61 protein-coding genes (2 of these 61 running past the window's edge) are annotated in these 55,138 nt (G+C 71.4%); 32 read left to right on the top strand and 29 right to left on the bottom strand.

The features are described from left to right. Positions 1 to 438, top strand: the 3' end of a protein-coding gene (locus BMW88_RS15740) for a PucR family transcriptional regulator (RefSeq protein ID WP_089951460.1). 708 nt of this gene lie to the left of the window's left edge; 438 of the gene's 1,146 nt are visible here — the last part of the coding sequence; its start codon lies off the left edge, out of view; the stop codon is at positions 436 to 438. Positions 439 to 447: 9 nt separating this feature from the next. On the opposite strand, the gene BMW88_RS15735 is transcribed toward BMW88_RS15740, so the two are convergent. The 6 genes from BMW88_RS15735 to BMW88_RS15710 form a co-directional block, all read right to left on the bottom strand. Then, on the bottom strand, positions 448 to 1,674 hold the full coding sequence (locus tag BMW88_RS15735) for a GDSL-type esterase/lipase family protein (protein ID WP_245777809.1): 1,227 nt from the start codon (positions 1,672 to 1,674) through the stop codon (positions 448 to 450). Positions 1,675 to 1,723: 49 nt separating this feature from the next. After that, positions 1,724 to 2,380: a response regulator gene (locus BMW88_RS15730; protein WP_089951458.1), complete on the bottom strand. Its 657-nt coding sequence runs from the start codon at positions 2,378 to 2,380 to the stop codon at positions 1,724 to 1,726. Further along, positions 2,377 to 3,516 (bottom strand): sensor histidine kinase, encoded by a 1,140-nt coding sequence (locus BMW88_RS15725; RefSeq protein ID WP_245777808.1) that lies wholly within the window; start codon positions 3,514 to 3,516, stop codon positions 2,377 to 2,379. The genes BMW88_RS15730 and BMW88_RS15725 overlap by 4 nt, the downstream gene beginning before the upstream one ends. Further along, positions 3,513 to 4,340, bottom strand: coding sequence for a CPBP family intramembrane glutamic endopeptidase (locus BMW88_RS15720; protein WP_089951456.1), 828 nt, complete (start codon positions 4,338 to 4,340; stop codon positions 3,513 to 3,515). Before BMW88_RS15720 ends, BMW88_RS15725 begins: the two co-directional genes overlap by 4 nt. 130 nt (positions 4,341 to 4,470) lie before the next feature. Continuing rightward, entirely contained in the window at positions 4,471 to 5,382 is a 912-nt protein-coding gene (locus BMW88_RS15715; protein WP_089951455.1) for a MerR family transcriptional regulator, read from the bottom strand. A 144-nt stretch (positions 5,383 to 5,526) separates the two neighbouring features. Next, positions 5,527 to 6,510 carry a MerR family transcriptional regulator gene (locus tag BMW88_RS15710; protein WP_089951454.1) on the bottom strand — a complete coding sequence of 328 codons (984 nt, stop codon included), beginning with the start codon at positions 6,508 to 6,510 and terminating at the stop codon, positions 5,527 to 5,529. A gap of 215 nt (positions 6,511 to 6,725) precedes the next feature. Here BMW88_RS15710 and BMW88_RS15705 point away from each other — a divergent pair, with 215 nt between their 5' ends. The 8 genes from BMW88_RS15705 (at position 6,726) to BMW88_RS15670 (ending at position 15,271) form a co-directional block, all read left to right on the top strand. Continuing rightward, positions 6,726 to 7,694, top strand: coding sequence for a TerC/Alx family metal homeostasis membrane protein (locus BMW88_RS15705; RefSeq protein ID WP_089951453.1), 969 nt, complete (start codon positions 6,726 to 6,728; stop codon positions 7,692 to 7,694). 62 nt (positions 7,695 to 7,756) lie between these two features. Continuing rightward, the gene (locus BMW88_RS15700) at positions 7,757 to 8,560 is read left to right on the top strand and encodes an IclR family transcriptional regulator domain-containing protein (protein ID WP_089951452.1); all 804 of its coding nucleotides are present in this window, start codon (positions 7,757 to 7,759) and stop codon (positions 8,558 to 8,560) included. 75 nt (positions 8,561 to 8,635) lie between these two features. Beyond that, entirely contained in the window at positions 8,636 to 10,069 is a 1,434-nt protein-coding gene (locus BMW88_RS15695; protein WP_089951451.1) for an amidohydrolase family protein, read from the top strand. After that, a complete protein-coding gene (locus BMW88_RS15690) occupies positions 10,069 to 11,205 on the top strand; it encodes a CaiB/BaiF CoA transferase family protein (protein WP_089951450.1) in 1,137 nt (378 codons plus the stop codon). The genes BMW88_RS15695 and BMW88_RS15690 overlap by 1 nt, the downstream gene beginning before the upstream one ends. Continuing rightward, positions 11,192 to 11,968, top strand: coding sequence for a citryl-CoA lyase (locus BMW88_RS15685; RefSeq protein ID WP_089951449.1), 777 nt, complete (start codon positions 11,192 to 11,194; stop codon positions 11,966 to 11,968). Before BMW88_RS15690 ends, BMW88_RS15685 begins: the two co-directional genes overlap by 14 nt. Positions 11,969 to 11,975: 7 nt before the next feature. Next, on the top strand, positions 11,976 to 12,842 hold the full coding sequence (locus tag BMW88_RS15680; protein WP_089951448.1) for a dioxygenase family protein: 867 nt from the start codon (positions 11,976 to 11,978) through the stop codon (positions 12,840 to 12,842). After that, entirely contained in the window at positions 12,827 to 13,768 is a 942-nt protein-coding gene (locus tag BMW88_RS15675; protein WP_089951447.1) for a quinone oxidoreductase family protein, read from the top strand. The genes BMW88_RS15680 and BMW88_RS15675 overlap by 16 nt, the downstream gene beginning before the upstream one ends. Positions 13,769 to 13,825: 57 nt before the next feature. Further along, positions 13,826 to 15,271: an FAD-binding oxidoreductase gene (locus BMW88_RS15670; RefSeq protein WP_342715081.1), complete on the top strand. Its 1,446-nt coding sequence runs from the start codon at positions 13,826 to 13,828 to the stop codon at positions 15,269 to 15,271. Here the strand turns inward: BMW88_RS15670 and BMW88_RS15665 are convergent. Then, the gene (locus BMW88_RS15665; protein ID WP_245777807.1) at positions 15,268 to 17,058 is read right to left on the bottom strand and encodes a helix-turn-helix domain-containing protein; all 1,791 of its coding nucleotides are present in this window, start codon (positions 17,056 to 17,058) and stop codon (positions 15,268 to 15,270) included. The genes BMW88_RS15670 and BMW88_RS15665 overlap by 4 nt on opposite strands. Before the next feature lie 144 nt (positions 17,059 to 17,202). Here BMW88_RS15665 and BMW88_RS15660 point away from each other — a divergent pair, with 144 nt between their 5' ends. The 3 genes from BMW88_RS15660 to BMW88_RS15655 are packed head-to-tail and all read left to right on the top strand — an operon-like array spanning position 17,203 to position 20,250. Then, a complete protein-coding gene (locus BMW88_RS15660) occupies positions 17,203 to 18,591 on the top strand; it encodes an MFS transporter (RefSeq protein ID WP_089951444.1) in 1,389 nt (462 codons plus the stop codon). 12 nt (positions 18,592 to 18,603) lie between these two features. Further along, a complete protein-coding gene (locus BMW88_RS43270; RefSeq protein WP_245777806.1) occupies positions 18,604 to 18,927 on the top strand; it encodes a tannase/feruloyl esterase family alpha/beta hydrolase in 324 nt (107 codons plus the stop codon). A 6-nt stretch (positions 18,928 to 18,933) separates the two neighbouring features. Then, positions 18,934 to 20,250: a tannase/feruloyl esterase family alpha/beta hydrolase gene (locus BMW88_RS15655; protein ID WP_245777846.1), complete on the top strand. Its 1,317-nt coding sequence runs from the start codon at positions 18,934 to 18,936 to the stop codon at positions 20,248 to 20,250. 17 nt (positions 20,251 to 20,267) lie between these two features. Here the strand turns inward: BMW88_RS15655 and BMW88_RS15650 are convergent, their stop codons facing one another. After that, positions 20,268 to 20,924 (bottom strand): YwqG family protein, encoded by a 657-nt coding sequence (locus tag BMW88_RS15650; RefSeq protein WP_089951443.1) that lies wholly within the window; start codon positions 20,922 to 20,924, stop codon positions 20,268 to 20,270. Between the two features lie 71 nt (positions 20,925 to 20,995). Here BMW88_RS15650 and BMW88_RS15645 point away from each other — a divergent pair, with 71 nt between their 5' ends. Next, positions 20,996 to 21,496 carry a hypothetical protein gene (locus BMW88_RS15645; protein ID WP_089951442.1) on the top strand — a complete coding sequence of 167 codons (501 nt, stop codon included), beginning with the start codon at positions 20,996 to 20,998 and terminating at the stop codon, positions 21,494 to 21,496. Positions 21,497 to 21,547: 51 nt separating this feature from the next. Here BMW88_RS15645 and argG read toward each other — a convergent pair whose 3' ends face one another. Beyond that, a complete protein-coding gene (gene argG / locus BMW88_RS15640) occupies positions 21,548 to 22,993 on the bottom strand; it encodes an argininosuccinate synthase (protein WP_089951441.1) in 1,446 nt (481 codons plus the stop codon). Between the two features lie 447 nt (positions 22,994 to 23,440). Between argG and BMW88_RS15635 the strand changes: the two genes are divergently transcribed. Then, positions 23,441 to 24,190 carry an NPP1 family protein gene (locus BMW88_RS15635; protein ID WP_218148076.1) on the top strand — a complete coding sequence of 250 codons (750 nt, stop codon included), beginning with the start codon at positions 23,441 to 23,443 and terminating at the stop codon, positions 24,188 to 24,190. Positions 24,191 to 24,241: 51 nt separating this feature from the next. Here the strand turns inward: BMW88_RS15635 and BMW88_RS15630 are convergent, their stop codons facing one another. Further along, positions 24,242 to 24,913 carry a TetR/AcrR family transcriptional regulator gene (locus BMW88_RS15630; protein WP_089951439.1) on the bottom strand — a complete coding sequence of 224 codons (672 nt, stop codon included), beginning with the start codon at positions 24,911 to 24,913 and terminating at the stop codon, positions 24,242 to 24,244. A 93-nt stretch (positions 24,914 to 25,006) separates the two neighbouring features. On the opposite strand from BMW88_RS15630, the gene BMW88_RS15625 reads away from it, so the two are divergent. Both BMW88_RS15625 and BMW88_RS15620 read left to right on the top strand, forming a co-directional pair. Continuing rightward, entirely contained in the window at positions 25,007 to 25,732 is a 726-nt protein-coding gene (locus tag BMW88_RS15625) for an SDR family oxidoreductase (RefSeq protein WP_089951438.1), read from the top strand. Then, complete coding sequence (locus tag BMW88_RS15620; protein WP_089951437.1) at positions 25,732 to 26,604, top strand: SDR family NAD(P)-dependent oxidoreductase; 873 nt, start codon at positions 25,732 to 25,734, stop codon at positions 26,602 to 26,604. Before BMW88_RS15625 ends, BMW88_RS15620 begins: the two co-directional genes overlap by 1 nt. Before the next feature lie 30 nt (positions 26,605 to 26,634). Here the strand turns inward: BMW88_RS15620 and BMW88_RS15615 are convergent, their stop codons facing one another. The 4 genes from BMW88_RS15615 to BMW88_RS15600 all read right to left on the bottom strand — a co-directional run bounded on the left by BMW88_RS15615 (position 26,635) and on the right by BMW88_RS15600 (position 30,327). Further along, positions 26,635 to 27,132, bottom strand: a complete 498-nt coding sequence (locus BMW88_RS15615; protein WP_089951436.1) for an MOSC domain-containing protein — start codon at positions 27,130 to 27,132, stop codon at positions 26,635 to 26,637. Positions 27,133 to 27,294: 162 nt separating this feature from the next. After that, a complete protein-coding gene (locus BMW88_RS15610; protein ID WP_143116093.1) occupies positions 27,295 to 28,332 on the bottom strand; it encodes a hypothetical protein in 1,038 nt (345 codons plus the stop codon). A 207-nt stretch (positions 28,333 to 28,539) separates the two neighbouring features. Beyond that, positions 28,540 to 29,277, bottom strand: coding sequence for an SDR family oxidoreductase (locus tag BMW88_RS15605; protein WP_089951434.1), 738 nt, complete (start codon positions 29,275 to 29,277; stop codon positions 28,540 to 28,542). Between the two features lie 81 nt (positions 29,278 to 29,358). Next, positions 29,359 to 30,327, bottom strand: a complete 969-nt coding sequence (locus tag BMW88_RS15600; protein WP_089951433.1) for an AraC family transcriptional regulator — start codon at positions 30,325 to 30,327, stop codon at positions 29,359 to 29,361. A 352-nt stretch (positions 30,328 to 30,679) separates the two neighbouring features. Between BMW88_RS15600 and BMW88_RS15595 the strand changes: the two genes are divergently transcribed. The 3 genes from BMW88_RS15595 (at position 30,680) to BMW88_RS15585 (ending at position 33,599) form a co-directional block, all read left to right on the top strand. Further along, the gene (locus BMW88_RS15595; protein WP_143116092.1) at positions 30,680 to 31,873 is read left to right on the top strand and encodes an alpha/beta hydrolase family protein; all 1,194 of its coding nucleotides are present in this window, start codon (positions 30,680 to 30,682) and stop codon (positions 31,871 to 31,873) included. A gap of 200 nt (positions 31,874 to 32,073) precedes the next feature. Then, a complete protein-coding gene (locus BMW88_RS15590) occupies positions 32,074 to 32,496 on the top strand; it encodes a DUF2000 domain-containing protein (protein ID WP_089951431.1) in 423 nt (140 codons plus the stop codon). Further along, positions 32,493 to 33,599: a Glu/Leu/Phe/Val dehydrogenase family protein gene (locus BMW88_RS15585; protein WP_089951430.1), complete on the top strand. Its 1,107-nt coding sequence runs from the start codon at positions 32,493 to 32,495 to the stop codon at positions 33,597 to 33,599. Before BMW88_RS15590 ends, BMW88_RS15585 begins: the two co-directional genes overlap by 4 nt. Positions 33,600 to 33,790: 191 nt before the next feature. Here the strand turns inward: BMW88_RS15585 and BMW88_RS15580 are convergent, their stop codons facing one another. Beyond that, a complete protein-coding gene (locus BMW88_RS15580; RefSeq protein ID WP_089951429.1) occupies positions 33,791 to 34,267 on the bottom strand; it encodes an Lrp/AsnC family transcriptional regulator in 477 nt (158 codons plus the stop codon). A 119-nt stretch (positions 34,268 to 34,386) separates the two neighbouring features. Then, positions 34,387 to 34,914 carry a DUF4232 domain-containing protein gene (locus BMW88_RS15575; protein ID WP_177221124.1) on the bottom strand — a complete coding sequence of 176 codons (528 nt, stop codon included), beginning with the start codon at positions 34,912 to 34,914 and terminating at the stop codon, positions 34,387 to 34,389. A 575-nt stretch (positions 34,915 to 35,489) separates the two neighbouring features. Between BMW88_RS15575 and BMW88_RS44420 the strand changes: the two genes are divergently transcribed. Both BMW88_RS44420 and msrA read left to right on the top strand, forming a co-directional pair. Beyond that, positions 35,490 to 35,567, top strand: a complete 78-nt coding sequence (locus tag BMW88_RS44420) for a hypothetical protein (RefSeq protein ID WP_425434659.1) — start codon at positions 35,490 to 35,492, stop codon at positions 35,565 to 35,567. Between the two features lie 222 nt (positions 35,568 to 35,789). Further along, complete coding sequence (gene msrA, locus BMW88_RS15570) at positions 35,790 to 36,287, top strand: peptide-methionine (S)-S-oxide reductase MsrA (RefSeq protein ID WP_089951427.1); 498 nt, start codon at positions 35,790 to 35,792, stop codon at positions 36,285 to 36,287. Between the two features lie 87 nt (positions 36,288 to 36,374). Here msrA and BMW88_RS15565 read toward each other — a convergent pair whose 3' ends face one another. Together BMW88_RS15565 and BMW88_RS15560 are read right to left on the bottom strand one after the other, a co-directional pair. Beyond that, positions 36,375 to 37,517 carry an AI-2E family transporter gene (locus BMW88_RS15565; protein WP_089951426.1) on the bottom strand — a complete coding sequence of 381 codons (1,143 nt, stop codon included), beginning with the start codon at positions 37,515 to 37,517 and terminating at the stop codon, positions 36,375 to 36,377. A 90-nt stretch (positions 37,518 to 37,607) separates the two neighbouring features. Then, positions 37,608 to 38,018: a nuclear transport factor 2 family protein gene (locus tag BMW88_RS15560; protein WP_089951425.1), complete on the bottom strand. Its 411-nt coding sequence runs from the start codon at positions 38,016 to 38,018 to the stop codon at positions 37,608 to 37,610. A 92-nt stretch (positions 38,019 to 38,110) separates the two neighbouring features. Here BMW88_RS15560 and BMW88_RS15555 point away from each other — a divergent pair, with 92 nt between their 5' ends. Beyond that, the gene (locus BMW88_RS15555; protein WP_089951424.1) at positions 38,111 to 38,476 is read left to right on the top strand and encodes a winged helix-turn-helix transcriptional regulator; all 366 of its coding nucleotides are present in this window, start codon (positions 38,111 to 38,113) and stop codon (positions 38,474 to 38,476) included. Here BMW88_RS15555 and BMW88_RS15550 read toward each other — a convergent pair. From BMW88_RS15550 to BMW88_RS15540, 3 genes are all read right to left on the bottom strand, one after another. Then, entirely contained in the window at positions 38,463 to 39,617 is a 1,155-nt protein-coding gene (locus BMW88_RS15550; RefSeq protein ID WP_089951423.1) for an FAD-dependent oxidoreductase, read from the bottom strand. The genes BMW88_RS15555 and BMW88_RS15550 overlap by 14 nt on opposite strands. Before the next feature lie 71 nt (positions 39,618 to 39,688). Beyond that, positions 39,689 to 40,246, bottom strand: coding sequence for a TetR/AcrR family transcriptional regulator (locus BMW88_RS15545; protein ID WP_089951422.1), 558 nt, complete (start codon positions 40,244 to 40,246; stop codon positions 39,689 to 39,691). Positions 40,247 to 40,255: 9 nt separating this feature from the next. Further along, the gene (locus BMW88_RS15540; protein WP_089951421.1) at positions 40,256 to 40,684 is read right to left on the bottom strand and encodes an SRPBCC domain-containing protein; all 429 of its coding nucleotides are present in this window, start codon (positions 40,682 to 40,684) and stop codon (positions 40,256 to 40,258) included. 138 nt (positions 40,685 to 40,822) lie between these two features. Here BMW88_RS15540 and lexA point away from each other — a divergent pair, with 138 nt between their 5' ends. Further along, entirely contained in the window at positions 40,823 to 41,476 is a 654-nt protein-coding gene (gene lexA / locus BMW88_RS15535) for a transcriptional repressor LexA (protein ID WP_089951653.1), read from the top strand. 6 nt (positions 41,477 to 41,482) lie between these two features. Here lexA and BMW88_RS15530 read toward each other — a convergent pair whose 3' ends face one another. Further along, positions 41,483 to 42,364 (bottom strand): LysR family transcriptional regulator, encoded by an 882-nt coding sequence (locus BMW88_RS15530; protein ID WP_177221123.1) that lies wholly within the window; start codon positions 42,362 to 42,364, stop codon positions 41,483 to 41,485. 69 nt (positions 42,365 to 42,433) lie between these two features. On the opposite strand from BMW88_RS15530, the gene BMW88_RS15525 reads away from it, so the two are divergent. Further along, complete coding sequence (locus BMW88_RS15525) at positions 42,434 to 43,105, top strand: type 1 glutamine amidotransferase domain-containing protein (RefSeq protein WP_089951419.1); 672 nt, start codon at positions 42,434 to 42,436, stop codon at positions 43,103 to 43,105. On the opposite strand, the gene BMW88_RS15520 is transcribed toward BMW88_RS15525, so the two are convergent. Further along, positions 43,087 to 44,706: a DUF6297 family protein gene (locus tag BMW88_RS15520; RefSeq protein WP_089951418.1), complete on the bottom strand. Its 1,620-nt coding sequence runs from the start codon at positions 44,704 to 44,706 to the stop codon at positions 43,087 to 43,089. The two genes, BMW88_RS15525 and BMW88_RS15520, sit on opposite strands and share 19 nt — an antisense overlap. Beyond that, positions 44,703 to 45,317 (bottom strand): ABC transporter ATP-binding protein, encoded by a 615-nt coding sequence (locus BMW88_RS15515; protein WP_089951417.1) that lies wholly within the window; start codon positions 45,315 to 45,317, stop codon positions 44,703 to 44,705. Before BMW88_RS15515 ends, BMW88_RS15520 begins: the two co-directional genes overlap by 4 nt. An 89-nt stretch (positions 45,318 to 45,406) precedes the next feature. Here BMW88_RS15515 and BMW88_RS15510 point away from each other — a divergent pair, with 89 nt between their 5' ends. The 4 genes from BMW88_RS15510 (at position 45,407) to BMW88_RS15495 (ending at position 48,440) form a co-directional block, all read left to right on the top strand. Further along, a complete protein-coding gene (locus tag BMW88_RS15510; protein WP_089951416.1) occupies positions 45,407 to 46,564 on the top strand; it encodes an LLM class flavin-dependent oxidoreductase in 1,158 nt (385 codons plus the stop codon). A 10-nt stretch (positions 46,565 to 46,574) separates the two neighbouring features. After that, positions 46,575 to 47,000 (top strand): MarR family winged helix-turn-helix transcriptional regulator, encoded by a 426-nt coding sequence (locus BMW88_RS15505; RefSeq protein WP_245777805.1) that lies wholly within the window; start codon positions 46,575 to 46,577, stop codon positions 46,998 to 47,000. Then, on the top strand, positions 46,997 to 47,665 hold the full coding sequence (locus tag BMW88_RS15500) for a CE1759 family FMN reductase (RefSeq protein ID WP_089951415.1): 669 nt from the start codon (positions 46,997 to 46,999) through the stop codon (positions 47,663 to 47,665). The genes BMW88_RS15505 and BMW88_RS15500 overlap by 4 nt, the downstream gene beginning before the upstream one ends. 106 nt (positions 47,666 to 47,771) lie before the next feature. Further along, the gene (locus tag BMW88_RS15495) at positions 47,772 to 48,440 is read left to right on the top strand and encodes a TetR/AcrR family transcriptional regulator (protein ID WP_089951414.1); all 669 of its coding nucleotides are present in this window, start codon (positions 47,772 to 47,774) and stop codon (positions 48,438 to 48,440) included. Here the strand turns inward: BMW88_RS15495 and BMW88_RS15490 are convergent. The 3 genes from BMW88_RS15490 to BMW88_RS15480 are packed head-to-tail and all read right to left on the bottom strand — an operon-like array spanning position 48,437 to position 50,900. Beyond that, positions 48,437 to 49,186: an ABC transporter permease gene (locus BMW88_RS15490; protein ID WP_089951413.1), complete on the bottom strand. Its 750-nt coding sequence runs from the start codon at positions 49,184 to 49,186 to the stop codon at positions 48,437 to 48,439. The two genes, BMW88_RS15495 and BMW88_RS15490, sit on opposite strands and share 4 nt — an antisense overlap. Next, complete coding sequence (locus BMW88_RS15485; protein ID WP_089951412.1) at positions 49,183 to 49,911, bottom strand: ABC transporter ATP-binding protein; 729 nt, start codon at positions 49,909 to 49,911, stop codon at positions 49,183 to 49,185. The genes BMW88_RS15490 and BMW88_RS15485 overlap by 4 nt, the downstream gene beginning before the upstream one ends. Continuing rightward, a complete protein-coding gene (locus BMW88_RS15480; protein ID WP_089951411.1) occupies positions 49,908 to 50,900 on the bottom strand; it encodes an ABC transporter substrate-binding protein in 993 nt (330 codons plus the stop codon). Before BMW88_RS15480 ends, BMW88_RS15485 begins: the two co-directional genes overlap by 4 nt. 54 nt (positions 50,901 to 50,954) lie before the next feature. Here BMW88_RS15480 and BMW88_RS15475 point away from each other — a divergent pair, with 54 nt between their 5' ends. Continuing rightward, positions 50,955 to 52,487, top strand: a complete 1,533-nt coding sequence (locus BMW88_RS15475; protein WP_089951410.1) for an FAD-dependent monooxygenase — start codon at positions 50,955 to 50,957, stop codon at positions 52,485 to 52,487. Then, a complete protein-coding gene (locus BMW88_RS41880; protein ID WP_177221122.1) occupies positions 52,477 to 53,007 on the top strand; it encodes a cupredoxin domain-containing protein in 531 nt (176 codons plus the stop codon). Before BMW88_RS15475 ends, BMW88_RS41880 begins: the two co-directional genes overlap by 11 nt. On the opposite strand, the gene BMW88_RS15465 is transcribed toward BMW88_RS41880, so the two are convergent. Then, the gene (locus BMW88_RS15465; RefSeq protein ID WP_089951409.1) at positions 52,992 to 53,366 is read right to left on the bottom strand and encodes a YciI family protein; all 375 of its coding nucleotides are present in this window, start codon (positions 53,364 to 53,366) and stop codon (positions 52,992 to 52,994) included. The genes BMW88_RS41880 and BMW88_RS15465 overlap by 16 nt on opposite strands. Before the next feature lie 95 nt (positions 53,367 to 53,461). Here BMW88_RS15465 and BMW88_RS40960 point away from each other — a divergent pair, with 95 nt between their 5' ends. Next, complete coding sequence (locus BMW88_RS40960; RefSeq protein WP_143116091.1) at positions 53,462 to 53,878, top strand: hypothetical protein; 417 nt, start codon at positions 53,462 to 53,464, stop codon at positions 53,876 to 53,878. Positions 53,879 to 54,078: 200 nt separating this feature from the next. Here BMW88_RS40960 and BMW88_RS15455 read toward each other — a convergent pair whose 3' ends face one another. Beyond that, positions 54,079 to 54,408: a putative quinol monooxygenase gene (locus BMW88_RS15455; RefSeq protein WP_089951408.1), complete on the bottom strand. Its 330-nt coding sequence runs from the start codon at positions 54,406 to 54,408 to the stop codon at positions 54,079 to 54,081. 109 nt (positions 54,409 to 54,517) lie between these two features. Here BMW88_RS15455 and BMW88_RS15450 point away from each other — a divergent pair, with 109 nt between their 5' ends. Beyond that, positions 54,518 to 55,138, top strand: the start of a protein-coding gene (locus BMW88_RS15450; protein ID WP_089951651.1) for an MDR family MFS transporter. 1,344 nt of this gene lie beyond the right edge of the window; 621 of the gene's 1,965 nt are visible here — the first part of the coding sequence; its start codon is at positions 54,518 to 54,520; its stop codon lies beyond the right edge, outside the window.

The raw sequence follows: 55,138 nt of genomic DNA, 5'->3' as shown, positions 1-55,138 counted from the left end.
GACCGCGCGCACCTGCTGCGCCAGCTCACCGACCGCGCCGCCGTCGTCGGCCCGGTCCGGCCGTGGATGCGCGCGGCCGCGTCGTACGCACGGGCGGTGCGCGCGCGTTCCCTCTCCCCCGACATCCGCGACACCGAGGACCACCTCGTGCCGCTCGTGCTGAGCGCCGACGCCGACGCCTACGCGGACCTGCGGGCGCGGGCGCTCGCCCCGCTGCGGGCGTTGCCGCCCAGCTCCGGCCGGCGGCTGGAGGAGACGCTGCGGGCGTGGTTGCTGCACCACGGGCGGCGCGAGGAGGTGGCGACCGCCCTGTTCGTGCACCCGCAGACGGTCCGGTACCGGATGGGGCAGTTGCGCGACCTCTACCCGGACCTCACCTCGCCGCAGCGGGTCCTGGAGCTGACGCTCGCCGTCGGGTTGCCCGTCGCGGACCGGTGACCACGGCTGCTACGCGATGGCCCTGAGCTCGACGAAGTCCGCGATCGCCTGCTGCCCCGCGATGTTGGCGTGGACGCCGTCACCGGTGTCGTACGGCGGGTTGATGCTGTTCGGCCTGATCGGGTCCTCCAGCACCTGGTCGAAGTCCACCACCGACGCGCAGGCGCGCGAGCAGTCGCCGCCCCGCTTCACGAAGTCGTTCACGGCGTGCCGGTCGACGTTGTTCCGGTCGCTGTAACCGGGGCGCGGCGTGATCGGCGTGACGTGCACGGCGATGCCGGCGGCACGCAGGCGCTGGAACACCGTGCGGTAGCTGGCGACGATGTCGGCGGCGGTGCAGCCGTTCGCGAGGTCGTTGGTGCCGTAGTAGTAGATGACGTCCGTGACGCCGTGCAGGGCGAGGACGTCCCTTTCCAGCCGGGTCACCGCGTCCAGGCCGGTGAACGCCGCGGGCGTGCGCGGGCAGATGGCGCTGGTCGTGCCGCTGATACCGGCGTTGGCGACGGCGAGCTGGGGGCCGTCCGAGGCCACGATCCGGCGGGCCAGCACGTCGGTCCACCGCTTGTTCGTGCCCAGCTCGGTGCAGCCGGGGCCGCAGTTGGTGCTGCCCACGCCGTCGACGACCGAGCTGCCGAACGGCACGACGGTGCCCTTCAGCCTGGGGTTGAAGACGTCGACCGCGCTGACCACGTAGGTCGACTGGACCTTCTGCGTGTAGGCCGCGCCCGTCTCGGCGGTGTGGTCACCGGAGCCGGGCGGGGTCAGGTAGTTGTCGCGGAACGCCGACTCGTGCCGGCCGGGCACGACGTCGCCGGCGACGTGCATGCTGACCGCGAGGTCGGCGCCCGGCGTGGTCGTCAGGGTCGTGCGGTCGCTCCACAGCTCGCCGCCGGGCGGGATCGTGACGGCGCGACGGCCGCCGAACGTGACGTCGCGCGTGGCCGAGACCGCGGCCCCGCCGGTGCTGAGGGCGGCGGTCGTGTGGTCGATGGTCAGCGGTTGGGTGCCGAACGTGTTCTGCACCCGGATCCGCACGGCGCTGCCGCCCTGGCTGAGGTGCGTGATCATCCGCAGCGACTGGTCGTGCAGCGTGACGGGGGCGAGGTGCTGCTGCGACTGCGCCCACGAGGTGAACCAGGCGGTGCCCGTCCTGCCCGCCTCCGCGGCGGGGGTGAGCAGGGCGGCCACGACCAGGACGCTCGATGTGATGGCAGGGGTGCGCATCCGGTTTCTCATGAACCGCTTCTTACCCGATCGTGACAGCCTGGTCACCCCTCGTGATCGGTCAGGTCACCAGGCCGCGGCGGTACGCGTAGACGACCGCCTGCACGCGGTCGCGCAGGTCGAGCTTGGTCAGGATGCGCGACACGTACGTCTTCACGGTCTCCTGGCTGATCACCAGCGCGGCGGCGATCTCGCTGTTGGACAGCCCTTCCGCGATCAGCCGGAGCACCTCCAGCTCGCGCGGCGCGAGCGGGGGCTCCGCTGTCGCGCCCGCCGGGCGGATGCGCGCGGCGTAGCGGCCGACGAGCTGGCGGGTCACCTCGGGCGCGAGCAGGGCGGCGCCGCTCGCGACGGTCCGGATGCCCTGCAGGAGCTGCGGTGGCGGGGCGTCCTTGAGCAGGAAGCCGCTCGCGCCCGCCCGCAACGCCTCGTAGACGTACTCGTCGAGGTTGAAGGTCGTCACCACGAGGACCTTCACCGGGTCGGCGACGCCGGCGCCCGCGAGCAGCCTGGTCGCCTCGATGCCGTCGAGCACCGGCATCCGCACGTCCATGACGACCACGTCCGGCCGGAGCCGGGCGGCCAGCTCCACCGCCGCCCGGCCGTCGCCGCACTCCCCCACCACCTCGAGGTCGGGCTGCGCGTCGATGATCGTGGCGAAGCCGGTGCGGATGAGCGCCTGGTCGTCGCAGACGAGCACGCGGACCGGGCTGGTCACGAGCCCGCCGGGATGCGCGCCCTGACCACGAAGCCGCCGTCGCGCTGTCCCGCCGTGAACTCGCCGCCCAGCACGTCGACGCGCTCGCGCAGCCCGGCGAGGCCGCGGCCGCTGCCACCGGACGCCGCGGACGGCCTCACGCCTTCCGTGCCGACCTCCACGGTGATCTCCTTCTCTCCGTAACGCACGTGCACGTTCGTGGGACTGCCGTGCGCGTACTTCAGGGCGTTCGTCAACGCCTCCTGCACCACCCGGTACGCGACGGCCTCGGCACTGCCCGCGTCCCGCGAGGCCTTCCCCTCCTCGGTGAACGCCACCGGCTGACCAGCCTGCCGGGTCTGCTCGACCAGGCTGGTCAGGTCGCCGACGGACGCCGGGCTGTGGTCCGGGTTCAGCAGGTCCAGCAGGTGCCGCAGGTCGGTCAGCGAGCGGCGGCCGGTGTCCGTGATCGCCAGCAGCGTCTGGTCCAGCCGCTCCGGCGCCGCCGTCAGGTACCGGGCCGCCTCCGCCTGCACGACCATCGCCGTCACGTGGTGGGTCACCACGTCGTGCAGCTCGCGGGCGATCGAGGTGCGTTCCGCGATGCGGGTGGCCTCGGCGATGTGCTGCCGGCGCTCGGCCTCCGCGCTGCGGGACAGCCGCAGCCACGCCCCGACGGCCCACGCGCCGGCGACCACCAGGTAGAACGTGATGTACCCGGCCACGCCCTCGCTGGAGCCCTCCCGGTCCAGCGCCACCGCCAGCACCGCGTACGCGCCGGTCGCGGCGAGCGCGGTGGTGCGGCGGTGGTGCGCCAGGTGCAGGCCGGTGCTGACCAACGCGATCGGCAACGCGGTGCCGGCGGCGGTGTGGTAGCCGGCCAGCTGGTCGACGGCGAACCCGAGCGCCACCAGTGCGAGGCAGAGCAGCGGCCACCGCCGGCGCACGAGCAGCGGCAGGCACTCGAGGGCGATCACCGCGGCGGCCAGCGCGTCCACCGGCCGGGCCGGTATGTCGCCGAGCTGGGTGCCCTTGTTGTGCAGGGCGGGTATCAGCGAGGCCGCCGCCAGCGCCAGCGCGATCGGCGCGTCCTGCACGGTGACGTCGCAGCGGCGCCACAGGTCGCGGACGCGCCCGAGGTTGATCACGCGACTCACGCGCCGAGCGTAGCGGCCGGTGCCCTGCGTCCCCCGCGCGGGACGAGGGTGCCCCTGCGCTTGGCCAGCCAGAGGAACGCCGCGGTCACGACGACGCCGGCCAGCACGGAGTACGCGCTCGCCTCCGGCCCGAACTCGCCGCCGCTCACCAGGGCGGGACCGGAGGTCACGGCGTCCAGCAGGCCCTGCGGGGCGTCCGTGCCGGAGACGCTGGTGCTGAAGATGCCGCCCTGGGCGAAGTTCCAGGCGAAGTGCACACCGATCGGCACCCACAGGTTGCGCGTGGCCACGAAGGCGGCGGCGAGCATGAACCCGGCCTCGACCGCGATGGCGAGCGAGCTCCACAGCGTGGCGGCCGGGTTGAGGATGTGCACGAACCCGAACAGCAACCCGGTGAGCACCAACGAGATCCACGTGCCGAGCCGTTCCTCGGCGATCCGGAACAGGATGCCGCGGAACATGACCTCTTCCGTCACCGCGGCGGCGGCCATGAAACCGAAGATCGCGACGGCCCCCGCGACCGAGCCCCACCCGCGCACCTCGTAGCCGCCGAGGAAGGCGATGTTCGCGATCACGGCCCCGAACATCGCCAGTCCGATCAGGACTCCCCTGCCCAGCGCCGCCGGCGCACCGGCCCTGGCGACCTCGACCGGGTCGCGGCGCTCGGTCCTGCGCACCACCCAGGCGTACGCGACCAGCGACAGCACGGCCGTCGCGAGGCCGAGGACCAGCGTGAGCGGCACGTTCCAGCCGACCGCCTGGACACCGGCGCTGCCGGCCAACGCCACCACCGCGACCACGACGAGCTGCTTCACCAAACGCATGACCGAATCCCTTGTGAGTAGTGCGTTTTCCGTTGCCGGGAACGCTAGGGATTTCGCGGCCGTGGAACGTCACCGCGCGGTGGACATCCGCGTGTAGCTCGCGCGGGGGACACCGGCGGCGTCCGTGTTCCTAGGTGGCGGGTGAGTCCCGGGCGGACAGCTCCACGACCAGTTCCTCGCAGCGCAGGCGGGCCGGTGAGAAGTCGTAGGGCATCTTGCCGGCGGCTTCGACGACGCTCATGCAGCCGGCTTCCCGCCTGCCGGAGCCGAGGCCGGCCTCGTCGTCGCCGTCCTCGGCGGTCTCGGGGTGTGCAGCGTCCCAGGCGTCGAAGAGGGCGTTGTCGTCCTCGTTCAAGCCGGTCTCCTGGATGACGGCCTGCAGAGCCCTTTCGAAGGCGTGCCGCTCGGCGGCCACCCGGGCCACCCGCGGGTCGTCGACGGCGACGCTGTCGTCGAGCGCCTCCTCGGCGGCGTCGACGCGGTCGGACTCCGCCCGCAGGCCGGGATGCGTGGCGAGGACGATGAAGCGGGTGGCCTGGACGGCAGCGCCGAGCGGGCCGAAGATCCGCTCGGTGACCAGCAGGGAGTCCAGGTCCGCCTGGCGCAGGGAGCCGTCCGGCAGGCCCTTGAGGCGATCGGTGACGAAGTCGGAGAGCAGGCCCAGCCGGCTGCCCTCGGCGCGCATCCGCTGCACGGCGGTCCGTTGCCGCCGCAACTCCGCCTCCTGCTCGGCGAGGGTTCGCTCCAACCGCTCCAGGATGCCCGCGACACCGTCTCCGCCGTCCGCACCGGCGGAGGCCATGCCGGTGGTGAAGGCGTCGCGGATGTCCTCCAGGGCGATCCCGGCGCCGGCCATCTTGCGGATCCACAGCAGGCGGATCATGTCCTCGTACCCGTAGCGGCGGCGGCCGTCACCGCCGCGCTCGGGCTCGGGGAGCAGGCCGATCTCGTGGTAGTGGCGGATCGCCCGCGGCGTGCTGCCGGCGAAGGCCGCCGCGTCACCGATCTTGACCTGGCGGGGTGGCGTGAAGGACGAGTGCACGAGCGGCAACCTTCCTCGAGGGTTCGGGACGCGAGTCCACTGGACCACATGCCGTTGCGGAAGGTGCAACCCCGAGCACACCGCCCAGCGCCGACGCCACCCAGAACAGGGACTATGCGGAACAGGAGTCAGGCGGACCAGGGGTTAGGCGGAAGCGCTCAGGGCGGCGGAGAGCCAGGCGAACGGCATGAAGGCGGCGGCCTCCTGCGCCGTCCCGTTGATGGTCGACACCAGCGACTGGTACCTGGTGTGCGGATCGGCCGGGGCCGCGGCCTCCTCGATCGACTGGAGGTGCAGCTCCTCGACGCGGAGCACGTCGACGGCGAGCCGGCGCCGGTACTCCGGGCTGTCCGGCTCACCGGAGATCCCGCGCATGAACTCCACGTACCGGCCGGCGATCTCCCGCCCGCGCGCGGAGTCCGACGGCAGACCGGCCTGCTGCGCCTCGTGCGCCTCCTGCAGGACCGCCCCTCCCCGGTCGAACGCGCTGAGCATCTCCGGCGCCATCATCACGCCCGCGCCGTCGAGGGCGCAGAGGTCGTGCAGCTGCTGGCGGACCGCGCGCCGGAAGTCCTGGTCCTGCACCAGGTTCGCGAGCTCGATCCACGCTTCGAGCTGCTCGGTGGAGGGTTCCTCCGGCAGGATCGGCCGGTGGCTGCGCAGCAGGTCGACGAACGCGGGGCTCGCGTCGAGGCCGTCGCTGATCTCGTTCCAGAAGTCGTCGATCAACCGGTCCCGGTCGTGGTCGGACAGCCCGGCGAGCTTGTGCATGAGGATCACCTGTTCCGCTTCGGTGTGCTGTTTCACGATCGTGCGCAGAACGGCGCGGCGGGACCGGATCCGGCGTTCCCGTTCGTCCAGGCGCGACAGGTGGGCGGTCGCGAGGTCGGTCAGCGTCACCCCTCCGGCCAGCAGCCGCCGGATGTCGTCGAGACCGGCGTCCAGCTCCCGCAGCGTGCCGACGAACTCCAGCCGCGCGATCGCGTGGACGTCGTAGAGCCGGTGCCCCGCCGCGGTGTGCCCGGCGGGTTCCACGATCCCGGCGTCGGCGTAGAACCTGATGGCACTGACGCTGAGCCCGGTGCGGCGCGCCACCTCCCCGATGGCGTAGAGCCTGTCGTCGTTCATGTGCCCACTATCGGATCTCAAGCCACTTGAGGAACAACCCCTTACGCCTCCTTTACCGATGCTTTACTTTTTTCGGTCTCTTGTGGATACTGACCGCGAGGGGAGTACTTCCGCAGGGTCTGCCCGGTCAGTACGGACACCCGGACGGTGTCCCCGGGAGGCCGCCCGCGCGCGGGTGAAGGAGACCTCGGACGACACGCGTTCGAGGAGGATCCGTGCCCGGTTCACTGGCGTCCCCAGGTCTGTGGCTGCTCAGCATCGCGGTGCTGCTGGCGTTGCTCGCGGCCGACTTCGCGGTCACCCGCCGCCCGCACGAGGTGTCGGTGCGGGAGGCAGCGGGCTGGTCGGTGTTCTACCTCGCGCTGCCCGCGGTGTTCGCCCTGTGGCTGTGGTGGTCGTTCGGCGGCACGCAGGCGCTGGAGTTCGCCACCGGCTTCGTGGTGGAGAAGTCGCTCTCGGTCGACAACCTGTTCGTCTTCATGCTGCTGCTCGCCGCGTTCAGCGTGCCGCCCGCCGTGCAGCAGCGCGTCCTGCTCTACGGCATCATCGGCGCCTTGGTGCTGCGCGGTGTCTTCATCGCGGCCGGCGCCGCACTGCTGTCGGCGGGCACCTGGGCGTTCCTGGTCTTCGGCCTGGTCCTGTTCGCCTCGGCCGTGAAGATCCTGCACGCCGCCACCACCGGCGGCCACATGGGGACCGACACCTCGAAGATGCGGTCGGTGCGGCTGCTGCGCAGGCTCATGCCGGTCACGGACGACTACCGCGGTACCCGGATGGTCGTCCGCGAGAACGGCCGGCGCGCGCTCACCCCGCTCGCCATCGTCGTCGTGGCGATCTTCGCCACCGACGTGGTGTTCGCGATCGACTCGGTGCCCGCGGTCTACGGCATCACCGAGGACCCGTACCTGGTGTTCACCACCAACGCGTTCGCACTGCTCGGACTGCGCGCGTTGTACTTCGTGCTGCAGACGGCGCTCGCGAAGCTCGTCCACCTCAACCACGGTCTCGCGATCATCCTGGCGTTCATCGGCGTGAAGCTGGTGCTGCACTGGGCACACGGCATCTGGCCCGCCGTGCCGGAGATCCCCACCCCGGTCTCGCTGGGCGTGATCGTGGCCGTGCTCGGCACCGTCACGGTGACCAGCCTGCGGTCCCGCCGCGCGGTGGACGCCGGGCCGGTCTGAGTCCCGTTCCCGCCGCCGGTGCGCCGGCGGCGGGCCGGACAACTGTCCGTTACCGTTGCGCCATGCCTGCTCGTCCTGACACCGGACCCGACTTCATCGAGGCGCTCGCCCGCGGCCTCGACGTGATCCGGGCGTTCCAGCCGATGCGCCCGGTCATGCCGCTCAGCGAGGTGGCCGCGGCCACCGGGCTGGCGCGGCCGACGGCCCGGCGCATCCTGCTCACGCTGGTCGAGCTCGGGTACGCGCGCCAGGGCGAGCACGGGTTCGCGCTCACGCCGAAGGTGCTGGAGCTGGGCGTGGCCTACGTGCGGTCGATGGGGCTGTGGGACGTCGCGCGGCCGCACATGGAGCGGCTGGGCATGCGGACCGGCGAGTCCTGCTCGATCGCGCAGCTCGACGGGTCCGACATCGTCTACGTGGCGCGGGTGGCCGTGCCGAAGATCGTGACGTTGTCGGTGCAGATCGGCACGAGGTTCCCGGCGCTGCCGACGTCGCTCGGCAAGGTGCAGCTCGCCGCGCTCGCACCGGCGGAGCTCGAGGCGGTGCTCGCCCAGCCGTCGCGCTCGGGGCTCACCGCGCGGTGGCAGCCGGACGCCGCGGAGCGCGACGCGGAGCTGCGGGACGTGCGGGCGCGCGGGTGGGCGCTCACCGACGAGCAGCTCGCGCCGGGCATCCGGTCGATCGCGGCGCCGCTGCGGGACGGTGCCGGCACGGTCGTCGCCGCGCTCAACGTCAACTGCCACGCCGCCGAGACGTCGGTCGAGCGGATGGTCGAGCACCACCTGCCGCTGTTGCTGCAGGCCGCGGGTGACATCAGCGCGGACTTCGCCCGGCTCGACATGGTGCCGCACGTCGTCGTCGCCTGAGCCGGGGTTGACGGCTGGCCGGGGAAGGTTGAGGATTCAACGGACAGTTGTCCGCATGCCGGTCAAGGAGGTCCGATGGTCGTCGAACATCGTCCTGTTGTCCTGAGGAACGGCACCGTGCTGACGATGGACGGCCGGCGGAGGGTCCTCGCGGACCACGACGTGCTCGTCACCGGCGACCGGATCGCCGCGATCGGCCCCCGGCTGGAGGTGCCCGAGGGCACCGAGGAGGTCGACGCCTCGAACGGCATCGTCATGCCCGGCATGATCGACACCCACCGGCACCTGTGGCAGACCGCGATGCGCGGCTACGGCGCCGACTGGACGCTCACGCAGTACTTCGTCTGGTACTACCTGGAGTGGGGCAAGGCCTTCCGGCCGCAGGACGTCCACGCCGGCAACCTGCTCGGCGCGGCCGAGGCGCTCGACGCCGGTGTCACCACCACCGTCGACTGGTCGCACGGGCTGCAGACGACCGAGCACGCCGACGCCGCCGTCGACGCGCTCCAGGCGATACCGGGCCGGTTCGTCCTCGCCTACGGCAACATCCAGGACTCCCCCGCCTCCTGGACGGCCAGGCCGGAGTTCCGCGACTTCGTCTCCCGCCGCATCACCGGCGACGACATGCTGGGCTTCCAGCTCGCCTTCGACGTCACCGGCGATCCGGAGTTCCCGGAGAAGCCCGCGTTTGAAGTCGCCAGAGAACTCGGCGTCCCCGTGACCACCCATGCCGGCGTGTGGGGCGCGACGAACGACAACGGCATCCGGCTCATGCACGACCACGGCTTCATGACGCCGCAGTCCATCTACGTGCACGCGGCGACGCTGTCCGCCGACTCCTACCACCGCATCGCGGCCACCGGCGGCTCGATCTCCGTGTCGACCGAGAGCGAGCAGAGCGCGGGCCAGGGCTACCCGCCCACCTGGGCGATCCGCGAGCACGGCATCCCGGTGTCGCTGTCCATGGACACATCGGTGTGGTGGAGCGGTGACCTGTTCTCCGCCATGCGCGCGACGCTGGGCGCCGACCGGGCGCGTGAGCACATGGCGGCACACAGCAACAACGACACGGTCACACACTCGTCGTTAAGGGCCGAGCACGTCGTGGACTGGGCGACGATGGGCGGAGCGCGCGCACTGGGCCGGGACGCGGACCTCGGCAGCGTCGAGGTCGGCAAGAAGGCCGACATCGTGTTGCTGCGCAACGAGAACTCCCCCGCGATGTTCCCGATCCTCCACCCGTACGGGCACGTGGTGTTCCAGGCACAGCGGTCCGATGTGGACACCGTGCTCGTCGACGGCCGGATCGTGAAGCGCGGCCACGAGCTCGTCGGCGTGGACCTCGGGCACATCCGCGCGCAGGTCGGGCAGACCCTCGACCACCTGAAGGCGCGACTGGGCGAGGAGGCGTGGCGGAAGGGCATGAACCCCGACATCCCCGAGTCGAAGGTGCTCGACAACCCCTACACGTACACGGAGTACCGCGGCGACACCCGGACGTCCCTCTGATGGGCGCGCTGGACGGCCTGCTCGTCGCCGACTTCTCCCGCGTGCTCGCGGGCCCCTACGCCACGATGCTGCTCGCCGACATGGGCGCCACGGTCGTCAAGGTCGAGGGACCGCAGGGGGACGAGACCCGCACGTGGACACCGCCCGTGCGGGACGACGTCTCGACGTACTACCTCGGGATCAACCGGGGCAAGCGGTCGATCGCACTCGACCTGCGCGACGCCGGGGACGCCGCGCTGGGCCGGGAGCTGGCGCGGCGCGCGGACGTCCTGATCGAGAACTTCAAGCCGGGCGGCCTCGCGAAGTACGGCCTCGACCACGCGAGCGTCAGCGCCGTCAACCCGAAGGTGGTCTACGCGTCGATCACCGGCTTCGGGTCGGGCGAGGGCAGGCACGTGCCCGGCTACGACCTGATGGTGCAGGCGATCTCCGGCCTGATGAGCCTCACCGGCGACCCCGAGGGGCCGCCCTACCGCGCCGGCATCTCGGTGTTCGACGTGATGGCGGGCAACCACGCGGTGATCGGCATCCTCGCGGCGCTGCGCCACCGCGACGCTACCGGGCGGGGCCAGCTCGTCGAGGTCAACCTGCTGTCGTCGGCGCTGACCGGACTGGTGAACCACAGCTCGGCGTACGTCGCGGGCGGGGTCGTGCCGCTGCGGATGGGCAACGCGCACCCCAGCGTGTTCCCGTACGAGCCGCTGCCCACCGCCGACAACGACCTCATCGTGGCGGCGGCCAACGACGGTCAGTTCCGCAGGCTGTGCGAGGTGCTCGGGCTGCCCGGGGTGCCGGACGACCCGCGGTTCGCGCACAACGCCGACCGGACGCGCAACCGCGAGGAGCTGCGGCCGGTCCTGGTCGAACGGCTGCGCACCCGCGGCGCCGTCGAGTGGTTCGACCTGCTCGTCGCGGCCGGGGTGCCGTGCGGGCCGATCAACACGATCGACGGCGGGTTCGCGATGGCCGAGCGGTTCGGCCTCGACCCGGTCGTGGTGGTCGGCGACGTGCCGACCACGCGGCACCCGATCCGCTTCTCCGAGACACCGGCGGCCTACGAGCTGCCGCCACCCGGACTGGACGAGCACGGCGCCGAGCTGCGCGCGTGGCTGGAGGACGACCGTGACGGTCTATGAGACAGCGCTCGGCGCATCGACGCCGGACACGATCACGTTGCTGGGACAGGACCTCGCACGGGACGTGATGGGCAACGTCGGGTTCGGCGAGCTGGCCTTCTGGCTCGCCACCCAGCGCCGGCCGAGCCCCGGTGAGACGCGGGTCTTCGAGGCCGTGCTGGCCGCGCTGGCCGACCACGGCTTCACCCCGACCGCGATCGTCACCCGCCTCACCTACCTGTCCGCGCCCGACTCCGTGCAGGGAGCGCTGGCGGCCGGGCTGCTCGGCGGCGGGTCGAGGTTCCTCGGCGTCACCGAGGACGCGAGCCGGTTCCTCAGCTCCGTGGTGAGGTCCGCCGAGCTGCCCGCCGACGACGACGGCTGGGACGCGCTCGCGCTGGAAACCCTGCGCGCGCGAGGCAAAGCGCGCATCCCCGGCCTCGGCCACCACGTGCACAAGAACGGCGACCCGCGCACGCCGCGGCTGTTCCAGATCGCCGAGGAGGAAGGCCTGCTCGGGCCGCACCTCTCGCTCTTCGCCGCGATCGGCCGGGTCCACCCGCGGGTGCTCGGCAAGACCCTGCCCCTCAACGGCGCCGGCACGTGCGGCGCGGCGCTGGCCGACCTCGGGCTGCCGCTGGAGCTGTTGCGGGGCTTCGCGTTGCTGGCCCGCACCGCCGGGCTGATCGGGCAGCTCGCCGAGGAGCTGCGCAATCCCGTCGCCAACGACATCTTCCTGTCCGTGGACACCAACACCAGGTCCATCGCGCCCGCAGAGGAATGAGTGAGCAATGCAGCTCGTCACCGAAGACAACATCACCGCTCTCGCGCAGGAGCGCTGGGCCACCGCGAAGGACCCGCGGACCGCGCAGCTCATGACCGCGCTCGTCCGCCACCTGCACGACTTCGCCCGCGAGGTGCGGCTCACCGAGGCCGAGTGGATGGCCGCGGTGCGGTGGCTCACCGCGACCGGGCAGATCAGCGACCCCAAGCGCGAGGAGTTCATCCTCGCCTCCGACGTGCTCGGGCTGAGCATGCTCGTCGTGCAGATGAACCACCGGTTCTCCCCCGGCGCGACACCGGCGACCGTGCTCGGGCCGTTCCACATCGACGGCTCCCCCGAGCTCGGCTTCGGCGGCGACATGTCCGACGACGTCACGGGAACCCCGCTCTACGTCACCGGAACCGTCCGATCGCTCGACGGCAGCCCGGTGCCGGGCGCCGTGCTGGACGTCTGGCAGGCCGACGCCGAAGGGGCCTACGAGGCGCAGCTCGACGTCGACGAGGCGCGGCTGCGGGCGAAGTACCGCGCGCGTGAGGACGGCGCGTACTGCGTGCGCACCATCGCGCCGAAGGGCTACTCGATCCCGATGGACGGACCGGTCGGCGAGCTGATCGGGCAGACGGCGATCAGCCACTTCCGGCCCGCGCACGTCCACTTCCTGCTCACCGCCGAGGGCCACGAGCCGTTGATCACGCACCTGTTCGAGGAGGGCGCCGAGTACCTCGACAGCGACGTCGTGTTCGGCACCAAGCAGGAGCTCCTGGTCAGGTTCGAGCACCGCGAGCCCGGCACCGCGCCCGACGGCACCACGTGCGACGTGCCGTGGATCGAGGCCAGGTACGACTTCGTGCTGCAACCGTGCGCGCAGCACTGATCACTCGTCCCGGTCAGCCTCCGGCGTGGGCCGACCGGGACGAGCCCCGGCCCGCACCCGGCGAGGTCGTCGTCGACGTGCTGGCCGCCCCCGTCACCCCGCTGGACCTGCTGTGCGCCACGGGAACCTCGTACTTCGGCGTGCCCGCGGCACCGTACGTGCCCGGGGTGCAGGGGGTCGGGACTGCCGACGGGCGCGCGGTGTGGTTCCCCACGACGGCGGGCATGGCCCCCGGCGACGGGAGCATGGCCGCGAAGGCGTTGGCACGCAGGGAGGACCTCGTCCTCCTGCCGGAGGGAACCGACCCGGTCGCGCTCGCCGCGCTCGGGCTGTCCGCCGTCGCCGCGCACATGGCGCTGACCTGGCGCGGTGAGCTTCGGCCCGGCGAGACCGCCATCGTGCTCGGCACGGGCGCGGTCGGGCAGGCCGCGATCCAGCTCGCCCGGCTGGCGGGAGCCGGGCGCGTGGTGGCCGCGGCGCGGTCCGCGCGAGGCCGTGACCGGGCGGTGCGCGCCGGTGCCGACGCGGTGGTCGCACTGGACGCCGACGACGTGACGAACCGGTTCGCCGAGGCCGCGGAAGGCGCCGATCTCCTGCTCGACCCGCTCTTCGGCGCGCCCGCCGCCGCGGCCGCCGCGGCGCTGAAGCCGGGTGGCCGGTGGGTGAACCTGGGCGCCTCGGCCGGCGAGACCTGTCCGGTCACCTCGTCGCTGCTGCGCAGCCGGTCGTTGCGGCTGTCCGGCTACACCAACAACGAGCTCACGCCGCGGCAGCGGGCGGACGCCATCACCGCCATCGCCCGGTACGCGGCGCGGGGCGTGCTCGCGGTCGACCACGAGGCGGTGCCCTTCGACGAGGTCGCCGACGCCTGGCGGCGCCAGGCGGAGGGCCGCACGAGCGGCCGGGTCGTGCTCGTCCCGCGCTGAGCCGCCGTCTGCGCCATGATCGCTCCGGGAACTGATCGGACGAGATGGGCGGTGTGCGTGGACAGGCGCGAGTTTCTCAAGGTCACGGGACTGGCCGGCGCGGGCGCGGTGCTCGCCGCCTGTTCCACCCCGGCCACTCCGGTGCCGGCGCCGCCGCCTTCCCCCGCTCCGTCCACATCGTCCGTTCCGAGTGGACCACCCGATTGGGCGACTCTGCGGTCCAGGCTGACCGGCCGGCTGGTGCTGCCGGGCGAGGAGAGCTTCACCTACCAGGGGTTCAACCCCGTGTGGAACGGCCGCACGCCCGCCGCCGTCGCCCGGTGCGCGTCGGCGGAGGACGTGCGGGCCTGTGTCGAGGTGGCCCGCCTCCGCGCGCCGATCGCCGCCCGCGCCGGTGGCCACAGCTACGCCGGGTACTCCTCGCCGGAGAACGGCCTGCAGGTCGACCTGAGCCGGCTGGCCGGCGTCGAGGTGCTGCCCGGCAACCAGGTCCGCGTCGGCGGCGGCGCGACACTGGGCGAGGTGTCCCGCGTTCTCGCCGCCTCCGGCCGCTGCCTGCCCGTCGGCACGTGCCCGACCGTCGGCGTCGCGGGCCTCACGCTCGGCGGCGGCATCGGCATCCTGGCCCGCAAGCACGGCCTGACGTGCGACCACCTGGTCTCGGCGCAGGTCGTCACGGCCGACGGCCGCCTGGTCACCGCGTCCGCGCAGCAGGAACCCGACCTGTTCTGGGCGTTGCGCGGCGGTGGTGGCGGCAACTTCGGGATCGTCACCGAGCTCGTGTTCGCCACCGTGCCCGCGTCCGCCGTGACCGTGTTCACCCTCCACTACGGCGCCGGTGCCGTCGCGGACCTGCTCGGCTCGTGGCAGGGCTGGCTCGCGCAGGCGCCCGGCGAGCTGTGGTCCAACGTCGTCGTCCGCGGCGGCGCCCAGCCGACCTGCCGGGTCAACGGCTGCTTCGTCGGGCCCGCCGGCGGCCTCACCTCGCTGCTGAACGACCTGCCGGCGCCCGCGTCCCGGTTCGTCCAGGCGCAGAGCTACCCCCAGGCCACCCAGTACTTCGCGGGCACCGGCATCGAGCACGAGTCGTTCGTGGCGTCCTCGCGGATCGTGCGCGAGCCGATCGCCGACCCGGCCAAGGCCGTGGACCTGATGGCCGGCCAGTCCACCGAGTCGTACCTGATCTTCGACGGCCTGGGTGGCGCGGTGGCCGGCATCGCGCCGGACGCCACCGCGTTCCCCCACCGCAGCGCCCTCGCGTGCGCCCAGATCTACTTCAAGACCCCGCCGGAGGGCGCGACGGAGACCGCCCGCGCGATGGGACAGGTGCGGGACGGGCTCGGCGCGCTGGTCGGCGCGACCGGCTACGTCAACTACATCGACCCGCAGCTGCCGAACTGGGCCGAGGCCTACTACGGCACCAACCTCGCGCGGCTGCGGGAGGTCGCCGCGAAGTACGACCCGGACCGGGTGTTCGCGTTCGCCCAGGCGGTGCCGCGCTAGGACGCCCTGGCGACCGCGCTGAGCCGGTGCAGCCGCAGCCCGAGCTGCAGCTCCAGGTCGTTCTCGGTGCGCCAGTCGGCGCCGAGGACGTCGCTGACCCGGTCCAGCCGCTTGAGCAGCGTGTTGACGTGCACGTGCAACGCGCGGGCGGTCGCCGCGACGTTGGCGCGGTGGCCGTAGTAGGCGCTGAGGGTGCCGACGAGGTCGGTGCCGCGCCGCCGGTCGTAGTCGACGAGCGGGCCGACCGAGCGGTCGAGGAAGCGGTCGAGCTCGCGGGCGCGGTCGGTGTCGAAGATCATCGCGTAGAGGGCGTAGCGGCCGGTCGTGGCGCCCAGGTCGGTGTGCCCGAGCGCTCTCACGACCGCGCCGCAGCGCCCGGCGAGGGAGAAGGCGCGGGACCAGTCGTGGTGCACCGCGCGTTCCGCTACGACCACGACCGGGCCGCCCAGCGCGCGGCGCAGCCGGCGGTGGACCTCCTCGGCGGTGTGGTCGTCGTCGGCGCTGTGCACGATCATCGTGGCCCTGCCCAGGTGCTCGCCCGCGAGTCCCGCGCAGTCCCTCGCGATGTCGTGCAGGTGGCGCGCGAGCTCGGTCGGCGGCACCGCGGGCGAGTCCGCGACGAGCACCAGGTTCAGCCGGTCGGCGTCGATGCCCCTGGCGCGGGTGCGGGCGCGCTGGGCCGCGCTGATGCCCGGGCTGCCGACCATGAGCTCGGTCAGCAGCTCCCCGCTCAGCCGTTCGCTCGCGTCCGCGACGGCCCGCTCCTTGAGGATGAGCAACCCCAGGATGTGGGTGGCCCGCTCCAGGGTGCGCAGGTCCATGTCGTCCGAGACACCGCGCCCGGTGGCCGCCTCCCTGCTCCACGCCAGTGCGCCGAGGTAGCTGTCGCCCGCCTGGACCGGGGCGACGCTGTGGGCGACTCCGCCGGTGCCGGCGGCGGTGGTGCACCGGCCGGAGCGGTGTGCGTTCTCGACGACGTCACCGAGGTCGAGCTCCGCCGGGATCCGGCACGGGTTCGACGCCGAGTCACGCCGGACGAGCACCGCGCCCGCCCGGTCGAGCAGGGTGACGGACCCGCCGAGCTGGTCGGCGAGGAGCTGCGCGACGTCGTCCGGTGTCCCGCCCTCCAGCACCACCCCGGTCAGGGCTTCGTGGATCGCCTGCGCCCGCTCGACGACGGACACGTGTTCCTCGATCTTGCGGTACGCGGTCCGCAGCTCCCGCAGGGCGGCGCGGCTCTCCTCGTAGAGACGGGCGTTGTCCAGCGCCACGGCGGCGTGGTCGGCGAACGCGCTCAGCAGCGCGATCTCGCCGGCGTGGAACGACCGCTCCGAGCGGTCCGCGGCGAACAGCGCGCCCACCACCTCGCCCCGGATCACCAGGGGCACACCGAGGAGGGCGACGAGGTCCTCGGTGACGACCAGGCGGTCGAAGCCGGGATCGTGGTGGATCAGGGTCGACGCGGCGTAGTTGCGCACCCACTGCGGCCGCCGGGTGGCCAGCACCTTGCCGCCGAGCCCCACGCCGGCCGGGATGGTCGCGGTGAGGAAGGCGGCGGAGATCGTCCCCTCCGCGGCTCTGGCCGACAGCCTGCCGTCCGCGACCAGTGACAGGTACGTGAAGTCCGTGCCCATCAGGTCGTGGGCGTGGCGGACGATCGACTGCAGCACGTCGTCCAGCTCGCCCAGCGCGGTGAGGGACTTCGCCGTGGCGTACAACGACGCCAGTTCGCGCTGCCGGCGCACGAGCGCGTGCGACTCGGTCTCGCCGTTCGAGTCGATGGCCACGGTGCCGTCCCTCCTCGGCGCCAGGTGGGAGAAACGTCCACCGAACCTGTGCCAGGCGTGTGTGATGCAGACCTCAGCCACAGCGTAACGCCGTCCTAACATGGCCGACACCATCTGCCAGCGCTACCGACGAAGGCGGCCTGTATGGCAACCCCCATCGCCCAGCCCGACGAGCAGTCCGCGCAGTCCGACGCCGCCTCGTCCGCGACTCGCCGCCGAGGTTTCCGCAAGCTGCTGACCGTGGGGCTGATCGGCAGCTCGATCGAGTGGTACGACTTCTTCCTCTACGGCACGGCCGCCGCGCTGGTGTTCCCCAAGGTGTTCTTCCCGCAGTCCTCCGCGCTGACCGGCACCCTGCTCGCCTTCAGCACGTTCTGGGCGGGCTTCGTGGCGCGCCCGGTCGGCGGGGTGCTCGCCGGGCACTTCGGTGACAAGTACGGGCGCAAGCCGGTCGTCGTCACCTGCCTCGCGCTCATGGGGGCCGCGACCTTCCTGATCGGCTGCCTGCCCGGCGCGTCGTCCGTGGGCGCGCTGGCGCCGATCCTGCTGGTGACGCTGCGCTTCCTGCAGGGCCTCGCGGCCGGCGGCCAGTGGGGCGGCATCATGCTGCTGCTCACCGAGTCCGCGAGTCCCAAGCGGCGCGGGTTCGCCGGGACCTTCGGCCAGACCAGCGTCTTCGTCGCCGTGATCATCTCGAACCTGATCTTCGTCGCCGCCAGCGGCCTGATGCCGGACGACGCCTTCCTGAGCTGGGGCTGGCGGATCCCCTTCCTGGTCAGCGTCGTGATGTTCGCGGTGGTCCTCTACATCCAGGCCAAGGTGGAGGACACCCCGGAGTTCCGCGCGCTGCGGCAGGAGGTCTCGAAGCCGGAGCGGGCCGTGGTCCGCGCCCCGCTGGCGAGCGTCATCCGGACCAGGTGGGGAACGATCCTGCTCGGCTGCGGCATCCTCTCCGCCACCAACAGCCTCTTCTACGTCAGCATCGCCGGACTGCTGAACTACGGCACCACCACCCTCAAGCTCGACCGCGACCCGCTGCTCGCGGTGGTGCTGCTCAGCTCGGTGGCGATGCTCGCGGTCCTGCCCTGGGCCGGTCACCTCTCCGACCGGATCGGGCGCCGGCCGCTGATCCTCGTCGGCGGCCTGGGCGTCGCGCTCTGGGCCTTCCCGTACTTCGGGCTCGTCAACACCGCGTCACTGCCGCTCATCTTCGTCGCCGTGGTCGTGGGCTTCACGTTCCAGTGCCTCACCTACGGCCCGATCGCGAGCTTCCTCGGCGAGCTGTTCGCGCCCAACGTCCGCTACTCCGGGGCGTCGCTGTCCTACCAGCTCTCCGCGATCATCATCAGCGGTGGCACGCCGTTCCTCATGACGGCGCTCATCGCGGAGACCGGCAGCACCGTCCCGGTCGCCGCCTACATCGCCGTCATGGGGCTGATCACGTTCGTCAGCGCGTGGTTCCTGCCCGAGACGAACCCCGCCGAGATCCGCGAGGACCCGCAGGCCGTTCCCGGCACCCACCTCTACCGCTGAAAGGAACCCAGCGTGCGGACACCACCTCGCCCACTCGCCCTGCTCGCGGTCGCGGTCCTGCTGCCGGGCACCGCTCTTCTCGCCGCCGGCTCCGCCGCCTCGTCGCCCGGCAGGACCGTTCCGGCCTGCGCCGCGCTGGACCGGCTGAGGATTCCCGCCTCGGTGATGAGCCTCCCCACGACCGGCGGCCGCGTCACGGCGGCCACCACCACCAGCGCTGTCGTGAGTGGACAGACGATCGAGTACTGCCAGGTCGACGCCGACCTGCACCCCGTCGACCCGGCGGCACCCGCCATCAAGATGCGGGTCGCGCTGCCGCACGGGTGGAACCGCTAGGCGTTGATGTTCGGTGGCGGCGGCTACAACGGCACCGTTCCCGCCCTCACGGGCAACGTGCCGTTCGCCGCCGCGGACCAGCCGGCGCCGCTGGCCCGCCACTACGTGACGTTCGCGAGCGACTCGGGCCACCAGCAGGGTCCGGCGGCCGTTCCGTCGCTGGACGGCTCGTTCGGCGTCAACGACGAGGCGGTGCGGAACTTCGCCGCCGGTGACGCGCTGAAGAAGACGCACGACGCGAGCCTGTTCCTCGTCCGGCGGGCCTACGGGCGCACACCCACCGAGGTGTACTTCGCCGGCGGCTCGACCGGCGGCCGGGAAGCGCTGGTCGTCGCGCAGCGGTGGCCACGGGCGTTCGACGGCGTGATCTCGGGCTACCCCGCGTGGAACAACCTGGCGGAGGTCCTGGACCTCGGCTACCTGACGCACGTCCTGTCCCGCCCCGGCGCGTTCCCCGGCGCCGAGAAGCAGAAGTTGTTGTACGACAGTGTGATCGCCGCGTGCGACGGCCTGGACGGCGTCGCGGACGGGGTCGTCTCGAACGAGAGCGCCTGTCACTTCGACCCGCGGGTGCTGCGCTGCCCCGACGGCGCCGACACCGGCCCGGCCTGCCTGTCCGATCCCCAGGTCGGGGCCGTGACCGCGATGTCCACGCCGTTCCGGTGGCCGTACCGGGTCGCGAGCGGCGAGACCCAGTACCCCGGCTTCCCGTTCCTGTCGGGAGCGGACATGCGGACGCCGTTCCTCGGGTTCGGCACGACGGCGCCGGCCAACGCCATGCCGGCCACGAGCGGCTACGGCATGCAGTACTGGGACCAGTGGGTCAAGCACTTCCTGACCCGCGACCCCGGCCACAGCCCGCTCGACGTGGACCCCCGGCGCCCCGGCAGGTGGCTCGACCGGATCAGCCACCTCTCCACCGTCCAGGACCGCAACAACGCCGACCTGGGACCGTTCGCGCGCTCCGGCGGCAAGCTGCTGATGCTGCACGGCGCGGCGGACGAACTGGTCTCGCACCGGTCGACGAACGACTACTACCAGCGCGTGCGCGCTCTGCTGGGCCCGGAGAAGACACGGGAGTTCCTGCGGTACTACCTCGTGCCCGGCGCCAACCACGCGAACTTCGGCACGCCGGCGTTCGCCGCCGGCTGGGACTCGCTGACCGCGCTCGAACGCTGGGCCGGGAGCGGGCAGCCGCCGCGGGACCCGGTCGTCACCGACATCACCCACGACCGCACCCGGCCGTTGTGCGAGTACCCGGGCTGGCCCCGGTACCGCTCCGGTGACCCGGACAGCGCGGCGAGCTTCGTCTGCGCGCGCTGACGTGGGCGTGCCGTCACTCAGTCGACGTGCACGCCGATCGGGTGCCGGACGTCCCGGACGCACGTGAAGATGTTCAGGTTGCCCTCGCGGCCGAACTCCCACTCGACGTCGTCACCGGACGGCTCGTGCGTCGCGAGCGACAGCGTCTGGCGCTGCTCGGCGCCGCAGTCCGGGCACGTGAACTCGACCGGGCCGCTCTGCCACCACGCGGTCCAGCCACCGATCTTCGTGCCGCCGGAGACCTTGTCGGCGTGCTCGGTGTACCGGATCGGCTCGAGCACGTTGACCGTCGGAACGTAGGCCTCCACCTGCGCGTGCGGTTCGGGCTCCTCCTCGATCAGCTCGAAGACCGTCGTGGAGTCGCGCCACACGAGCCGCACGTCCGGGCCGTAGGCGTGCGGCAGGTCGTGGTGCAGCGTGCAGAGGAACACCTGGAGCAGGTCCGTGCCCTCCGGGAACGGCACCTCCGGGAAGTCCCGCCGGTAGAGCTGCACGGCGCCGACGAACGGCTCGCCGCCGCTCGCGGGATCGTGCGCGGCGCCGTCGCAGTGCGGCCACGGCTCGTCGATCGGCCACAGCATCGGCCCGCCGATGTGGCTGTCGGCGTCCGTCGGGTCGCCTTCCAGGGGGTTCAGCAGCACCGCCGGACGCGCCTGCTCATCCGTGATCGACACAAACCGCAAGGCTAGTCGCCGGGCCACCGCGGCGGGGTAACGATAGTGAGACCGGTACCGACCACGCAGGCATGAGGTTCTTGATCACACCCGCGCTCCTCGCCGTCCTCGTGGCGGGCTGCACCGCGGAGATCACCGGGTCCGGTTCCCGGTCGGGCACCGCGTCGCCCACTTCCGACGAGACGAGCACGCGGGAGACGAGCAAGACGACCCGGCCGCCGACGACGACCACCACCACCACCACCACGGCAGGCGGGGTCACCGCCCTGAACGGCGTGCCTCCCGAGCAGTACGAGGGCCTGCCCTCGCAGTTCTGCGACCGGCCCTTCACCGGCGCCCTGGGCAAGCCGATGCTGGCCGTCGTGGTGGAGACTCCGAAGGGGCGGCTGAACTGCGACCAGGCCGCGGCGGTGCTCGTCGACTACTACGCCGAACGCTCCGAGCCCAAGGCGGGCCTGCCCCCGGTCGTGATCGGGCCGATGTCGTGCAACCAGGTCGCCGAAGGGCTGCTGCCCCAGGTCGTGTGCGCCGACGCCGACAACCTCATCTACTCGATGTGGCCGCAGACCTGACGTGGGCGGGGCGTTCGCCCCGCCCACCTGCCGGTTTCAGCCGGGTCCGGTTCAGTCGGTGCCGGACTCGATCGCCGCGGCGTCGAGCAGCGCGTCGGCCTCCGAGACCTCACCGCGCGAGGCGATGACCTCGGCGCCGCCGTCGGGCACGTCGCCGATCAGCTTGGTCGGCTCGACCTGGGCCGCGATGAGCGCCGACTGGCGGGTGCCGACCATGCCGAGGCCCGCGAAGAGCTCCAGCTTGGCCCGCGAGTCCGCGATGTCGAGGTTGCGCATGGTGAGCTGGCCGATGCGGTCGACGGGGCCGAAGGCCGAGTCCTCGGTGCGTTCCATCGACAGCTTGTCCGGGTGGTAGCTGAACGCCGGGCCGGACGTGTCGAGGATCGAGTAGTCGTCGCCCCGGCGCAGCCGCAGCGTCACCTCGCCGGTGACCGCGGAGCCGACCCAGCGCTGCAGCGACTCGCGCAGCATCAGCGACTGCGGGTCGAGCCAGCGGCCCTCGTACAGCAGACGGCCGAGCTTGCGGCCCTCGTTGTGGTACGCGGCGACGGTGTCCTCGTTGTGGATCGCGTTCACCAGGCGGTCGTAGGCGATGTAGAGCAACGCCATGCCGGGCGCCTCGTAGATGCCGCGGCTCTTGGCCTCGATGATGCGGTTCTCGATCTGGTCGGACATGCCGAGACCGTGGCGCCCGCCGATCGCGTTCGCCTCCAGCACGAGGTCGACGGAGTCGCCGAACTCCTTGCCGTTGATGGTGACCGGGCGGCCCTGGTCGAAGCCGACGGTCACGTCCTCGGTCGCGATCTCGACCGACGGGTCCCAGAACTTGACGCCCATGATGGGCTCGACGATCTCGATGCCCTCGTTGAGCAGCTCGAGCGACTTGGCCTCGTGCGTCGCGCCCCAGATGTTCGCGTCGGTCGAGTAGGCCTTCTCGGTGCTGGCGCGGTAGGGCAGGCCGCGTTCCTGCAGCCACTCGGACATCTCCTTGCGACCACCGAGCTCGGTCACGAAGGCCGAGTCGAGCCACGGCTTGTAGATCCGCAGCGACGGGTTCGCGAGCAGGCCGTAGCGGTAGAACCGCTCGATGTCGTTGCCCTTGTAGGTGGAGCCGTCGCCCCAGATCTGGACGTCGTCGTCGAGCATGGCGCGCACGAGCATCGTGCCCGTGACCGCACGCCCGAGCGGGGTGGTGTTGAAGTACGCGCGGCCACCGGAGCGGATGTGGAACGCGCCGCACGCCAGTGCCGCGAGCCCCTCCTCGACGAGCGCGGCACGGCAGTCGACCAGGCGCGCGATCTCGGCGCCGTACGTGCCGGCGCGGCTGGGGACGGTGTCGATCTCGGGCTCGTCGTACTGACCGATGTCCGCGGTGTACGTGCAGGGCACAGCGCCCTTCTCACGCATCCACGCGACCGCGACGGAGGTGTCGAGACCACCGGAGAAGGCGATGCCGACGCGTTCGCCGGCCGGAAGTGAAGTGAGCACCTTGGACACGATGAGAATTATGCACGACGATGTATGGGCATGCACAGCCGGGGTGCCCGTGACCCAGCCGTGCCGCTCGTGACCGGGGTGCGGCACCCCGAGGCGGATCGGAAGGCGGTCATGTTCAGAGGGTGCCGCGAGGTCGGCTCCGCGCGCGGATGTGACCGGATCTCGAGGTGAACACTTGTGGATCACACCCGGCGGGAACCACGGAATTCCCCGTTACGCCGGAGTGGAGCGGGCGTTGCCGAAATTCGTCCTGATGCTCCACCGCACACACGCCACGCTGCGGCAACGGACCGACAGCCGGGACCCATGACCGGTTCCGCCGCCGAGCTGTGAAATTCCCGGTACGGCGAAGATTCGGCGAACTGGCTGGACGCGAACACGGTTCATGTACCACCTTCTGCCTCGCAAGCCTCTCCGCTCCCCTGCTCCCCGGAATCGAGGCCCCTGTTGAGGAAGAAGCTCCTGTCCGCACTGGCCGGCGCGCTGCTGATCACCGCCCTGTTCCCCGGTGTCGCGCTCGCCGACCCGCCCGCCGCCATCCCGGCCAGCTACGAGGAGGCCGACGGCAAGTGGCAGCCGGCCTTCGACTACGACGGCGACGGCTGCTACCCCACCCCGGCGATCTCCCCGACCGGGCAGATCGCGCCGGGCCTGAACAACTCCGGCGCCCTGAACGGCAACTGCCACGACCGGTCCGACCTGGACAACACCAACTCCTACAGCCGGTCCAAGTGCAACAACGGCTGGTGCGCCTACCTCTACGACCTGTACTTCGAGAAGGACCAGGCCGTGCCGGGCTGGGACTGCTGCGGCCACCGCCACGACATCGAGCACGTGATCATCTGGGTGCAGAACGACGTCGCCCAGTACGTCTCGACCTCGGAGCACGGCAAGTACAAGACGCACCCGCGTGGCAACGTCCAGTGGGAGGGCACCCACGCCAAGATCATCTACCACAAGGACGGCGTCAGCACGCACTGCTTCCGGCTGGCGGGCGCGGGTGAGCAGGCGGAGAACCACTACGGCGTCTACCAGTACCCCGACCTGGTGAGCTGGAACCGATTCCCGGCCGGGGTGCGCGACAAGCTCGTGAACGCGGACTTCGGCAGCGCGTCGCTGGCGATCAAGGACAGCGCGTTCAACCACAACCTGGGCATCGCCAAGCCGGCCGGGATCTCCTTCGACCCCAACGCCTGATCACCTCGCCGGCCTGATCACCTCGCCGGCCGGGTCACCTCGCCGGCTGGGTCACTTCGCGACCCGGTCGAGCCACTCGGCCAGGAGGGCCCGTTCCGCCGGGGACAACGCCGGCGGCGGGTCCTCCTGCAGTGCCGTCCGCAGCGCGATCGCGCGGCTCGGGATGTCCGTCGCACCCCGAGGTGAGGCGTCCGCCGTGATCGCCCTGACCACCTGCTCGCGCGAGAACTCGACCAGCCCCAGGTCGCGCTCGTCCTCCGGTGTCGCGATCAGCGCCAGCACGACGCCCATGCCCGCCGCGTGCACGTACTGCGCGGCCTGCTCGACCGGCACCGTCAACCGGCCCGCCGCCGCGATGCGGCTGATGATCGCGCGGAGCATCGCGTCCGCCTCCAGCCGCGCCGCCCTCTTCCGCGGCTCCCCGTACATCAGCAGGTAGAACGCGGGCCGCGCCAGGCCGAACCCGATGTGCAGGTCGAACCCGCGACGCAGGTCGTCGACCGGGTCGTCACCCACGCCCATCGCGTGCTTGCTCTCGAGGTAACCGGAGAAGCCGTAGGTGGCGACGGCGTCCAGCAGGCCGTCCTTGTCCCCGAACAGCCGGTAGAGCGTCGGCGCCTGCACCCCCGCCGCGGACGCCACCGCGCGCGTGGAGACAGCCTCCTTGCCACCCTCGATGAGCAGCTCCGCCGCCGCTTTCACCAACCGTTCCCTCGTGTCCATGTAGCGACGATAACACGATGCCGGTAGCGCTGATTCGGTATCGATGCTACGTTGAATCTGTTATCGACGGAAACAGGAGCTAGGAGCATCGACATGACTCGCGTTGCGATCGTCACGGGCGGATCGAGGGGCATCGGACGGGCTGCCGCCGAGCGCCTGGCCGCCGACGGGATGGCCGTGGTCATCGTGTACGCCGGTAACCAGACCGAGGCCGGCAAGACCGTCGAGGGGATCAAGGCATCCGGTGGCCAGGCCGTCGCCGCGCAGGCCGACGTGGGTGACGAGAACGCCGTCGCCGCCGCGTTCGACGTGGCCGAGCAGACGTTCGGCGGCGTGGACGTCGTCGTGAACTCGGCGGGCATCATGCCGTTGGGCACGGTCGCGGAGATGGATCTCGAGGTCTTCGACCGCATCATGCGCACCAACGCGCGTGGCACGTTCGTCGTGTCGCAGCAGGCCGCACGCCGCCTGCGCACCGGCGGCGCGATCATCAACGTCTCGTCGTCGGTCGTGGGCCTGCGGTTCCCGCAGTACGGCGCCTACGCCATGTCGAAGGGCGGCGTCGAGGCGCTGACCCTCGTGCTGGCCCGCGAGCTGCGTGGCCGCGACATCACCGTGAACACCGTCGCCCCCGGTCCCACCGCCACGGCGCTGTTCCTGGAGGGCAAGGACGAGGAGACCGTGGCCAACCTCGCGAAGCAGGCCCCGCTGGAGCGCATCGGCGTGCCCGAGGACATCTCCGAGGTCGTCTCCTTCCTCGCGGGCCCGGCCCGCTGGATCAACGGCCAGACCATCCGCGCGAACGGAGGCATCATCTGATGGGCAAGATCATCGTCGTCACGGGCGCATCCAGCGGTTTCGGGGCGTTGGCGGTCCGGCAGCTGGGTCTCGTCGGCCACACGGTCTACGCGGGCATGCGGGAGACCACCGGCCGCAACGCCGGCGCCGTCGCCGAGCTCGCCGCCTACGCCTCCGAACACGGGGCGGACCTGCACGCCGTCGAGCTCGACGTGCAGTCGCAGGAGTCCGCGGACGCCGCCATCGCGTCGATCATCGCGGAGCAGGGACGTCTCGACGTGGTGGTGCACAACGCGGGCCACATGGTCACCGGCCCGGCCGAGGCCTTCACCCCCGAGCAGTACGCGGCGCTGTACGACGTGAACGTCCTCGGCACGCAGCGGGTCAACCGCGCGGCGCTCCCGCACCTGCGCGGTCAGCGCTCCGGCCACGTCGTGTGGGTCGGCAGCACCTCGACCCGCGGCGGCACTCCCCCGTACCTCGCCCCGTACTTCGCCGCGAAGGCCGCGATGGACGCCGTGGCGGTCTCGTACCGCGCCGAGCTGCTGCGGTTCGGCATCGAGACCACGATCGTCGTGCCGGGCGCGTTCACGCGCGGCACCAACCACTTCGCGCACAGCGGCACGCCCGCCGACGACAGCGTGGCCGCGGCCTACGAGGAGCTCTACCCCGGCCTGGTGGAGCAGGTGGGCGCCCGCTTGGCCGAGCTGGAACCGCCGTGGGCCGACGCGGGCGACGTGGCCGACGCGATCGTGGACGTGGTGTGCGCCGCGAAGCCCCCGTTCCGCGTGCACGTCGATCCCTCGTCGGACGGCGCCGAGGTCGTCAACGCGGTGGCGGACCGGGTCCGGGCGGAGTTCCTGCGGCGGGTGGAGCTGGCCGACCTGGTCTAGCGGTGGGCGAGGAGCGCGGACGCGGTCACTTCACCAGCCCACCACGACCAGCTCCGCCTTCCCGACCCGCAGCACCCCGTCGCCGAGCGGTACGCAGCGGATGCCGCCCTTGCCGCGCAACGCCTTGAAAGCCCCAGGAGCGATGACGACGTCCATCCAGGCGCACGGGCTCGCCGGCCGGTGCACCTCGAACCGCACCGGCCCGTCGCCGGTGTCGAGGCTGAACACCGCGCCTCGCGCCAGCGAGTCCACGTCGAACCCCCGCACCACGACGTTGCGCCGCGCCACCAGCGGGTCCACCGGCCACGGGTCGAGCGACTCGGCCGCGATCAGCGTGACGGCGGCGTTGCGGTGCGCCGGGTGGTTGAAATAGCGGTCGCCGACGATGCCGAGCCCTGCCCGCACGGTCACGTGGTCGTGCCCGACGGGTCCTGGATCGGGGAGAGGGCCGTCCGACGGACGGCCCTCGTAGGCGTGCACGGGTGAGACGTGCAGCGCGACGACCTCTACTTCTCGCCGGGTTGCCATCCAGGCCTCACGCGACGACCTTGCCCGGCCGCTTCCCCGTCCGCACCCAGGAAGTCATGATCAGGAGGCTAGCAGCACCGGTGCCGTTACCCCACGGCACGGATCCGCGGCATCGCAGCCATCACGTTGCCGGACATCCACCTTCGGAGCACACGACGGTGCTCATTCGACAGCGAGGGAAACGCGGCTGACCCCGACGAAGTTGCCCGGATAGGGTTGAACCGCGTAAAACCCGCGCCACGGTTCAGTTCCCGAAATCGGCTTGTAGCGGTGGGCGAACCACAGACGCCAGTCTGAAGCCGGTCCGGCGAGGTGGAGGCGTTCTCCACTGCCAGTGGCCGAGATGTCGAAGAACGAGCCCGGTACGGGCACGATCGCCGCAAGCCCTCGCGCTTTCTCCCAGGACCCGTCGACTGGGTCACGAGAGGTGTAGATCGGGCTGAGGTCAGTGAGGGCGACCACGTACAGCCTACCGTCCGCAACGGCGCATCCGACCCTGAGCGGCTCTCGTTGAGGGTAGTTCTGCGAAGCTGCCTGGACGTCGCCGAACTCCGTCCAGGTGCCCGCCGCGTCGGCACGTCGAATCGCGTGCCAGAGACCGAAGTTCGTGGGTTCGGTGACCAGGACGTGAAGCTCTCGACCGGCGCTCGCAACCGCTACATCGGTGGGTAGTTTCGGTGTGCTGGCGACTGCGTTCCGCACGTTGTCGAAGCGGGACCAACCGCCGTCCGGGTACCTGATCGTGTGGTGGAGCCCGAACGGGTCGATAGTCACCACGACCAAGTGCAGTTCGTTGCCGATGGCGGCCATGGACACCGCCCAGACTCCGTACAGGTGTCCGGCATTCGTGGTCTTGACGTCCCGGAACGGCGACCATCCGCCGTGGGCGTGGCGAATCGTGTGCATGAGTCCACCGGGATCCGTCATCACGACCACGTGCAATTCGCCGTTGACCACGGCGGCGGCCACATCTCGCACTGCGCCTGGATCGCCGGCCGAAGTGGCGGTCACGTCGCCGAATGCCGACCACGAGTCCGCCCTCGCCCCCAGGACCCCTATCGCGTGGTAGAGCTCGCCGTCCATCCCCCTCATGACAGCATGCACGTTGCCGACCGCTGAATTCGCCGGCTTCGGCATGAGCGTCGAGACGACAGCCGCCGATGTCAGACCAATGGCTGATCGACGGGAAAACTTGCGCATGGCTCGCCCCATTCTCCGGTGACGCGCCAGGTGATCATCGTTGTGATCCGTGCGCGAGTTCGATCACGCGTAGTCCCGGCGACACCCGCACGCCAGCCCAACGGTCCATCGTTCCTGTCACGACACATAGTCGTGGACAGGTCGGCACACATCCAGCCGACGGCGCACCGTCACCGGATCGGCAGATCGGTCGTGGTGGTTCGTCGTTCAGCTCGCGGCCCCGGCGGGGTCGGCGGCGAAGGTCGCGGCGACCTTCGCGTAGAACTCGGCCGGGTCCTCGGCGAGGCCGGCCTTCGTCGTGCGGCTCCACTCGTCGACGAGGACTTCCGCGGCACCGCCGGCCAAGCCGTCGAGCGCCGCCCTCACGATGTCGCTCGTCTTGAGCAAGGGGCCCTCGTAGCCGGCCATCATGTCGGTGTCGGCCGCGCCGAGGTGCAGCCCCAGCACCTGCGTGCCCTGGCCGGCGAGCTCGACGCGGGTGCCGGCGGTCAGGCTCCACTCCGCCGCCTTCGCCGCCGAGTACGACGTGGCGCCGTCCCAGGAGAACCAGGACAGGGCCGACAGGACGTTGACGACGGCCCCACCGCCGTTGCGGCCGAGGACGTCGGCGAACGCGCGGGTGACGCCGAGCGTGCCGAAGAAGTGCGTCTCCATCTCCCGGCGGATCCGGGCCAGGTCACCGCGGACGAGGTTCTGGCCCGTGGCGATCCCGGCGTTGTTGACGAGCAGGGTCACGTCCCCGGCCTGCCGCGCCGCCCGTTCGACGGTCTCGGCGTCGAGCAGGTCCAGCTCCACGGGCACGACATCCGGCGTCGTGATGGTGCTGACGTCACGGGCGGCGGCGTAGACCTTCCTGGCGCCGCGCGCGAGCAACTGGCTGACGAACTCCTTGCCGAGGCCGCGGTTGGCCCCGGTGACCAAGGCGACCGATCCCTCGATGTCCATCGTGCTGTCCTTCCGGTTGTCGGTTCTGACCGAAGGCTAGAACCTGACACCGGTGTCAGGTTCTACCGGAAGTGGCGGAGGTTACAGCGTCCGAAAAGGACTTCCTGTGAACCCGTCGCGGCTGCTGTCACACCGAAGGCGTGCCGCGATCCGGTACTCACCCGGAGCGCTTCCCCGAAGCCGTTTGAACGCACGGCTGAAGGCGTGGGATGAGGAGTAGCCAACGGCTTTGGCGACGATTTCGACCGGTTCGTCGGTGTCGCGCAGACGCAGGGCGGCGAGGTTCATGCGCCACTGCGCCAGGTACTCCCCCGGAGGCTGGCCGAGCGCGTGGGGGAAGCGGCGGGCCAGCGTGGCCCGGGAGACCGCGATGTGGTGAGCCAGACTCGTCGTGGTCCAAGGCTTTTCCGGGGCGGCGTGGATCGCTTCGAGAGCGTCCCGCACGACGGGGTCCGCAGTGGCGCCGAGCCACGAGGCGCCGTGCGGTCCGGACCGCGCGTCCAGCCGGGAGCGGATGAGCTGGACCAGCAGCAGGTCGGTCAGGCTGTTCACCGCCGCGACGGTGCCGATGCCGGGACGGCTCAGCTCGTGGGCGAGCAGGCTGATGACCCCGGCCAACGACGAGTTGCACCGAGCCGAGACGGACACGGGCTCGCCGAGCACCTCGAGAACAGGTGACCTCACCTCGGGATCTTGCTCGTAGTGAACGGTGATCAGCTCGGTCTCGGGCGGCGAGGTGCCGAACACGACGCGGTCACCGCGGTCTCGCACCACCTTGGCGGCCGCCGCGTCACAAGTACCCATGTGCACACCGGGCGCGCTCGAAAGACCGTGCCGGGTGCCCGGCGGGAGCAGGACGACGTCACCTGCCCGCAGCTGCGTCGGTGCTCGGCCGGAGATCGCGAGCCAGGCGTTGCCGTTCGCGATCGCGTGCAGTGCGGGTCCGGGGAAGTCGTCGAGCCAGAGCCCCCACCTTCCGCCGGCCGCGGTGCGCGTGCCCAGCGAGCCACGGGCGCCCGAGACGCGCAGCACGTCGGCGAGAACGTCCATGCGTCGGTGAACAACGCCGGGGATGACGGCGATACCGGCGGAGCGGCAACGTGGCGACGGTCACAGCGCGGACCTGCCTGCCTCGGGCCGTACCGCCGGTCTCGGCGCTTCCCCGTCGCGGGAGCCGTGACACGAACGGCCACATCCATGACACACAGGATCATCGCCGTCGCCGGTTCCCCGTTTTAACGTCGAGGTGTTCGTTCTTCGCCGGGAGAGCAAGGCCGATCGACCCGGCTTCACGTGCCCCTCCCGCCGATGTCCGGCGCAGGTTCGCGCACCGGCGGCAACCACCACAGAAAGGCCAGAAGTGAAAGGACCCACGGCGCGACCCCGAACCAGGGTGTTCGCGATGCTCACCGTGATCTTGGCCGCGATTCCCGCGTTGACGGCCCCGGCGACGGCGTCGTCCGCGCCGGCGCCGGGTGCGTCCCGTCCGGTCTTGATCTCGAGCACGCCGCACCCCGAACCGGCGTGGTTCAACGCCGATGCCCGCCTGCTCGTGCACACCATGCCGACCGTGACCGGCGGCCGGACCACAGCGACCACCCTGCTGTTCACCCCGCGCGGCAAGGCTCCACGCGGTGGATGGCCGGTGGTCGCCTGGGCGCACGGCACCACCACTCCGGGCAACAAGGACTGCGCGCCCAGCCTCACCCCTGACGACCTCGACGGTGGCTTGACCCGCGATGGCTTCGCGAGCGACTACGCCTGGGAGCTCGGGCACCTGGTCAATGCCGGGTACGCCGTGGTCGCACCCGACTTCGAGGGACTCGGCCCGCGCGCCACCACGCCTCTGCCCTACTACAGCGCGGACAGCCTCGCCCGTTCGCTGATCACCGGCGTGCAGGCCGCTCGCCAGGCCGAACGAACGCTGTCGAACAGCTACGTCGCCGTCGGCCACTCCGACGGCGGTCATGCGGTGCTGGGCGTCGAAGCCCACGCCGGGGAGGCCCCGGAACTGCGCTTCGCAGGTACCGCGGCCCTCGCGCCGTTCACCTCGATCCCGAAGCAGGTCGCGGCGTTCGAGCGGGACGCGCAGACGTCGCCCGACCCCGTCACCGCCGCGAACGGGCGCGTCAACGCGCAGTTCAACGTCGCGCTGATGGCTGTCGGACTGGCCGCGCGCCAGCCCTTCGACCCGACCACGATCATGGGCCCCCACCTGGCGGAGGTGCTGCCGCGGTTCGCCGCCCAGTGCTCGGTGGGTGCCAACGCGGTCATCAGGCAGGCGGTCGAGGCCAAGCCCGGCAGCTTCGCGGGGTACCACCCCGACTGGGCCGCGAACGAGGCCATGCGGAACTTCCTCGCCATCAGCGATCCGGGCGCCGATCCACGTTTCGCCTTGCGCAAGCCGACGTTCATCGCACAGGGCACGAACGACGCGTTCGTCTTCGAGGAGGTCGTCACCCCGTTCGTGGCGACCGCCCGGCAGAACGGATCGCCGATCGATTACCGGATCTACCCCGGCGCCGACCACTTCAGCCTGATCAAGGCCTCCGGCGAGGACCTCCTGGACTTCCTCGCCCGGCGTCTGCCGCGCTGACCGGACGACCCGCTCGAGCGCTGGGGTGGGCAGCGCCCGAGCACCGCGCATCCGTTCGCCGAAGGGCGCTGATCGCCGAACCAAGTTCACCCGCGCGGCCGCAGTCCCACACAATCCGATCGCATGATCGGATTACCACCGTTCAATCAGCCATTTGTCTAGCCTCGCCGCTGAAAGCCAGCCATTCAGAGGAGTGATCAGTGGCTCTACCGACCAAGATGGTGTTGGTTGTCCGGTCCGGCCTCGGCCTGGGAGAAGCGGTGAACGCGGCGGTCGTCGTCGGGCTGAGCACGGGCAGCCGGGTGCCGCACCTGCTCGCTGAGGACGGCGAGGACGCTTCCGGTGGCGTGCACGCCGGGCTCAACCCCCACCCCGTCCCTGTGCTGACCGCCTCGGCCACCGAACTCGAGGACCTGCACCGCCGGGCGCGAGGAGCAGCCGGGCTGACCGTGGTGGGCTTCAACGACGTCGCCCGCCGAGCCCGCGACTACGACGACTACCTGAGCGCGTTGTCGCAGACGCCGGGCGAGGACGTCCACCAGGTCGCCGTGGCCGTCTTCGGGCCGCGCAGCCTCGTCTCGTCGCTGACCAGGCGGCTGCCGCTGCTGGGAGCGGACGCATGAGCGCCGCGCGCATCACCGCCGAACGGGTCCGGATCGACCGTGGGCCGCGCTCAGGCCAGACGATCATCGTCAGCGCCGATTCCACCCGGCTCGGTCCGGCCTTGGGCGGATGCCGGATCAAGTCCTACCCGTCCTGGCGCGAGGGCCTCGACGACGTGCTGCGGCTGTCCGCGGCGATGACGGAGAAGGCCGCGCTCGCCGGTCTCGACCACGGCGGCGGCAAGACCGTGGTGGCGCTCGACGACACGTCCTCCGCCGACTGGACAGGGCCTCGGCGAGCCGACCTGCTCGACGACATCGCCGATGTCGTCGAAACCTTCGACGGCACGTACATCACCGGTCCCGACATCGGCACGAGCCCGCAGGACATGGCCCGGTTGCACAGCCGCACCCGCCACGTCCTCTGCCGCCCGGAGGCCGAGGGCGGCAGCGGCGACTCCTCCGTCCCCACCGCACTGGGCGTCACCGCTTCGCTCGAGGCCGTGTGCGCACACCGGTGGCCGGGAACAGACCTGTCGACGCTGAGCTTCTCCGTGATCGGCCTGGGTCACGTCGGCGCGGTCGTCGGCGACTGGCTGGCCGCGCGCGGAGCAGCGCTGACCGTCGCCGACATCGATCCCGGCCGCCGGGACCTCGCCGAACGCTGGGGAGCCCGGTGGGTCACCCCGGACCAAGCCCTGCGCGCCGAGGTGGACGTCGTGGTCCCGTGCGCGGTCGGCGGGATCCTCACCCCGGCCTCCGTCGGCGGGCTGCACTGCCACGCTGTCGCCGGCGCCGCGAACAACCAGCTCGACCACGACTCCACCGCGGCACTCCTGCACGACCGCGGCGTGTTGTGGGCCCCGGACGTCATCGTCAGCGGCGGCGGCATCATCGCCTCGGTCAGCCGCGAGCTGCACGGCCTCACCGCCGCCGAGGCCCAAGAGCGCGTCCGCGGCATCGGACCGCGCTTGACCTCGGTGCTCGCCGACGCCGAACGCCGTGGCATCACACCGCTGCAAGCCGCCCGCGACCTGGTCGACGCCCGGCTCGAAGGCCGTGTGAACGGGACACCCGCCGCCCACGCTCCACAAGTGCGCTCAGGTCGCCGTGTTCCCCGCTGAGCCGCGATCTCAAGCGCGACGCACCTGACCGCGTTCCGGTCAAGATCTGGCCGGAGCCGGGCTGCAAGGGCAAGTCCGCCGTCGTCGACGAAGACGTCCGCGACACCACCGCCCTCGGCTTCCCGAACGGCGTGCTGTCCTGCCTCCAGCCCTGGCCTCTCCCGAGCCGCCGCGGGTCGATGGACTTCAGCTCATACGGGGTTCGGCGCAGGTGCGGGAAGCGGCGACAGCACGGGGTTGTGAGCGCGCTGGTAGATCACCGAGCTGCGGAAGCTCACTATCTCGCGACGCTTGCTCAGCCGGTCGACGAGGAATGAGTGCAGGTGGTCGAGGTCCTGGACCGCGACGTGGAGCTGGAAGTCGTCCCCACCCGCGAGCACGAAGACCGTGAGGACCTCGGGCATCCGGCCGACGGCCTCCTTGAACGCATCGATCACCTGCCGGCTCAGCGGGCGCACCTGGACGGCGATGAAGGCCTGAACACCCCGGTTGAGCGCGACGAGGTCGATGTCGGCGTGATAGCCGCGGATCACTCCACGACGGGTGAGTGCCCGCACCCGTTCCAGACAGGTCGAGGGGGCCACGCCGAGCTGCCGCGCCAGCTCGCGGTTCGACTGCCGCGCGTCTGTCTGCAGAAGAGCGATGATCGCCGAATCAAGTTCGTCCACTCGGTGATAGTTCCACAGCCTCGAACGAGTGATCGAGTAGAAGCTTGATCGGCGATCATCTGCGCGGGATTTGAGCTGTGCGGCGATCAATGCGACCCGCGCACCTGAGTCCGCACTTGCTAGCGGTACCAGGCGCGAACGCCCATCCGTCCCGTGCTGCCGAGATCGACGTAGATGCTCGGCTGCGGCGACACGGCGACCAACGGTTGCCGGACGGCACCCGGAGCGGTCGCCAGTTCGACGTGCTCGGCGACCTGCGGCGGCTCCAGCGACGTGTTCGTGTTCCGCCACACGAACGCGCTACCGGCGGTCTCCCCCGGCTGCACGGTGATCGGCTGCGGCGGATCGTCGAAACCGTCGAGAACCGTGATGCCGCCGGTGCCTTCGAGGATCGCGACGTCCAGCGACTGCCGCTCCCCGTCGAACAGGCTCACCTGCGGGTACCCGTTGAGCTGCAACGCTTCCGCACCGCAGTTGGTGACCTCGACGGACATCACGCGCAACCCCATTGCCGCCTCGGTGAAGTTCGAGGTGAACCGCACTCCCGCGGCGCACCCGGGATCCTCCGACGCCTGCACGGCCGGGCCGCTCGCGACCAGACCGGCCAGGACGGCTGTTGCAGCAAGAACCTTGCCCCCAAGTTTCATGCACCCGAGCATGCCACCCGCAGGGGTGGCCGGCGAGGAACCTTCACAAGACCTCCACGAAGACGATCCAGTCCATTGTGGAGTGACCGACGGGTAAACCGGTGTCCATGCCGCCGAGAACTGCCCGGCCCTGGGCGCGCGGCCACAGAGCCGGCGTCAGGCGACCACCTGGTCACCGATGTGACGCAGGCCGGCGAATTCGTCGGCCGGGATGCACGATCGAGTGTCGCGCCGTCGTCGCCGCAGCCCAGTGGTGAGCGCTGACCGCGCCGCTCGATCCGCCCATGCCGAGACCAGGCCGTCGCAGAGGTCGGCGAGCCCTGTCGATCAGAGCAACTCGAGGAGGACGTCGTGTCCGGACTCCTCGCCGCCGGGACCGTGGCCGCGGATGATTTCGACGATCTCGTCGAACAGCGTCGGGCCCTCGCCACGCCGCGCCGTGCTGATCCTGGCCTCGATGCCGGCGCGACTCGACGGGTGACATTCGAACAGAATCCGCTCCAGCCGCAGGACTGTCGCCCCGTACCCGAGCGCGGACCGGGACGAACCCCTACGACGGAGGCGCCGACGTCATCTTGCCCACGCCCAGCGACCGCGACGCCCTGGAACACCGTCATGCCGACTGGCTCTCATCCCGTCCCTCCGGCCTCTGAACGCCCATGAGGCCGCTCACACCGGTCCCGATGAGCACCAAGCCGCTCGCGGAAGCCGTGGGTCCAGTCGTCGAACCTCTTCTCGTGGTCGTGGTCGTGGTCTGAACTGCCTACGCCAGCGCTCGGCCGTGCCGTAATGGATACGTCACACTCTGCCGGGGATGAACCGGACCAGCCCGAACGTTCCCCTGAGAGCACACGGATGAGCAGAGGAGAACCACTGTGACGGAGAAGGCTGTTCTCGCGGGCGGCTGTTTCTGGGGCATGCAGGACCTGTTCCGCCGCCACCCCGGCGTCGTCTCCACCCGCGTCGGCTACACCGGCGACCCCAGCACGCCCAACGCGACCTACCGCCGCCACGGCAACCACGCCGAGGCCATCGAGATCGTGTTCGACCCCGAGAAGCTGAGCTACCGGCAGATCCTGGAGTTCTTCTTCCAGATCCACGACCCGTCGACGCGCAACCGCCAGGGCAACGACATCGGCGCCAGCTACCGGTCGGCGATCTTCTTCGAGACCGACGAGCAGAAGCGCATCGCCGAGGAGACGATCGCGGACGTCGACGCCTCCGGGAAGTGGCCGGGCAAGGTCGTCACCGAGGTCACCCAGGCGAGCGACTTCTGGGAGGCCGAGCCGGAGCACCAGGACTACCTGGAGCGCTACCCCAACGGCTACACCTGCCACTACGTCAGGCCGGAGTGGCAGCTCGGCGAGAAGTAGGGATCGCCGCGCCGCACCCTCACGAGGGCCGTCCGCCGGACGGCCCTCGTCCCGTTCGCGACGGGAACAGCCCCGGTGATCGGTGCGTCACTCGGAGGAGCGTTCGCTCTCCGCCGCTTCGTCCCCGCCGGGGTGCGACGCGTCCTTCACGGGCATGCGCGCCTCGATGACTTCGCCCAGGTAGCGCATGACGACGGCCACCGCCGCGGCGACCGGCACGCAGAAGAACGCGCCCGCGATGCCGTACAGGCTGGTGCCCGCCGTCACCACGAGCAGCACGACGGCCGCGTGCAGGCGCAGGCTGCGCGACTGCAGGATGGGCTGCAGCACGTTGCCCTCGACCTGTTGCACCACGATGACGATGATCAGCATGATGATGGCCGACGTCAGGCCGTTGCTGACCAGCGCGACGAGCACGGCCAGCGCGCCGGCGATGAGCGCGCCGACGATGGGGATGAACCCGCCGAGGAACGTGAGGGCGGCCAGCGGGATGGCGAGCGGCACCCCCAGGATGACCAGGCCGAGCCCGATGAGCACCGCGTCGATCAGCGACACGACGGCCTGGCTGCGGATGAAGCTGCCGAGCGTGACCCAGATCCGCTCCAGCACCGTCGTGACGTGCTTGCCCGCGCGTTCGCCGATCAGGCCGCGCACCCACGGCGTGAACTTCGTGCCGTCCTTGACGAAGAAGAACGCGAGCAGCAACGCCACCAAGCCGGTCACCAGACCGGACGTCACCGCCCCCGCCCCGGTGATCAGGCCGCTGGCGATGGACCCGATGCTGGACTTGACCTGCTCGACGCCCTGGTCGATCAGGCGGTCGAGGTCGCTGCCCTCCAGGTTGAACGGCGGCCCGCTGGCCCAGTCCTGCAACTGCGTGACGGCCTTCTGCGCGCTCTGCGCGATCTCCGGCACGCCCGACGCGATCGACGACGAGATGGCCGCGATGACCCCGCCCAGCACGCCGAGCCCGAGCAGCAGCACGACCGTCGCCGCGAGGGCGGAGTTGAGCCCCTTCGACATCATCCACCTGGCCGGCGGCCACAGCACCGTGGTGATCAGCAAGGCCAGGAGCACGGGCATCACGACCACCCACAGCTTCCCGACGAGCCACAACACCATCCAGAAGCCGAGCGCGGCCAGCGCCACCCGCAGACTCCACCGCGCGAGCCAGCTCACGCCGTGCCCGATGGCCTCACCCTTGTCCGCCCACGTGCGTTCCCGTTCCACGCGCACAGTGTGTCGTGACTTAGCCCGATCGGGTGGCAGACCCGCCGTTTCACCGGCGCGACGTCTCCGTGAACGCTCGGAGCACTGCTCCTAGCGGGTGCCGGCGGACGCGGAGCCCCAGAAGGCGTCCTCCTCGGCCGGGTCGGCGGTGAACAGCCACACCTCGGCCACTTCGCCGTCTTCGACGCGCATCAGGTCGACGCCGACGCCGTCCATCTCCGCGCCGGCGCGCCGGGCGGTCCAGCGGACCGGGGCCGCGACGACCGAGCCGTTGACCATCAGAGGGGCGTTGCGCCGCAAGGCGAAGGTGCCCTCGGAGACGGTCATCATGCCGCCGATCATCTCGCCGACGGCCGCGCTGCCGTGGTGGGTGCCGGAGAAGCGGTTGGCGCCGGGCTGGTGCCACACGACGTCGTCGGCGAGCATGGCCGCGACGGTGGCGAAGTCACCTGCTTCGAGCGCCTCGAAGTAGGAGGTGATCACGGCGAGTGGGCTGGTCATGGTTTCTCCTTCACGTTGGAACAGCCCTATGATCACCATTGGTAACCAATTACCTCAACGTAACTAATTGACGGGAGTGCCCCGTGTCACAGATGCCGGACTTCAGCGTGCTCGCCGCGACCTGCCCGTCGCGGACGAGCCTGGCGCGGATCGCCAACAAGTGGACGGCCATGGTGGTGTCGGTGCTCGGCAACAACGGGCTCATGCGGTTCGGCGACCTCAGGACCCGGCTCGACGGGATCAGCGGCAAGGTGCTCACGGAGACGCTGCGGGACCTCGAACGCGACGGGCTCGTCACGCGGCACGTGCACGCGGAGATCCCACCCCGCGTCGAGTACGAGCTGACACCGCTCGGATTCACGTTGCACGCGCCGTTGCTGGCGTTGTGCACGTGGGCCGAGGAGCACATCACCGAGGTGCTGGCGAGCCGCGAACGGTACGACGTCAGGAACGGGTGAGCACGCCGTCGACGTCCGGCATGACGGAGCCGCGGATCAAGCGGCGCACGACCGGCCGTTCGGACAGCCGGAAAGCCATGTCGCGCAGGGAGATCCGCAAGCGGGAAGAAGGCGCCATCCAGCCGATGAACCGCCGGCCGAACTCCTGGGTGTGCGACACGGCGGGCTTCATGCGGGCCTGGTAGCGGGAGAAGGCGCCGTCCGGGCCAGCGGCCAGCTCCTCCGCCAGCACGAAAGCGCCGGCCATCGCCAGAGAGGCACCGTGCCCCGCGAACAGCGACACGGCCCCGCACGCGTCACCGACGAGCACGACCTTGCCGCGATGCCACGACGGCATGTCCACTTGGGACACCTCGTCGTAGTAGATGTCAGCGGGCAGCAGGGAGAGCAGCGACGGTGCCACCCACCCCAGGTCGCCGAAGCGTTCCCGCAGCGCCCCGACCAGATCGGCGGGCAGCGCCTGTGACCGGGACCGGTGCAGCATCAGCGCGGCCATCGCGCCGTCGCGCACGGCGTAGCAGCCGATCATTCGATGTGGCACCGTCAGCATCTGGTACCGGTAGCCGATCCGCGCACTCAGTTCCGGATCGTCGAACGAGAACGCCGCCGTGTGGTGCCCCAGGTACCGCACGAACGACGACGAGGGCCCGAACACCAGCTCCCGGACCCGCGAATGCACGCCGTCCGCGCCCACGACCAGGTCGAACTCGCCGGTGGAGCCGTCCGAGAACGTCACCCGCCCGTCCTCGACGGCGGAAACCGAGGTGCCGAACCGGAAAGCCGCCCGGACGTCGGCGCGCAGCGCGGCGGCGAGATCCCCGCGCAGCAGGCTGATCACCCCGTCCGCCACGGTCTCGTAGGCCGCCGCCGAGATCTCGCTCCGCCGCCTGCCCCTGGCGTCCACGCTGGTCACGGACGTGATCGGCGCGCGCCGCAGCTCCAACGCGGGCAGCAGGCCCATCCGCCGCGCCACCTCGTGCCCCGGCCCGAAGAAGTCGATCAGGTAACCGCCGGTCCGCACCGCCGGCGCCCTCTCCACCACCAGGACGTCCCAGCCCGCGCGTTCCAGCCACCACGCCGTCGTCAGCCCGGCGATCCCCGCCCCCACCACCAACACCCGTTGGGCATTCGACTTAGGCATATGCCTAATTTAGCACTCGCGAGTTTGCCAAGCACCGCTTTCCGCTCGCGCGGCAGTGGCGGCTTCGCTGGTCAGTCGGTGACGAGACGCCGGAACAGGCTCGCGACCGGGCGGAAGTCGACCGACTCGTCCAATGCGCGGTGCAGCACCATCCCGTCGACAGCGGCACCCAGCAACAAGGCGACCGCGTCGGCGTCCTCCACTCCGGCGGCGCGCAGCCAGTCGCCGACACGCGCCCGGAAGTCCGCGACCAGAGCCGCCAGCCCGGCCTTCAGCTCCGGCAACCGGTGCGCCGCCAGGAACGCCTCGGCCAGCAGCAACGACTCGGGGTCCGTGCCGGTGTAGCGGGTGAGCTCGCCGAGCACCCGGTCGATGCCGTCGGCCGGGCTCGCCAGCCGCAGCGCGTCGGCGGACTCGGTCAGGACGCGTTCGGCGAACCGCAGCGCAGCCGTCGTCAGCAACTCCGGCACCGACGAGAAGTGGTAGTGCACGAGCGCGGCGTTCACGCCCGCCCGTTCGGCCACCAGCCGCGTGGTCACCGCACCCCAGCCGACCTCGCCCACGAGGCCGGCCGCGGCGTCGATCAGCTGTTCACGGGTGCGGCGACCGCGGTCGACTGACTTGGGCACACGCCCAACTTAGCCCGCGGCGCGCTTCTTGACCGTCTCGAGCACCTCGGTCCAGCCGCTCGTGTTGTCCTGGTGGGCCTTCGTCCGCAGGTCCTCGGAGGCCACGAGCGAGGCGAACCCGCTCTCCACGACGCGCAGCCTCGTGCCGGAGCCCTCCGGCACGAGGGTGAACTCGACCAGCGTCGTGTTGTCCGCGGTCAACGGCTGCCCAGCGAACGCGCTGGCCCAGCGGTACGACACGTAGGTCTGCGGCGTCACGGTCTCCACCCGCACGGGGAAGTCGCCGTACCGCTCGTTCTCGCACAGGGTCGTCTCCCCCTCGACCGCGGTGCCGGACGGCTCCGAGGCCACCCAGAAACCCGGTTCGGTCACCAACTGCCAGACCCGCTCCACAGGAGCCTCGATCAGGGTCTCGCGTTCGATCCGGTCCACGCTCACGACAACTCCCAGATGTCCGCCAACACATGCAACCACAGAGTTGCACATCACCCACTGATGCGCAACTGATGGGTTGCACGTTGACGCCGGGGCGGCGCGTTGACGAGCCACGACCGGGTGAGCACTAAGATCGTCGCGGTGACTGCCTACGACGATCTCGACCTCGACACGACGGAACTGCCGGAGCGCCAGCAGAAGATCCTGGTCGCCATCCGCGACTGGGTCGTCGAGCACGGCTACTCCCCCAGCACCCGCGAGATCGGCGAGGCGGTCGGCCTCAGGTCCTCGTCGAGCGTCTCCAAGCACCTGGCCGCGTTGGAGGACAAGGGTTTCCTCAAGCGCGGCGCCTCGGTGACCAGGCCGATGGACGTGCGGGTCTTCCTGCACGAGACCGCGTCCGCGGCGGTCCCCGCCGACTCCGTCCCCGTGCCCGTCGTGGGCGATATCGCCGCCGGCGCGCCGATCTCCGCGGTGGAGCACGTGGACGACGTGCTGAGCCTGCCGCGCGGGCTGGTCGGGCGCGGCTCCAACGTGTTCGCACTGCGCGTCCGCGGCGACTCGATGGTCGACGCCGCGATCTGCGACGGCGACATGGTCGTGGTGCGGCAGACGCACGAGGCCCATAACGGGCAGATCGTCGCCGCGATGATCGAGGAGGAGGCGACGGTCAAGGTGTACCAGCGCCGCGACGGCCACGTGCGCCTCGAACCGCGCAACGCCGCCTACCCCGTGATCGACGGTGACGACGCCGTGATCCTCGGCGTCGTGGTCTCGGTGCTGCGCAGCGTCTGACAGTCCTCAGAGGACTCCCCAGTCGTGTGACCGGAGGTGCTCGGCCACGGCGCCGGCGGCCGGTGTCGGCGCGCCCCTGGTGACGACGTAGAGCGTGTTGAGCGGCGGCACCTCGGCGTGGTGCAGCAGCTCGACGGAGCCGGCGGCCAGCGCGGGTTCGGCGAGGTACCGCGGCAGGGCTGACACGCCCGCACCGGCGATCACCGCGGCCAGCACCGCGCGCAGGTCCGGCACGACCACCGCCGCGGGGTTCTTCGGCCGCCTGCCGAACTCGCTGCGCCAGTAGCGGCGGATGATCGGTAGGTCGCCGGAGTAGGCCACCAGCGGCAGGTGCTCCAGGGCGCGCGCCGGGTCCTCGCCGAGCAGCCGCCGGTCGACGGTCCTCGCCAGCAGGGGAGGCCCCACCAGCAGGAACTCCTCGTCGGTGAACGGCGTCGCGGTGAACCCCGCGCCGGGGCGGACCGAGGACAGCACGACGTCGAGCTGCGCGGCCTTGAGCGCGGCGAGCAGGTCGTGCGCGAGACCGAACGTGACCTCCAGCCGGATGCCGCGCCGGGTCAGCGGCGCGAGCGCGGGCAACCCGCGGGCGCTCAGGAACTCGGCCGCTCCCCCGAGCCGCACCGTGCCTCCGACGGCGGGGACGGGGTCGAGCGCGGTCCTGAGCTGGTCGAGGTGCCCGGCGACGCGGCGGGCCAGGTCGTCGGCACGGGGTGTGGGCGTGACACCACGGCTGCCGCGGACGAACAGCGGTTCGCCGAGCTGGTGCTCCAGCCTCGCGAGCTGCCCGCTCACCGCGGGCTGGGTGAGCCCGCGCCTGGTCGCCGCCGCGGTGAGCGAACCACCGCGGTAGATCTCCAGGAAGGTCGCCAGCAAGTCAAGGTCGGGCACCCTGTCAGCCATAAGGGAGATTATGGCTGCTTGGGGTCGCGTTCTGAGGATTTGTGATGTGCTGAACGCATGAAGAAGCTACTGATGGTCGTGTCCGGCGCCGACTCGCTGACGCTGGCGGACGGCACGAGCCACCCCACGGGGTTCTGGGCAGAGGAGGTCGTCGAGTCGGTGCGCGTGCTGCGCGCGGCCGGGATCGAGGTCACCGTCGCCACGCCGGGCGGTGTCGTGCCCACGGTCGACAAGGCGAGCCTGGACGGCACCTTCGACGACGCGGTGGAGTCGCTGGAAGACCTGCGCGCGCCGGCCGTGCTGGAGTCGGTGCAGGCCGCGGACTTCGACGCGATCCACCTCCCCGGCGGCCACGGCCCGATGGCGGACCTGGCGTCCGACGAGGCGCTGGGCGCGCTGCTCGCGGACTTCCACGACAGCGGCAAGGTCGTGGCGGCGCTGTGCCACGGACCGGCCGGGCTGCTCGCCGCGGTCCGGGCGGACGGCTCGTTCGTCTTCGCCGGCAAGGAGATGACCGCGTTCAGCGACGAGGAGGAGCGCCAGGGCGGCCTGAACGTCCCCTACTCGGTCGCGGGCAGGCTCGCCGAGCTGGGCGCGCGCCTCACGCCGGGTGAGCCGTGGTCCAGCACGGTGGTCGTGGACGGCACGCTCGTGACGGGCCAGAACCCGCAGTCCACGGTGGCCACCGCGACCCGCGTCGCCGAGCTCCTCTACCCCAGCAGCACCTGAACCACGCACAACAGGTAGAGCAGCACCGGCCCCCTGCTCAGCTGCACCAGCAGGCCGAGCGGCACCGGGCCGAGCACCCCGAAGTCGATCGCGGCCACGCCGTAGTCCAGCGGCGGCCGCGTCGCGACCCGGTACACCACCGCCACGGCCCCCAGTGCGGACACCGCACCGTTGAGCCAGGAGACGTGCGGGGTGAACGGCACGGTCGCCAGGCACCACGCCACGGCGGCCGTGCCGGGCACGACGAGGTGCGCGAGCCGCAGCACCCCGTCCGGCACCCCCAGCGCCCGGCGGACCGCCGGCAACCGGCAGACCGTCCGCAGTCCCGCCGCCAGCCGGTCGGCGGCGGCGAACGCGCAGACGAGGTGCACCGCGGGCACCCACTCGACCTCACCGCCGAGTGCCACCAGCGCGGGCACCGGCAGCAGCCCCGCCCACACCAGCACCGAGCCCGGCGCACGGCGGGCCCGCAGCACGTCCGTCCACACCAGCACCACCGCCCGCGGTCCGCGCAGCCGCGCCGACCGGACCCGCCCGCGCAGCCGCGCCCGCCGTTCCGCGAGGAGCGCGCCGAGCAGCCCGAGGTCGAGCCAGGCCACCGACACGCGCACGGCCGCGGCGAGCGCGGCGCCGGCGGTGAGGTCGCTGCGCCGGAGACGCCGCAACGAGGCCGCCGCGGCGACGACGAGCAGGACCGCGGCCGCAGCCGGCCAGACCACCGCGCTCGCGGTGGCATCGCCGGGCCGCAGCACCGACGCGGCCACCGCCACCACAGCCACCCCGGTCAACACTCCCCGCACGCGCACGCGGGAACGCTGCTCCACCGCTCCGGCCACCACGGCGACGACGAGCAAGACCGCCACCGCAGCCGACCGGACCACCACAGTGACGTCGCCGGGGCGCAGCACCGACGCGGCCATCGCCACCACAGCCAACCCGGCCACCAGTCCCCGCACACGCACCCCGGAACGCTGCACCACCGCCCCGGCCACCACAGCGACGACGAGCAAGACCGCCACAGGAGCCGGCCAGACCACAGCAGTGACCTCATCCGGCCGCAACACCGACGCGGCCACCGCCACCACGGCCACCCCGGTCAGCAGGCCCTGCACGCGCACGCGGGAACGCTGCACCACCACCGCCCCGGCCACCACGGCGACGCCGGCCACCGCCGACCCGGCGAACACCGCCCACCCCGGCGGCGAAGGCGCTCCCACGACGCCGAGGACGGCCGCGGGCCACACCGCCCCCACCGCCGCGCCGAACCCGAGCAGCCCGGCGAACCGAGGCGCCAGCAGCGCGGCCCGGTCGACCGGCGAGCTCAGCACCCAGAACAGCCGGTCCCGTCCCGCGAACACCGGCCCGAAGGCCAGCAGCCCCTTGAGCAGCACCACCGCCGCCACGACGGACAGGCACAGCGCCGTCCACTCGCTGGCCCCCTCCTGCCCGGTCTTCTGCAGGCCCCGGACCGCGACACCCCACGCGATGGCACCGACGATCGCGGCGTTGACGAGCCGCCCGTACCACCCGGCGAGCCGGAACCGCCAGGGTGGCGGTGGACGCCGGAGCCGCCGCCGGATCGCGGCCGCCGAGGTGGTCACAGGGTCACGGTCCGGTCGGCGACCGCCTCGACCAGGTCGTGGTCGTGCGAGGCGAACACCACGGCCACGCCCGCCGCCTTCTCCGCCGCGAGCCGCTCGCGCAGCCACGCCCGGCCCTGCGCGTCGAGGCGCTGCTCCGGTTCGTCGAGCACCAGCAGGCGGCGCGGGCGCACGAAGCACGAGGCGAGTCCCAGCCGGTGCCGCTGGCCGCTCGACAACGCCGGTGGCAGGCGGTCGCGCACTTCGTCCAGCCCCAGCTCCGCGAGAACGCCGAGCACCTCGCCCTCGGGCTCCGCCGTGCCGTGCAGCCAGGCGAGCAACCGCAGGTGCTCCACCACGGACACGTCCGGGAAGTAGTCCGCGTCGTCCAGCAGCGAGGCCACCGCAGACCTCGCGGCGGCCGACGACTCGTCGAGGACTTCGCCGTCGAGCAGCACCGACCCCGCGTCCAGCACCTCGGCTCCGGCGAGGCAGCGCAGCAGCGTCGACTTGCCCGCGCCGTTCGCCCCCACGACGGCGACGGCCTCACCCGGGGCGACCACGAACGAAAGACTTGTGAAAACGGGGATCCCGCCGTAGCTGAAGCCGGCGTCCCCCACGGCCAACGACATGTGATCAGCGTAGTGGGAATAGCCGGTTCACCCGTGCGTTAAGGTAGATGCAAACGCATTGAATCTGACGACAGAAGGAGGCGGGGACCGTGCAGTTCGGAGTGTTCTCGGTGAGCGACATCACCAGGGATCCGGTGAGCGGCGAGACCCCCAGCGAGGCCGAGCGCATCGACGCGATCGTGCGGATCGCGGAGAAGGCGGAAGAGGTCGGGCTCGACGTCTTCGCGATCGGCGAGCACCACAACCCGCCGTTCTTCTCGTCGGCGCCCACCACGCTGCTCGCACACATCGCGGCGAGGACCGAGCGGCTGATCGTCAGCACCGCGACGACGCTGATCACCACGAACGACCCGGTGCGCATCGCCGAGGAGTACGCGATGCTGCAGCACCTGGCGAAGGGCCGGATGGACCTGATGCTGGGCCGCGGCAACACGGCGCCGGTCTACCCGTGGTTCGGCGCGGACATCCGGCAGAGCCTGCCGCTCGCCCTGGAGAACTACAACCTGCTGCACCGGTTGTGGCGCGAGGACGTCGTGGACTGGGAAGGGAAGTTCCGCACGCCGTTGCAGGGCTTCACCTCCACCCCGCGGCCGCTCGACGACGTGCCGCCGTTCGTGTGGCACGGGTCGATCCGCACGCCGGAGATCGCGGAGCAGGCCGCCTACTACGGCGACGGCTTCTTCGCGAACAACATCTTCTGGCCGAAAGAGCACTACATGCGGCTGATCAAGTTCTACCGCCAGCGGTACGCGCACTACGGCCACGGCACGGAGCAGCAGGCGATCGTCGGTCTCGGCGGTCAGGCGTACATCGCCAAGAGGTCCCAGGACGCGATCAACGAGTTCCGCCCGTACTTCAACGAGGCCCCCGTCTACGGCCACGGGCCGAGGATGGAGGACTTCATGGAGCAGACGCCGCTGTCGGTCGGCAGCCCGCAGGAGGTCATCGACAAGACGCTGACCTTCCGCGAGCACTTCGGCGACTACCAGCGCCAGATGTTCCTGATGGACCACGCGGGCCTGCCGCTCAAGACCGTGCTCAACCAGCTCGACCTGCTGGGCGAGGAGGTGGTTCCGGTGTTGCGCAAGGAGATCGAGTCGCGCCAGGACCCGCGGACCGCCGAACCGCCGACGCACGCCGGACGCGTGCGGGAGAAGTACGGCGACAAGCCCGCGCGCCAGCCCAGGCCGAACGCCAACCGGGGTGACAACGTCACCGGCGGCTCGCCCTACCAGGACGCCGAGTAGGAGCGGGACCGTGCCCCGGGCCAACGAGGCGTGGGAGTCCTTGATGAAGGCCTACGCCGTGTTGATGAAGCAGTTCAACGCGGAGGACGTCTGGGGCGAGCTGACCATGCGCGAGTACGACGTGCTCTACCAGTTGTCCAAGTGCGACAGTCCACTGAGGATGAGTGAGCTGAACCGCCACGTGCTGCTGAGCCAGCCCGCCCTGTCCCGCATGGTCGACCGCCTGGCCGACCGCGGCCTGGTCGACCGCTGCCCCGATCCCGGTGACCGCCGGGGTGTGCGCCTGTCGCTCACCCCGGCGGGCCGGGAGACCCAGCGCGCGATCGGCCGCCCGCACGCCCGCAGCGTCGCGCGCGCCCTGAGCGTGCTGACCCCGCAAGAGCTCGACCAGCTCGCCGCCATCACCGGCAAGCTGGCCGGAAACGAGGAGAGATGACCGCACAGTTCCAGCTCGTGGTGGTGTCCGCCGGCACCGGTGACCCGTCGTCGACCCGGCTGCTCGCCGACCGCGTCGCCCAGCGCGTGACGGCTTTGGCCGCGCGCAAGCAGCTGACCGTGGGCGTCCGGACCATCGAACTGCGCGAGCTGGCCGGTGAGATCGCGAACGCCATCGTGTCCGGCCACATCGGCGTGAAGCTGCGGGACGCGATCACGCAGCTCCAGCGCGCGGACGGCATCGTCGCGAGCACCCCCGTCTACAAAGCGGGCGCGAGCGGGTTGTTCACGTCGTTCTTCCAGGTGCTCGACAACGACCTGCTGATCGCGAAACCCGTCGTGCTCGCCGCGACCGCCGGCACGGCCCGGCACGCGCTCGTGGTCGACGACCAGATGCGCGGCCTGTTCGCCTACCTGCGGACCGTCGTGGTGCCGACGTCGCTGTTCGCCGCGACCGAGGACTGGACCGACGCCGGGCTGACCAAGCGGGTCGACCGCGCCGCTCTCGAACTGGTGGCGCTCATGGCCGCCGGGTTCGAGAAGACGGTGCGCGACGAGTCGTGGGGCAGCTACCAGCACGAGTTCGGCAGCGCGGGCGGCACCGAGCTCACGATCGACCTGGACTCCGACCTGATGCGGCTGGCCACCGGCGGGTCGGCGAGCTAGAAGTCCGCGCACGCCGGTGCGGCGGTTCGGGTTCGTCCATGGCGGCGAGGACGGTTCCTCAGAGCTATAGCGGTCAATGTAGCGCTACGAAAGCTACTATAGCCCCATGCAGAACGCACGGGATCGCCTCCTCCTCGCCGCGGCCGAGCTGCTGGAGACCGGCGGCACGGTGTCGACGAGGGCGGTGTGCGAACGCGCCGGGGTGCAGGCGCCGACGCTGTACCACCACTTCGGCAGCAAGCAGGGCCTGATCGACGCCGTGGTGAACCACGGCTTCACCCAGTACACGGCGGTCGAGAGCTCCGGCGACCCCCTCGGCGACCTGCGCGAGGGCTGGGACCGGCACGTGCGGTTCGGGCTGGAGCACCCGTCGTTCTACGGCCTGCTCTACGGCCGCGCCGAACCGGGCAAGCCCTGTGCCGTCACCGCCCCCGCGCACGCCGCGCTGCGCGAGCGGTTCACCGAGGCGGCCGCCAGGGGTCTGCTGACCGCGCCCGTCGACGACGCGGCAGAGCAGGTCCTCGCCGCCAACGTCGGCGTGACGCTCACCCTCATCACCCAGCCGGAACCGGACTTCGGGCTGTCCGCCCGCGTCCGCGAGTCGGCGCTGGCCGGCGTGCTGCGCTCCCCCGCGGCCGCGGGGCCCACGAGCCGCGCCACCGCCGCGCTCACCCTCCGCGCCCTCGTCGACGAGAACCCGGCCGGCCTGACACCGGGCGAACACGCGCTGCTGGGCGAACTGCTCGACCGGCTGGCGCGCCAGGACGCCGGCTAGACCACCCGGCGCTCCTCGGCCCAGGGCACCAGCTTCCGCTCCAGCAGGACCAGCGCGTAGAACAGCACGACGCTGACGACCGCGAGCAGGGCCATCGCGGCGAAGGCCAGCGAGGTGTCGGCGCTGGCGCCGGAGGTGGAGATGACGTACCCCAGGCCGGCGCGGGCGCCGACGAACTCACCGATCACCGCCCCGACGACCGCGAGCGTGATCGACACCTTCAGCCCGACGAAGATCTGCGGCAACGCGTGCCACAGGCGGAGCTTGAAGAACTCGTGGGCGCGCGAGGCGGCCAGCGACCGGAACAGCTCGACCAGTTCGTTCGGCGTGGACCTCATGCCGGACGCCGTCGAGATGACGATCGGGAAGATGCACACCAGCACCACCATGAGCACCTTCGACCCGATCCCGAACCCGAACCACACCACCACGAGCGGCGCGACGGCGATCTTCGGCACGGCGTTGAGCGCCACCAGCAACGGGTAGAACATCCGTTCCAGCACCGTCGAGCCGACGACCAGCAGCGCGATCGGCACACCGATCACGACGGACAGCGCGAACCCGGCCACCGCCTCCCACGACGTGACGAGGGTCTGTTCGAGCAGGTAGCCGGGGAGCTCCAGGAACGACCCGGCGACGTCGCCCGGCGACGGCAGGAGGAACGGGTCGACGCGGAACACGATCGTCGCGAGCCACCACGCACCGACGATCGCCAGCAGGCCCAGCACGGGCAGGACGGCCTTCACGCGGTCACCTCCCCCAGCGACGCCCGGACCGCACGGCTGACCTCGTCCAGTTCGGCCCGGCCCAGCGCGCGGGGGCGGGCCAGGGGGACGTCCGTGATCTCGTGGACCCGGCCGGGTCTCGGGCTGAGCACGACGACCCGGTCCGCGAGCAGCACGGCCTCGTCGACGGAGTGCGTCACGAACAGCACGGTGCGCGGCTGCTCCCGCTGGATCCGTTGCAGCTCCTCGGAGAGCTCGGTGCGGGTGATCGCGTCCAGCGCGGAGAACGGCTCGTCCATCAGCATCACGCCGGGGTCCTGGAGCAGCGACCGGCACAGCGACACCCGCTGCTGCATGCCACCGGACAGCTCGTGCGGCAACCGCTCCTCGAACCCGCCGAGCCCGACCAGCTCCAGCAGCTCGTGCGCGCGGGACCTCTGCTCGCCCAGGCCGAGGACCTCGGCCGGCAGCAGCACGTTGGCGAGCACCGAGCGCCACGGCAGCAGGGCCGGGCGCTGGAACATGAGCGAGACGTCGCGGCACGGCGCGGTGACCTCCTCGCCGGCCACGAGGACCCGCCCCCGCGACGGGGTGAGCAACCCGGCGGCGATCCGCAGCAACGTCGACTTGCCGCAGCCCGAACGGCCGATCACCGCGACGAACTCGTGCTCGGCCACCTCCAGGTCGATCCCGGCCAATGCGCGCACGCCGCCGAAGGTGTGCGCGACCCGCTGGAACGCGATCACCCGGGCGCCAGGCCGAAGGACACGAAGTCGCCGGGACGCACCGAGCCGTCGGGGACCGCGCCGGCCTCGACGAGCGTGCGGACGATCCTCTCCACCCGCGGCTCGGTCAGCTCGCCGATCCTGCCGGTGAACCCGGCCGGCCGCACGTAGGGGGCCATCAGGCCGACCTCGGCGGCGGCCACGCCCGCGTCCTGGGCCGGCTGGTGCTTCTTGAGGATCGTCCCGGTCTCCTCCGGGTGCTGGATCGAGTACTCGAGGCCTTTGAGCAACGCGCCGGTGAACGCGCGCGCCAGCTCGGAGCGGTTCGCCGCGATGTCCTTCGACGTCACGAGCGCGTTGCCGTACAGGTCGGGGACCAGATCGCCGTACGGCAGCACGACCGCCTTCCTGCCCTTGGCCGCGGCCTCGACCAGCGGCTTGCCGACGACGAACTGGCCGATCCCGTCGACCTGGCCCGCGGCCAGGAGCTGCGGCAGCGCGGGTGGCGCGGACGGCACGAACTCGACCCGCGCGGGGTCGATGCCGGCCGCCTTCGCGTACACCGGGAACATCACCTGGTTCGTCGAGCCGGGCTGGTCACCGATCCTCTTGCCGGCCAGGTCGGCCGGCCGGGCGATCCCGCCGCCCTCCAAGGCCACGATCGCGGCCAGCGACCGCTGCTGGACCGCCGCGACCACGGTGACCGGCAGCTCCTCCTTCGCCGCGGTGATCGCGGTGGCGGTGAAGTCGGCGACGCCGAAGTCCGCCCGGCCGCCCGCGACGAGCTTGAGGACGTCGACGCTGCCCGTGCCCGGCGTGATCGTGACGTCCAGCCCCGCCTGCTCGAAGAAACCCTTCTCCTGGGCCACGTAGGCGTACGCGTCCCGGCCGAAGGTGCTGAACGACGTCAGGTAGTCGACCTCGGTCCTGCTGCCGGCGGGCTCCGCTCCCCCGCACCCCGTGACGACGACCAGGACCACGGCGAACAAGCCTGGAACCGCTTTCCTCATGTTCCCTCCCCCGAAGGTGCCCTGATGTCCGAACATAGAGGCCGGGGAGGACGGATGAACACGACCAATCTGCCGGTGGCGGTCATCGGCGCCGGCCCGATCGGCTTGATCACCGCGCTGGGACTGGTCTCGCACGGCGTGCCCGTCGTCGTGTTCGAAGCGGGTGCGGCCCTGTCGAGCGAGACCAGGGCGGGCACGGTCCTGACCCGCACGCTGGAGGTCCTCGACCGGTACGGCGCGCTCGGTCCCGTGCTGGAGGCGTCGCTGCGCCTCGACGAGATCGGCCAGCTCGACCGGGCGACCGGGGCGTCGGCCGGGAGCGTGCTGACCTCGGCGCTGGCCGGGGAGACGCGGTTCCCGTTCGTCGTCAACGTTCCGCAGCACGAGCTGGAGCCGGTGCTGGCGGCGGTCCTGCGGGACCGCGCTCCGGACGCCTTGCGCATGCGGCACCGGCTGGTGGACTTCACGCAGCACCCGGACGGCGTGACGCTGCGGCTGTCCACTCCGGAGGGGATGACCGAGTTCGCGGCCGCTCACGTGCTGGGCTGCGACGGCGGCCGCTCCACCGTGCGCGAACGGCTGGGCGTGCCGGTCAGCGGGCACACGCTCGGGCAGCGGTACGCGCTCGTCGACCTGGTCTGCGACCTCGACGTCGAACACCCGCGCGACTACCCGTACCTCGCCTACTTCGGGGACCGCGAGGAGTGGGTGGTGCTCGTGCGGCAGCCGCACTGCTGGCGGTTCGTGTTCCCCCTCCCGCCGGGCCGGGCCGCCCCGACCCCCGGCGAGCTGCGCGACAAGGCGCGCCGCTTCATCGGCGACGCGGTCGAACCGGAGGTGCTCGGCAGCAACGTCTACACCGTGCACCACCGGGTGGCGTCGTCGTGGCGGCGCGGGCGGGTGTTCCTGCTGGGCGACGCGGCGCACCTGATCACCCCGATGTGGGCGCTGGGGCTGAACACGGGCGTGCTCGACGCGTCCAACCTGCCGTGGCGGCTCGCGTGGGTCCGCCGCGGGTGGGCCTCGGAGGAGTTGCTGGAGGGCTACGAGGACGAGCAGAAACCGGTGGCGGTCCACGGTTCGGCGGCGATGGCGGAGGCCGCCCGCGCGGTGATGGACCGGCGGCTGGAGCCGGTCGCCGGGTGGAGCGACGCGATGACCCGCACGTTGCTCGGGGTGCGGCTGGGCTCCGGCCCGCCGCGGACGCGCACGGGCGCGCCACAGGTGGGTGACCGCGTTCCCGACCTGCGCGTCTTCGGCCCGCGCGGCCCGGTGCACCTGCACGAGCTCTGCCGCGACTCGTTCGTGGCGCTGCACCTCACCGACGCGCGCCGCCGGCCGCACCTCCCCGCTGACGGGCCCGCCGGTCTGCGGCAGGTCGTGGTGAGCCGGTGGGACGCGCCGCACGACTCGGGCCTGCGGTCCCGCGCCTACTTCGACCCCGGGTCGACCGTGCGCGACCGCCTCGGGGACGTCGCCGTCCTGCTGCGGCCGGACGCGCACATCGCCCACGTCGAACCGTGGACCGCCGACTCCTGGCGGCACGTCCGGGACCGCTACCTGAGGGAGGTGCGCCTTGCGGGGTGACGTCGTGCTGTCGCCGTCCGGTGCGGAGGTCGTGCTGGTGGACGTCGGCCAGCGGGTGCTCCACGACGACCCGCTCGTGCGCGTGTGGGAGGTGGCGCTCGAACCGGGCGAGACCCACCCCTGGCACCTGCACCACAACCCGTACGTGGTGCTGAGCATCGAGGGCTCGCAAGGCCGGATGGACTGGCTCGACGGCAGCGCGCCGCGGCTGGTTTCCGAGCACCGCGGCGGCCACGTCCTCCGGTCGGTGTCGCCGGTGCACCGGCTGACCAACACCGGGACGTCCCGCTACCGCAACCGGCTCGTCGAGCTGAAGGACCTCGGGGAGAACCTGCCGGAGCCGCGGGAGGTCTCGCCCGCCGACGTCAGCGTGCGCACCGTCGCCGATGCCGTCGTGGACCTGGAAGGGCCGCACGTCCTCGTGGCGCTGGACGCCGAGGACGTGCGGGCGCATCCGGGCGGGCCGTGCGCGTTGGACGGCGAGTGGTTCGTCGTCGGCCTGCGCTACTCGGCCAGGTAGGGCTCCAGGTCCTCCGCCTCGGCGACCTGGCGAACCTCGATCGACACCTCCTCGACGCCGGCGAAGCAGGTGACGTACTCCTCCGCGACCGCGGTGGCCTCCGCGAGGTCAGTCGCGTTGATCAGCACGAACCCGCCGACGACCTCCTTGGCCTCGGCGAACGGCCCGTCGGTCGACCTGATCACCGCGCCGCGCCTGCGCACCGTCGCCCCCGTCCTGAGCACGCCCTCGGCGCCGAGCAGGACGCCGTCAGCGCTCGTCTTCTCGATGAACGCGTTCATCCGCTCGACGAGCTCGGCGTTGGGCTCCCACGAGGCCTCGTCGTCGGCCAGGACCCGGTGCATCAACAGGAACCGCATGATCTCTCCTCGTTGTCGGCCGGCAGCGTTCGGCCGCTGCCACCCGTGCGTCGATCAGCGTCCGGAGCTTTCGACATCTTCGCCATGATGGGCCGATGAGACTTTCGCGGCTCGTCGTCCCGCTGCTGAGCATGTGGCTGTTCGGCAACCTCTACGAGCAGGTCGTGTGGAACCCGCAGGTGCTGGCGGATCCGCGGCCGGGCTCGGTCGTGGGCGCGTTCGAGGCGGGCAGCCCGGTCTTCTACTACCTGCCGTGGGCACCGCTCAGCGTGGTGCTGGCGGTCGTCACCCGCGCACCGCTCACGGCGCTCGGCTGCCTCGCGGTCGCGCTCGTGACGAAGGTCCTGCTGATCACGCAGGTCAACCCGGTGTTCCGCGACCCGGCCGTCACCCGTGAGGTCGTCCACGACCACGCCGTCCTGTGGGCGTTCGCGAACGGGTTCGTGATCGTCGCGGTCGCGGCCGCGATCCTGCTCACCCAGCGGGACCGCCGGCGGCCGCACCCGGCGTAGCGGCACCGGTCACCTGGCGCGCACGAGGTGGTCGGCCGTGCCATCGTTAGCGACAACTTGGAGGTCCCCAGCGACGGCATGCCGCCGCACCCCACCGCGTCCAGGTTGGGGTGGTCCCAGCAGCGCTGCCACTGGTCGACGACCGAGTCCGCGCCATCCTCGGCGGGAGACCGCCCCGCGCCAACGGATCCGGGTCGGCCTCACCCGCGCGGCGCGACCTCCATCTCCCCCAACCGCGACCAGTCGTCCTGCTCCAGCACCGCGTTGACGATCCGCGGCGTCTCCGCGAGGTAGCGCGGCAGCTCCCGCTGCGCGGTCCTGAAGTGCTCCGACTGCACGTGCGCGGCGCCCGCGTCGTCCCGGAACGCCTCGACCAGCACGTACTCGTTCGCGTCGTCGAGGCTGCGCGACCAGTCGAACCACAGGCAGCCGGGCTCGGCGCGCGTCGCCTCGGTGAAGGCGCGGGTGAGCTCCGGCCAGGCGTCGGCGTGCTCGGGCAGAACGCGGAACTTGACGGTGATGAAGATCAAGGCGGTCTCCTCCGGTCGTTCCGGGCCGGCCCCGGTCCTGTCCACGGTCGGGTGACGACCTCGGCCTGCGGGGTCGCGCCACCCGCGCGATCATCGCCCGGTGCCCGAGATGATCGACACCCGTCGGCGCAACCTCGTCGTCGCGGCCGTCCTGCTCGCGATGCTGCTGGCCGCCCTCGACCAGACCATCGTGTCGACCGCACTGCCCACGATGGTGGCAGACCTCGGTGGCGGCGCGCACCTGTCGTGGGTGGTGACGTCGTACCTGCTCGCCGAGACGATCATGACGGTGCTGATCGGCAAGTTCGGCGACCTCTACGGGCGCAAGAAGGCGTTCGTGGTCAGCGTCGCGCTGTTCCTGGTCGGCTCGTTCTTCGCCGGCTGGTCGGAGTCGATGGGCGTGCTCATCGCGTTCCGCGCGGTGCAGGGCCTCGGCGCGGGCGGGCTGATGGTCACCTCGACGGCGATCATCGCGGACGTCGTGCCGCTCAGGGAACGCGGCAAGTTCCAGGGCTTCGCGGGCGCGGTGTTCGGCATCGCGACGGTGGCCGGGCCGTTGCTCGGCGGGCTGTTCGTCGACCACCTGAGCTGGCGGTGGGCCTTCTACGTCAACATCCCGCTCGGCATCGCCGTCGTCCTCGTGGCACTGGCTGCCCTGCCGGCCACGAGGACCGGCGCCCGGCCGGCGATCGACTACGCGGGCATCGCGCTGATCGCGCTCGCGGCCACC

Origin of the sequence: Lentzea xinjiangensis (assembly GCF_900110955.1) — a bacterium.
Taxonomy (GTDB): Bacteria; Actinomycetota; Actinomycetes; order Mycobacteriales; family Pseudonocardiaceae; genus Lentzea; species Lentzea xinjiangensis.
Note: the sequence above shows the minus strand (reverse complement) of the source record. Positions and strands in the feature narration are given on the sequence as shown.

Excerpts from the sequence above, each read along its gene's own strand:
- BMW88_RS15695 (WP_089951451.1), top strand. The coding sequence starts at position 8,636 with ATGGTCGTCGAACATCGTCCTGTTGTCCTGAGGAACGGCACCGTGCTG.
- BMW88_RS15575 (WP_177221124.1), bottom strand. The coding sequence starts at position 34,914 with ATGAAACTTGGGGGCAAGGTTCTTGCTGCAACAGCCGTCCTGGCCGGT.
- BMW88_RS15605 (WP_089951434.1), bottom strand. The coding sequence starts at position 29,277 with ATGGACATCGAGGGATCGGTCGCCTTGGTCACCGGGGCCAACCGCGGC.
- BMW88_RS15595 (WP_143116092.1), top strand. The coding sequence starts at position 30,680 with ATGCTCACCGTGATCTTGGCCGCGATTCCCGCGTTGACGGCCCCGGCG.
- BMW88_RS15495 (WP_089951414.1), top strand. The coding sequence starts at position 47,772 with ATGCAGAACGCACGGGATCGCCTCCTCCTCGCCGCGGCCGAGCTGCTG.
- BMW88_RS15630 (WP_089951439.1), bottom strand. The coding sequence starts at position 24,913 with ATGGACACGAGGGAACGGTTGGTGAAAGCGGCGGCGGAGCTGCTCATC.
- BMW88_RS15500 (WP_089951415.1), top strand. The coding sequence starts at position 46,997 with ATGACCGCACAGTTCCAGCTCGTGGTGGTGTCCGCCGGCACCGGTGAC.
- BMW88_RS15645 (WP_089951442.1), top strand. The coding sequence starts at position 20,996 with ATGAGGTTCTTGATCACACCCGCGCTCCTCGCCGTCCTCGTGGCGGGC.
- BMW88_RS15480 (WP_089951411.1), bottom strand. The coding sequence starts at position 50,900 with ATGAGGAAAGCGGTTCCAGGCTTGTTCGCCGTGGTCCTGGTCGTCGTC.
- BMW88_RS15475 (WP_089951410.1), top strand. The coding sequence starts at position 50,955 with ATGAACACGACCAATCTGCCGGTGGCGGTCATCGGCGCCGGCCCGATC.
- BMW88_RS15560 (WP_089951425.1), bottom strand. The coding sequence starts at position 38,018 with ATGACCAGCCCACTCGCCGTGATCACCTCCTACTTCGAGGCGCTCGAA.
- BMW88_RS15720 (WP_089951456.1), bottom strand. The coding sequence starts at position 4,340 with ATGCGTTTGGTGAAGCAGCTCGTCGTGGTCGCGGTGGTGGCGTTGGCC.
- BMW88_RS15465 (WP_089951409.1), bottom strand. The coding sequence starts at position 53,366 with ATGCGGTTCCTGTTGATGCACCGGGTCCTGGCCGACGACGAGGCCTCG.
- BMW88_RS15600 (WP_089951433.1), bottom strand. The coding sequence starts at position 30,327 with ATGGACGTTCTCGCCGACGTGCTGCGCGTCTCGGGCGCCCGTGGCTCG.
- BMW88_RS15680 (WP_089951448.1), top strand. The coding sequence starts at position 11,976 with ATGCAGCTCGTCACCGAAGACAACATCACCGCTCTCGCGCAGGAGCGC.
- BMW88_RS15555 (WP_089951424.1), top strand. The coding sequence starts at position 38,111 with ATGCCGGACTTCAGCGTGCTCGCCGCGACCTGCCCGTCGCGGACGAGC.
- BMW88_RS15700 (WP_089951452.1), top strand. The coding sequence starts at position 7,757 with ATGCCTGCTCGTCCTGACACCGGACCCGACTTCATCGAGGCGCTCGCC.
- BMW88_RS15735 (WP_245777809.1), bottom strand. The coding sequence starts at position 1,674 with ATGAGAAACCGGATGCGCACCCCTGCCATCACATCGAGCGTCCTGGTC.
- BMW88_RS40960 (WP_143116091.1), top strand. The coding sequence starts at position 53,462 with ATGAGACTTTCGCGGCTCGTCGTCCCGCTGCTGAGCATGTGGCTGTTC.
- BMW88_RS15660 (WP_089951444.1), top strand. The coding sequence starts at position 17,203 with ATGGCAACCCCCATCGCCCAGCCCGACGAGCAGTCCGCGCAGTCCGAC.
- BMW88_RS15690 (WP_089951450.1), top strand. The coding sequence starts at position 10,069 with ATGGGCGCGCTGGACGGCCTGCTCGTCGCCGACTTCTCCCGCGTGCTC.
- BMW88_RS15620 (WP_089951437.1), top strand. The coding sequence starts at position 25,732 with ATGGGCAAGATCATCGTCGTCACGGGCGCATCCAGCGGTTTCGGGGCG.
- BMW88_RS15525 (WP_089951419.1), top strand. The coding sequence starts at position 42,434 with ATGAAGAAGCTACTGATGGTCGTGTCCGGCGCCGACTCGCTGACGCTG.
- BMW88_RS15515 (WP_089951417.1), bottom strand. The coding sequence starts at position 45,317 with ATGTCGTTGGCCGTGGGGGACGCCGGCTTCAGCTACGGCGGGATCCCC.
- BMW88_RS15655 (WP_245777846.1), top strand. The coding sequence starts at position 18,934 with ATGTTCGGTGGCGGCGGCTACAACGGCACCGTTCCCGCCCTCACGGGC.
- BMW88_RS15585 (WP_089951430.1), top strand. The coding sequence starts at position 32,493 with ATGAGCGCCGCGCGCATCACCGCCGAACGGGTCCGGATCGACCGTGGG.
- BMW88_RS15550 (WP_089951423.1), bottom strand. The coding sequence starts at position 39,617 with ATGCCTAAGTCGAATGCCCAACGGGTGTTGGTGGTGGGGGCGGGGATC.
- BMW88_RS15710 (WP_089951454.1), bottom strand. The coding sequence starts at position 6,510 with ATGAACGACGACAGGCTCTACGCCATCGGGGAGGTGGCGCGCCGCACC.
- BMW88_RS15610 (WP_143116093.1), bottom strand. The coding sequence starts at position 28,332 with ATGCGCAAGTTTTCCCGTCGATCAGCCATTGGTCTGACATCGGCGGCT.
- BMW88_RS15615 (WP_089951436.1), bottom strand. The coding sequence starts at position 27,132 with ATGGCAACCCGGCGAGAAGTAGAGGTCGTCGCGCTGCACGTCTCACCC.
- BMW88_RS15625 (WP_089951438.1), top strand. The coding sequence starts at position 25,007 with ATGACTCGCGTTGCGATCGTCACGGGCGGATCGAGGGGCATCGGACGG.